This is a genomic window from Pseudoalteromonas sp. P1-13-1a (assembly GCF_001401875.1).
Taxonomy (GTDB): domain Bacteria; phylum Pseudomonadota; class Gammaproteobacteria; order Enterobacterales; family Alteromonadaceae; genus Pseudoalteromonas.
Map to the genome: position 1 here is coordinate 1 of NZ_LKDV01000028.1, position 52,148 is coordinate 52,148.

General features: G+C 40.1%; 47 protein-coding genes, 2 tRNA genes and 1 pseudogene. 39 read left to right on the top strand and 11 right to left on the bottom strand.

Features of this window, described 5'->3' with window-relative positions; translation table 11 throughout:
- Positions 1-601: 601 nt before the first annotated feature.
- The 5 genes from AN391_RS15420 (at position 602) to ihfA (ending at position 6,135) form a co-directional block, all read left to right on the top strand.
- Positions 602-1,657 carry a DUF2066 domain-containing protein gene (locus tag AN391_RS15420; protein ID WP_055016227.1) on the top strand — a complete coding sequence of 352 codons (1,056 nt, stop codon included), beginning with the start codon at positions 602-604 and terminating at the stop codon, positions 1,655-1,657.
- The gene (hda, locus tag AN391_RS15425; protein ID WP_171037686.1) at positions 1,657-2,367 is read left to right on the top strand and encodes a DnaA regulatory inactivator Hda; all 711 of its coding nucleotides are present in this window, start codon (positions 1,657-1,659) and stop codon (positions 2,365-2,367) included. Before AN391_RS15420 ends, hda begins: the two co-directional genes overlap by 1 nt.
- A gap of 82 nt (positions 2,368-2,449) precedes the next feature.
- Positions 2,450-3,430, top strand: coding sequence for a phenylalanine--tRNA ligase subunit alpha (gene pheS, locus AN391_RS15430; protein ID WP_055016228.1), 981 nt, complete (start codon positions 2,450-2,452; stop codon positions 3,428-3,430).
- A gap of 15 nt (positions 3,431-3,445) precedes the next feature.
- On the top strand, positions 3,446-5,833 hold the full coding sequence (pheT, locus tag AN391_RS15435) for a phenylalanine--tRNA ligase subunit beta (protein WP_055016229.1): 2,388 nt from the start codon (positions 3,446-3,448) through the stop codon (positions 5,831-5,833).
- A gap of 2 nt (positions 5,834-5,835) precedes the next feature.
- Positions 5,836-6,135, top strand: coding sequence for an integration host factor subunit alpha (ihfA, locus tag AN391_RS15440; RefSeq protein WP_002960690.1), 300 nt, complete (start codon positions 5,836-5,838; stop codon positions 6,133-6,135).
- Positions 6,136-6,221: 86 nt separating this feature from the next.
- Here ihfA and AN391_RS15445 read toward each other — a convergent pair whose 3' ends face one another.
- Positions 6,222-7,022 carry a DUF2989 domain-containing protein gene (locus AN391_RS15445; protein WP_055016230.1) on the bottom strand — a complete coding sequence of 267 codons (801 nt, stop codon included), beginning with the start codon at positions 7,020-7,022 and terminating at the stop codon, positions 6,222-6,224.
- 174 nt (positions 7,023-7,196) lie between these two features.
- Here AN391_RS15445 and AN391_RS15450 point away from each other — a divergent pair, with 174 nt between their 5' ends.
- From AN391_RS15450 to ccoG, 10 genes are all read left to right on the top strand, one after another.
- Positions 7,197-8,639, top strand: a complete 1,443-nt coding sequence (locus AN391_RS15450; RefSeq protein ID WP_055016231.1) for a glyceraldehyde-3-phosphate dehydrogenase — start codon at positions 7,197-7,199, stop codon at positions 8,637-8,639.
- Positions 8,640-8,839: 200 nt separating this feature from the next.
- Positions 8,840-9,967, top strand: a complete 1,128-nt coding sequence (locus tag AN391_RS15455) for a M14-type cytosolic carboxypeptidase (RefSeq protein ID WP_055016232.1) — start codon at positions 8,840-8,842, stop codon at positions 9,965-9,967.
- Positions 9,968-10,124: 157 nt separating this feature from the next.
- Complete coding sequence (locus tag AN391_RS15460; protein ID WP_055016233.1) at positions 10,125-11,792, top strand: sodium:alanine symporter family protein; 1,668 nt, start codon at positions 10,125-10,127, stop codon at positions 11,790-11,792.
- A 59-nt stretch (positions 11,793-11,851) separates the two neighbouring features.
- Positions 11,852-12,178: a hypothetical protein gene (locus AN391_RS15465; RefSeq protein ID WP_055016234.1), complete on the top strand. Its 327-nt coding sequence runs from the start codon at positions 11,852-11,854 to the stop codon at positions 12,176-12,178.
- Position 12,179: 1 nt separating this feature from the next.
- The gene (locus AN391_RS15470) at positions 12,180-12,461 is read left to right on the top strand and encodes a YeaC family protein (RefSeq protein ID WP_004587239.1); all 282 of its coding nucleotides are present in this window, start codon (positions 12,180-12,182) and stop codon (positions 12,459-12,461) included.
- Positions 12,451-15,132: a DUF349 domain-containing protein gene (locus AN391_RS15475; protein WP_055016235.1), complete on the top strand. Its 2,682-nt coding sequence runs from the start codon at positions 12,451-12,453 to the stop codon at positions 15,130-15,132. Before AN391_RS15470 ends, AN391_RS15475 begins: the two co-directional genes overlap by 11 nt.
- Before the next feature lie 92 nt (positions 15,133-15,224).
- Positions 15,225-15,782 (top strand): DUF1439 domain-containing protein, encoded by a 558-nt coding sequence (locus AN391_RS15480; RefSeq protein WP_055016236.1) that lies wholly within the window; start codon positions 15,225-15,227, stop codon positions 15,780-15,782.
- 113 nt (positions 15,783-15,895) lie between these two features.
- The gene (locus AN391_RS15485; protein ID WP_055016237.1) at positions 15,896-17,215 is read left to right on the top strand and encodes an AarF/ABC1/UbiB kinase family protein; all 1,320 of its coding nucleotides are present in this window, start codon (positions 15,896-15,898) and stop codon (positions 17,213-17,215) included.
- A 57-nt stretch (positions 17,216-17,272) separates the two neighbouring features.
- Entirely contained in the window at positions 17,273-18,691 is a 1,419-nt protein-coding gene (locus AN391_RS15490) for a sigma-54-dependent Fis family transcriptional regulator (protein WP_055016238.1), read from the top strand.
- 144 nt (positions 18,692-18,835) lie between these two features.
- A complete protein-coding gene (gene ccoG / locus AN391_RS15495) occupies positions 18,836-20,218 on the top strand; it encodes a cytochrome c oxidase accessory protein CcoG (RefSeq protein WP_055016239.1) in 1,383 nt (460 codons plus the stop codon).
- Positions 20,219-20,236: 18 nt separating this feature from the next.
- Here ccoG and AN391_RS15500 read toward each other — a convergent pair whose 3' ends face one another.
- From AN391_RS15500 to AN391_RS15510, 3 genes are all read right to left on the bottom strand, one after another.
- Positions 20,237-20,647: a hypothetical protein gene (locus AN391_RS15500; RefSeq protein ID WP_055016240.1), complete on the bottom strand. Its 411-nt coding sequence runs from the start codon at positions 20,645-20,647 to the stop codon at positions 20,237-20,239.
- Positions 20,648-20,677: 30 nt separating this feature from the next.
- A complete protein-coding gene (locus tag AN391_RS15505) occupies positions 20,678-21,592 on the bottom strand; it encodes a M14 family metallocarboxypeptidase (protein ID WP_055016241.1) in 915 nt (304 codons plus the stop codon).
- Positions 21,593-21,656: 64 nt separating this feature from the next.
- The gene (locus AN391_RS15510; protein WP_055016242.1) at positions 21,657-22,241 is read right to left on the bottom strand and encodes a hypothetical protein; all 585 of its coding nucleotides are present in this window, start codon (positions 22,239-22,241) and stop codon (positions 21,657-21,659) included.
- A 288-nt stretch (positions 22,242-22,529) separates the two neighbouring features.
- Between AN391_RS15510 and AN391_RS20780 the strand changes: the two genes are divergently transcribed.
- The 6 genes and pseudogenes from AN391_RS20780 (at position 22,530) to AN391_RS15530 (ending at position 29,498) form a co-directional block, all read left to right on the top strand.
- Positions 22,530-23,108, top strand: a complete 579-nt coding sequence (locus tag AN391_RS20780; RefSeq protein WP_235576492.1) for a hypothetical protein — start codon at positions 22,530-22,532, stop codon at positions 23,106-23,108.
- 15 nt (positions 23,109-23,123) lie between these two features.
- Positions 23,124-24,362: pseudogene (locus AN391_RS20925) on the top strand (UvrD-helicase domain-containing protein); the annotation flags it as partial.
- Between the two features lie 288 nt (positions 24,363-24,650).
- Positions 24,651-25,040, top strand: a complete 390-nt coding sequence (locus AN391_RS20930) for a 3'-5' exonuclease (RefSeq protein ID WP_327077830.1) — start codon at positions 24,651-24,653, stop codon at positions 25,038-25,040.
- A gap of 104 nt (positions 25,041-25,144) precedes the next feature.
- The gene (locus AN391_RS20435) at positions 25,145-27,400 is read left to right on the top strand and encodes a bifunctional diguanylate cyclase/phosphodiesterase (RefSeq protein ID WP_082429337.1); all 2,256 of its coding nucleotides are present in this window, start codon (positions 25,145-25,147) and stop codon (positions 27,398-27,400) included.
- Between the two features lie 177 nt (positions 27,401-27,577).
- Positions 27,578-29,101 carry a cyanophycinase gene (locus AN391_RS15525; RefSeq protein WP_235576494.1) on the top strand — a complete coding sequence of 508 codons (1,524 nt, stop codon included), beginning with the start codon at positions 27,578-27,580 and terminating at the stop codon, positions 29,099-29,101.
- Between the two features lie 148 nt (positions 29,102-29,249).
- On the top strand, positions 29,250-29,498 hold the full coding sequence (locus AN391_RS15530) for a hypothetical protein (RefSeq protein WP_055016244.1): 249 nt from the start codon (positions 29,250-29,252) through the stop codon (positions 29,496-29,498).
- 57 nt (positions 29,499-29,555) lie between these two features.
- Here AN391_RS15530 and AN391_RS15535 read toward each other — a convergent pair whose 3' ends face one another.
- Complete coding sequence (locus tag AN391_RS15535; RefSeq protein ID WP_055016245.1) at positions 29,556-29,879, bottom strand: DUF2845 domain-containing protein; 324 nt, start codon at positions 29,877-29,879, stop codon at positions 29,556-29,558.
- A 339-nt stretch (positions 29,880-30,218) separates the two neighbouring features.
- Here AN391_RS15535 and AN391_RS15540 point away from each other — a divergent pair, with 339 nt between their 5' ends.
- The 3 genes from AN391_RS15540 (at position 30,219) to AN391_RS15550 (ending at position 32,684) form a co-directional block, all read left to right on the top strand.
- Positions 30,219-31,484, top strand: a complete 1,266-nt coding sequence (locus AN391_RS15540) for a site-specific integrase (protein WP_055016246.1) — start codon at positions 30,219-30,221, stop codon at positions 31,482-31,484.
- Between the two features lie 58 nt (positions 31,485-31,542).
- A complete protein-coding gene (locus tag AN391_RS15545; RefSeq protein ID WP_055016247.1) occupies positions 31,543-31,743 on the top strand; it encodes a hypothetical protein in 201 nt (66 codons plus the stop codon).
- Positions 31,744-31,850: 107 nt separating this feature from the next.
- Positions 31,851-32,684 (top strand): hypothetical protein, encoded by an 834-nt coding sequence (locus AN391_RS15550; protein ID WP_152967907.1) that lies wholly within the window; start codon positions 31,851-31,853, stop codon positions 32,682-32,684.
- A gap of 42 nt (positions 32,685-32,726) precedes the next feature.
- Here AN391_RS15550 and AN391_RS15555 read toward each other — a convergent pair whose 3' ends face one another.
- Both AN391_RS15555 and AN391_RS15560 read right to left on the bottom strand, forming a co-directional pair.
- The gene (locus AN391_RS15555; protein WP_055016249.1) at positions 32,727-33,608 is read right to left on the bottom strand and encodes a site-specific integrase; all 882 of its coding nucleotides are present in this window, start codon (positions 33,606-33,608) and stop codon (positions 32,727-32,729) included.
- A complete protein-coding gene (locus AN391_RS15560; protein WP_055016250.1) occupies positions 33,601-33,822 on the bottom strand; it encodes a hypothetical protein in 222 nt (73 codons plus the stop codon). The genes AN391_RS15555 and AN391_RS15560 overlap by 8 nt, the downstream gene beginning before the upstream one ends.
- Before the next feature lie 627 nt (positions 33,823-34,449).
- Between AN391_RS15560 and AN391_RS15565 the strand changes: the two genes are divergently transcribed.
- From AN391_RS15565 to AN391_RS15570, 3 genes are all read left to right on the top strand, one after another.
- A complete protein-coding gene (locus AN391_RS15565; protein ID WP_055016251.1) occupies positions 34,450-34,674 on the top strand; it encodes a hypothetical protein in 225 nt (74 codons plus the stop codon).
- Between the two features lie 264 nt (positions 34,675-34,938).
- A complete protein-coding gene (locus AN391_RS20560; protein WP_152967908.1) occupies positions 34,939-35,097 on the top strand; it encodes an HTH domain-containing protein in 159 nt (52 codons plus the stop codon).
- 139 nt (positions 35,098-35,236) lie between these two features.
- Entirely contained in the window at positions 35,237-36,598 is a 1,362-nt protein-coding gene (locus AN391_RS15570; protein ID WP_055016252.1) for a hypothetical protein, read from the top strand.
- A 120-nt stretch (positions 36,599-36,718) separates the two neighbouring features.
- Here AN391_RS15570 and AN391_RS15575 read toward each other — a convergent pair whose 3' ends face one another.
- The 4 genes from AN391_RS15575 to AN391_RS15590 form a co-directional block, all read right to left on the bottom strand.
- Complete coding sequence (locus AN391_RS15575) at positions 36,719-38,098, bottom strand: AAA family ATPase (RefSeq protein WP_055016253.1); 1,380 nt, start codon at positions 38,096-38,098, stop codon at positions 36,719-36,721.
- Between the two features lies 1 nt (position 38,099).
- The gene (locus AN391_RS15580; RefSeq protein ID WP_055016254.1) at positions 38,100-39,101 is read right to left on the bottom strand and encodes a reverse transcriptase family protein; all 1,002 of its coding nucleotides are present in this window, start codon (positions 39,099-39,101) and stop codon (positions 38,100-38,102) included.
- 556 nt (positions 39,102-39,657) lie between these two features.
- A tRNA-Pro gene (locus tag AN391_RS15585) sits at positions 39,658-39,734 on the bottom strand.
- Positions 39,735-39,906: 172 nt separating this feature from the next.
- Positions 39,907-40,530 (bottom strand): arylesterase, encoded by a 624-nt coding sequence (locus AN391_RS15590; RefSeq protein ID WP_055016255.1) that lies wholly within the window; start codon positions 40,528-40,530, stop codon positions 39,907-39,909.
- On the opposite strand from AN391_RS15590, the gene AN391_RS15595 reads away from it, so the two are divergent.
- From AN391_RS15595 to AN391_RS15650, 12 genes are all read left to right on the top strand, one after another.
- The gene (locus AN391_RS15595) at positions 40,531-41,244 is read left to right on the top strand and encodes an ABC transporter ATP-binding protein (protein ID WP_055016256.1); all 714 of its coding nucleotides are present in this window, start codon (positions 40,531-40,533) and stop codon (positions 41,242-41,244) included.
- Entirely contained in the window at positions 41,234-43,735 is a 2,502-nt protein-coding gene (locus AN391_RS15600; protein ID WP_055016257.1) for an ABC transporter permease, read from the top strand. Before AN391_RS15595 ends, AN391_RS15600 begins: the two co-directional genes overlap by 11 nt.
- A gap of 129 nt (positions 43,736-43,864) precedes the next feature.
- Positions 43,865-44,389: a crossover junction endodeoxyribonuclease RuvC gene (gene ruvC, locus AN391_RS15605; protein WP_004587270.1), complete on the top strand. Its 525-nt coding sequence runs from the start codon at positions 43,865-43,867 to the stop codon at positions 44,387-44,389.
- A gap of 2 nt (positions 44,390-44,391) precedes the next feature.
- Positions 44,392-45,009, top strand: a complete 618-nt coding sequence (ruvA, locus tag AN391_RS15610; protein WP_055016258.1) for a Holliday junction branch migration protein RuvA — start codon at positions 44,392-44,394, stop codon at positions 45,007-45,009.
- A 7-nt stretch (positions 45,010-45,016) separates the two neighbouring features.
- Complete coding sequence (ruvB, locus tag AN391_RS15615) at positions 45,017-46,024, top strand: Holliday junction branch migration DNA helicase RuvB (RefSeq protein WP_055016259.1); 1,008 nt, start codon at positions 45,017-45,019, stop codon at positions 46,022-46,024.
- Between the two features lie 1,058 nt (positions 46,025-47,082).
- On the top strand, positions 47,083-47,787 hold the full coding sequence (gene tolQ / locus AN391_RS15620) for a protein TolQ (RefSeq protein ID WP_004587273.1): 705 nt from the start codon (positions 47,083-47,085) through the stop codon (positions 47,785-47,787).
- A complete protein-coding gene (gene tolR, locus AN391_RS15625; RefSeq protein WP_055016260.1) occupies positions 47,774-48,205 on the top strand; it encodes a protein TolR in 432 nt (143 codons plus the stop codon). The genes tolQ and tolR overlap by 14 nt, the downstream gene beginning before the upstream one ends.
- A 4-nt stretch (positions 48,206-48,209) precedes the next feature.
- The gene (gene tolA / locus AN391_RS15630) at positions 48,210-49,136 is read left to right on the top strand and encodes a cell envelope integrity protein TolA (protein ID WP_055016261.1); all 927 of its coding nucleotides are present in this window, start codon (positions 48,210-48,212) and stop codon (positions 49,134-49,136) included.
- A gap of 9 nt (positions 49,137-49,145) precedes the next feature.
- Positions 49,146-50,504: a Tol-Pal system beta propeller repeat protein TolB gene (gene tolB, locus AN391_RS15635; protein WP_055016262.1), complete on the top strand. Its 1,359-nt coding sequence runs from the start codon at positions 49,146-49,148 to the stop codon at positions 50,502-50,504.
- A 35-nt stretch (positions 50,505-50,539) separates the two neighbouring features.
- The gene (gene pal / locus AN391_RS15640) at positions 50,540-51,082 is read left to right on the top strand and encodes a peptidoglycan-associated lipoprotein Pal (protein WP_004587277.1); all 543 of its coding nucleotides are present in this window, start codon (positions 50,540-50,542) and stop codon (positions 51,080-51,082) included.
- A gap of 13 nt (positions 51,083-51,095) precedes the next feature.
- Positions 51,096-51,845 carry a tol-pal system protein YbgF gene (gene ybgF, locus AN391_RS15645; protein ID WP_055016263.1) on the top strand — a complete coding sequence of 250 codons (750 nt, stop codon included), beginning with the start codon at positions 51,096-51,098 and terminating at the stop codon, positions 51,843-51,845.
- 219 nt (positions 51,846-52,064) lie between these two features.
- Positions 52,065-52,140 (top strand) — tRNA-Lys (locus AN391_RS15650).
- The last annotated feature ends 8 nt before the right edge of the window (positions 52,141-52,148 follow it).

The window sequence follows — 52,148 nt, forward strand, 5'->3', positions numbered from 1 at the left end:
CTATCAGCCGTCAGTTATCAGCTGCACAGCGTCAACCTGTACTTTGTAGCGTGGGTTGAGTATCACGAAACCCACGGGTAAAAGAACGCGACGACCACCACAGTGCCCAGTGAATCCCATTAAAAAAACATTAAGAGTACTTTGCTATGTGACTCTCCACCGCTGTGGGTACTACGACATCGCCAGGCTCAAAGATAAGGAAGCCGACTAGTAATAGTCGGGCTTTTTACGTCTGAAGAAAAGTTATATCCAGCACTTTCTTCTCTAAAGCGTTGCGTCTCCTAAGCGCAGCGCTTCTTTGTGAACAGTGTTTTGACTATTAAAAGCATTTAACAATGATGACTTTCCATTCACTTTGGCTTTATACCGCTATAGGCACTACGACCTCGCCAAGCTCAAATACAAGAAAGCCCGACTAGTTCTTTATTCGCCTCACCAATAACTATCCATTTTACATATAGCTAAGTAGCAGTTTGTTTCTGTATTTAAGCTTTAAGATAAACAATATTTATTCAACATAGCTAGATTACAAATATAATTTTGCTTTGTTAGTGGCTTTGATTTAGGATCAAAATAGTTTAAAACCAAGAACTAATAGCCAGTGTATAGATTATTAATTAGTGCCATATCATTTATATTTTGTTTCTCTGTATCGGCAGTTGAAGTAACTGATCTGTATCAAGATATATTAAAAGTAGACGATAAAAGCCGAGACACGCGTTTGGCCGCTAGCCGTAAAGCATTACTTAATGTTTTAGTAAAGGTAAGCGGTGATGAGTCTGCTGATCAAAATAAGCTTGCTCAGCAGCGTACCAAAAATATTTCAAATTACATGCTTAAATTTGAATATGATGAAAAAGCAAATGGTCAACTTAATTTAGTCGTTAAATTTGAAGCGCGTAAAATTAATGAACTAATTAAAGAATTAAATTTACCTCTTTGGGGTGTTCAGCGACCACTGGTTGCCATTTGGTTAGGCATTGAAGACAATTGGCGTAGAGAGCTCGTAACGCAAGAAAGTTACCCTCAGTTAGAGCAACTTATATATGACAAAGCTGGACGGCGTGGTTTGCCCGTGGTAGTACCACTATTGGATCTACAAGACAGACGTTTAGTTGGGATCCCCGAGGTGTGGGGCAACTTTTCAGGGCCTGTTGAAGAGGCGTCTCGACGTTATAGTGCAGAGCGAAGTATCACGGCAAGAATGTATCAAGAGCCTGACAGTGAAACTTGGATTTTAGACTGGCGTTTCACTAATGATGACTTATTCGATTCAAACCGACTTGAGGGTGATAAACAACAAATTGTAGGCGAGATGATAGATAGTTTAGCATTGGGTTTAGCCAATGAATACGCTATTGACCCTAATGCATATTATGAACAAGCTGCGGCTACGCTCACCTTAAAAGGCACTCAGAGCTTTGTCGACATTGAACTTGCAAAACGCCGTTTACAAAATTTGAGCGTCGTAACGCAAGCAACGATTATGCGTAAAACCCCAGAGTTTGTTGAGTTTAAGCTTAACCATACTGGCAGTGTGGCAGATCTTAAAAAAGGCCTTGGGCTTGATAGTGCATTTAAAGACTATGTCGACCCACGTGCATTTTACCACGTTGTAGATAAAAATAGTCTTGAGTATCAATGGGTCGGTGAGTAATGCTAAGCGCTGAGCCAATGCAAATGGCGCTGCCGGTCACCCTGCCTGACGATGAAACATTTGCTTCTTACTTTGGTGGGGAAGACTCATTAGAGGTAAATCATCTCAAGGCGAGCTTTTCAAAGGTTGCCAATAAATTTCAATACACCTATTTGTGCGGGTTGGGTGACTCTGGTAAGTCTCACTTGTTGTACGCAACCTGCATTCAAGCCCAAGAGCGTGGTTGGTCGAACATGCTTTTATCTATGCGCGAAGTTATCGACTTTGGCCCTATGGTACTAGACGGTTTAGAAGCTCTGGACGTATTATGTATTGATGATGTGCACTTAGTTGCTGGTAATGATGCGTGGGAAAAAGCCCTTTTTAACTTTTTTAATCGCTTTAACGAGCCCGGTAAAATGTTGGTAGTAACGGCTGATTTACTACCCGATATGTTAAATATTAGCTTACCTGACTTAGAGTCTCGCTTAAAGTGGGGAACCACTTTTCAAATTCGTTCAATGAGCGACGATGATAAAGCACAAGCACTTGTTAAGCGTGCGCATATGCGTGGGCTTGAACTAAGCGATGAATGCGCGCGCTTTTTATTAACGCGCTTGAGCCGCGATATGCGTGCTTTATTAGACGTATTAGACAAATTAGATCACGCATCAATGGCCGCACAACGAAAATTAACAATTCCCTTCATAAAATCAACGTTAAAGCTGTAGTAGGTCTAGAATCTAGACCCTGCTTTCAGTTATCATTACTCAACAAAATTGTAATCACCTTCTTTGAAAGATCAGGTATCGAATGAACTTAGAAAATATTTTAGCGCAAGCACTTGAGGCTGTTGCCAGTGCCAGTGAAATCGCGCAACTAGAAGAGATCAGGGTTAATTACCTTGGTAAAAAAGGCGAAATCACAAGCTTACTTAAAACACTGGGTAAAATTGCGCCTGAAGAACGCAAAGAAGCAGGCCAAGTAATTAACCAAGCAAAGCAAGATGTACAACAAGCAATTAACGAAAAGCGTGAGCTTTTAGCAAGTAAAGCGCTTGAAGAAAAGCTAGCGGCTGAAACAATTGATGTAACTTTACCAGGGCGCGTAATGCCAACCGGTGGATTACACCCAGTAACGCGCACAATCGAGCGTATAGAAAGCTTTTTTGGTGAACTAGGTTTTGCTGTTAAATCAGGCCCAGAAGTAGAAGACGATTTTCATAACTTTGATGCGCTAAATATTCCTGAGCATCACCCCGCACGTGCTGATCACGATACCTTTTATTTCAACCCTAAATTAGTGCTGCGAACGCAGACAAGTGGTGTGCAAATCCGTACTATGGAAACAGAGCAGCCACCACTGCGAATTATCTCGCCTGGTCGAGTATATCGTAACGATTACGACCAAACGCATACCCCAATGTTTCATCAGGTAGAAGGTTTAATGGTTGATACCGACGTAAGCTTCACAGAGCTTAAAGGTATTTTACACGACTTTTTGCGTAACTTTTTTGAAGAAGACATGGAAATTCGTTTCCGTCCTTCATTCTTCCCATTTACAGAGCCTTCAGCTGAAGTAGATGTTATGGGTAAAGACGGTAAATGGCTTGAAGTATTAGGTTGTGGCATGGTTCACCCTAATGTACTTAAGTCAGTGGGTATTGACCCAGAAAAATACACCGGTTTTGCTTTTGGTATGGGCGTAGAGCGCTTGACCATGCTGCGCTATGGCGTAAATGACTTACGTGCATTTTTTGAAAATGACTTAAAATTCCTAAACCAGTTCCGTTAAGAGTGAAAATATAAAATGAAATTTAGTGAAAAGTGGTTAAGAGAGTGGGTAAACCCTGCTATTGATACGCAAGCTCTTTCGGAACAGCTTTCTATGGCTGGCCTTGAGGTTGACGCAGTTGAGAGCGCCGCAGCGGACTTTAACGGCGTAGTCGTTGGTGAAGTAGTAGAGTGTGCACAGCACCCAGATGCAGATAAACTTCGCGTTACTAAAATCAATGTAGGTGGCGATGAGCTACTTGATATTGTGTGTGGTGCGCCAAACTGTCGCCAAGGCATTAAAGTAGCAGTTGCAACAGTGGGCGCTGTTTTACCGGGCGACTTTAAAATTAAAAAAGCAAAATTACGCGGTCAGCCATCTCATGGCATGTTGTGTGCTTTTGTTGAGCTAGGTATTAGCGAAGAAGGCGATGGCATTATGGAATTGCCAAGCGATGCGCCAATTGGTACAGACTTGCGCGAATACTTAGGCCTAGATGACAACATAATTGATGTTGACTTAACGCCAAACCGTGGTGATTGCTTAGGTATAAAAGGTCTTGCACGCGAGGTCGGTGTATTAAACAGTGTTGATGTAAACGAGTTACAAATTCCAGCTGTTAGCGGCACTATTGACGATAAAGTATCTATTGAGCTTGTTAATGCTGATGCGTGTCCGCGTTACTTAGGGCGTGTAATTAAAGGCGTTAGCCTTGATGCAGAAACACCACTTTGGATGGTTGAAAAACTACGCCGTAGTGGTATTCGCTCAATCGACCCTGTTGTTGATGTTACTAACTATGTATTACTAGAACTTGGTCACCCAATGCATGCATTTGATTTAAATGCAATTGAAGGGGGTATTAAAGTACGTAATGCTCGTGCAGACGAGGAACTCGTATTACTTGATGGCAATACTGCAAAACTGAATGAATCAACACTTGTGATAGCTGATGATAATAAAGCGCTGGCGATTGCTGGTGTTTTTGGTGGTGAGCAATCAGGTGTAACAGAAAAAACCGCTGATATTTTATTAGAAAGCGCGTTTTTTAATCCGGTAGCAATTGCAGGCCAAGCCCGTAGTTATGGCTTACATACCGATGCATCACACCGCTATGAGCGTGGTGTTGATTTTACCCTTCAACATGATGCAATGGAGCGCGCAACCGCTTTATTACTTGATATTGTTGGCGGTGAAGCAGGACCGGTTGTAGAAGCTGTGGCTGCTGATAAACTACCAAAAGTGACTGAAGTACGTCTACGTCGTGCACGTTTAGACCGTGTAATTGGTCATCATATTGACGATGCAAAAGTGACTGATATTCTAACTCGTTTAGGATTAGACGTTAAGTTTGAAAACGATAGCTGGAGTGCTGATATACCAAGTTACCGTTTTGATATATCTATTGAAGAAGACTTAATTGAAGAAGTTGCGCGTGTTTATGGTTACAACAGTATTCCAAATGTTGCCCCAACTGCAAAGTTAAAAATGACTACTCATGATGAGTCAACCATTGCGCTAAGTAAGTTTCGTAATACGTTAGTGACACGTGGTTACCAAGAAGCAATCACGTACAGCTTTGTAGACCCTAAAGCACAAGCTATTATACACCCGCAAAGTGCACCGCTTATATTGCCGCACCCAATTTCAATTGAAATGTCGGCTATGCGTGTAAGCTTAATGCCAGGCCTTTTAGCATCGGTTGCGTATAATCAAAACCGTCAACAACCACGTATTCGTTTATTTGAGCATGGCCTTAAATTTATTAGCGACGACAGTGCAGAAAATGGCCTACAGCAAATACCTGTAATTGGCGGTGTGATAACAGGCCTTGCTCATGGTGAGCATTGGGTTGAGCAAAAACGCAACGTTGATTTTTACGATTTAAAAGGTGATGTTGAAGCCTTATTAGCAATCACCAACGATACAAGCCGTTTTGAAATTAAAGCTGAGCAGTCAGACGGTTTACACCCAGGCCAATCAGCGGTTATATATGTTGAAGGTAAAAAGGTAGGATTTTTTGGTGCTCTTCACCCTCAGGTGCAAAAATCGTTAGATATCAATAACGCAACTTTTGTATTTGAAATAGAAATGTCTGCAATAGAAAAAAGAAATTTACCGCAAGCTGTAGGGGTTTCAAAATTCCCTTCAAATCGCCGCGACATCGCGATTTTAGTGGCTGACAGCGTTAATTCAGGTGATATTTTAAGCACAATAGAAAAAGTTGGCGGAAATCAATTGGTTGACCTAAACTTATTCGATGTGTATAAGGGCAAAGGTATTGAGCCAAATTATAAGAGTTTGGCGATTGCTCTAACACTGCAGGCGGTTGATAGAACACTCGAAGAGAAAGATATCAATCTGGTAGTTGATAACGTGGTGGCCACATTGGCCGAAAAGTTTAATGCATCGTTGAGGGACTAGATATGGCGCTTACTAAAGCCGACATAGCTGAACACCTATTTGAAAAGCTCGGGATCAATAAAAAAGATGCCAAAGATTTAGTTGAAGCGTTTTTTGAAGAAATCCGCTCAGCGCTTGAAAAAGGCGAGCAGGTTAAGCTCTCTGGATTTGGTAACTTTGATCTTCGTGATAAAAAAGAAAGACCAGGCCGAAACCCGAAAACAGGAGAAGACATCCCTATTTCGGCGCGCCGCGTGGTGACCTTTAGACCAGGTCAAAAGCTTAAAACCCGTGTAGAAGTGGGTACAAGCAAAGCAAAATAAAAAAGGGCAGCGAAAGCTGCCTTTTTTATTTAAAACCTTAGGGTTTCATGTTTTTAAAACATGGTTAATGCCAGGGTTTTGCTTACCTAAAATTCTCGAGGCGATACAAACTCACCGTTTTGTATTTGCTCATACGTTTGTTGGGCAAGTGTATCGAGTGCATCTAAATTTTTACCATCACTCATTAGTTGGTGCTCTATTGGTAATAAATCTATATTTTCTATACCCGCGCTTTGCGCCACTTTCGAAAAAATGTAAGCGTGTTTATATTTATCATGCTTATAAAACAAGCTAATTAACGAGGTATACACTTCAGGGTTAGGTTGTTGACCTTGTTTATTTAGCTCAAGCGTTTTGTAGAGCAGATCAATCGTTTTTTCATCATCAAATTTAATGTAATAAGAGGCAAGATAAAACTGCATCTCTGCGCTATTGGTGACGCTTTCGTCATTTTCCATTGCAAGCAAACGTGTTAGTGCATTTTGCTCATTGTTACGCGACCAATGATAGTAAAGCAAACCAGGGTGGTTTGTGTTTTTTGTGTCTTGATAAAGGCGGGTCATTTCTTTAATGCTAGTAAGTTGGCCTTCTATGCGCGACGTCGTTTTAGACTTTAGTTTAATATGCTCAATTTTTGCGGCTAAAGTAATACATTGATTATACGATTCAAACCCTTTTAGTAATTGGTATTTGTTTTCATCTGTGGGTTTTTTATATTCAATATAGCGTTTTAAAATAACCTCAGAACGCTCATTTTTACAATGGCTATCTTTATTTAAATCACTACAAAAGCCAGGTGTTTCCTTACATACCTGAGCGAGAGTCAGTGGTTCTTCGCATCCTGTTAACGCGAGCAATGTGAGTATTGCGCCTGCTCTTAAAACCATTCCTTAACCTCAAATGAATATATACATTACCATTCTAGCGCAATCATTTGTGCGCTAACAGTAGAGAATAACTTTAGATTACCTTAGAATAGCCCTGCCTGAAGTGCATTACTCTCAAAATCGAATGCATTTTTATAGGCTATCCGTTCAAAATGATTAAATTAGGTAAATAAAATGACCTCATCTCACGAATTAGAATACACAAATAGTTGGCAAGAACGTCAAGATTACGCTGAAAGCATGCAACCTATTATTGGTAAGCTTTATCGTAACCGTGGCATAGAAATCGCTGTATATGGCCGTCCTCTCGTTAATGCCAGTACTATCGATATTATCAAATCACATAAAACTGTAGCTCAATTTGAAGGCACTAAATTACGTTTACGCGAAAGCTTTCCGTTTTTAGAAGCGATTAGCAAAATGGAGTTAAATTCAGCACGTATTGATATTGGTAAACTGGCTTATAGCTATTTGTACAGTGATGCTGCTAATGGCCGCACAGTTGATGAGTTTGTAAAAGACGAATTAGCTGAGATAGCCGACTCACCAGCCAAAGAGCCGCGTGATGTAGTGCTTTACGGTTTTGGTCGTATTGGGCGTCTACTAGCGCGCTTATTAATTGAAAAATCAGGCCCTTATGCCGACTTACGTTTACGTGCAATTGTAGTGCGCGGTGGTAAAGAAGGTGACCTTGAAAAACGTGCAAGCTTATTACGTCGCGATTCAATTCATGGCCCATTTAATGGCTCAATTACCATTGATAAAGAGCGTAATGCAATTAAAGCCAATGGTAGCTACATCCAAGTGATTTATGCTAACTCGCCAAGCGAAGTTGATTACACTGCTTACGGTATCGAAAATGCACTTGTTGTAGATAATACTGGTATTTGGAAAGACGAAGCGGGCCTTGGTCAGCATTTAGAGTCTAAAGGCGCTGCAAAAGTATTATTAACAGCACCGGCTAAAGGCAACATTAAAAATATTGTTTACGGTGTAAATAACCAAGACATTAAGCCTGAAGATAAAATTGTATGTGCAGCAAGCTGTACCACCAACGCGATTACGCCAACCCTAAAAGCATTGAACGATAAGTTTGGTATTAATAACGGCCACGTAGAAACCGTGCACTCTTACACAAACGATCAAAACCTTATTGATAACTACCACAAAGCAGAGCGCCGTGGACGTGCCGCAGCGCTTAATATGGTAATTACCGAAACAGGTGCAGCTAAAGCAGTATCTAAAGCCTTACCAGAATTGGAAGGTAAACTAACAGGTAATGCGATTCGTGTGCCTACTCCTAATGTATCGCTAGCTATATTAAACTTGAACCTTGATAGCAGCACAACGACAGAAGAGCTAAATGCGTTTTTACGTGAAACAGCATTGCACTCAGAATTGCGTGACCAAATCGACTACACCGCATCAACTGAAATTGTATCGACCGATTTAGTGGGTAGCCGCTATGCGGGTGTGGTTGATTCGCAAGCTACCATTGTTGAAGGTAACCGCGTTGTTTTATACGTATGGTACGACAATGAATTTGGTTACAGCTGCCAAGTAGTACGCTGTATGCGTGATATGGCAGAAGTGGCTTTCCCAAGCTTACCTCGCTAATATAAACGCAATTATACTAAGCCAGCTTTTTTGCTGGCTTTTTTAGTCGCGTAATATTTTTAAAGTGTACCCTGTGTGGTAGGCTTTAATTATTGAGATGTGTACTGCGGTTATCCCGTAATTATGCATTTTACTATTTATAAAATAGTGTCAGTTCTGCAAGTGAAGCAGATAAACTTATTCTACCTTAAGGTTTTTTCATGAAAATCAGCAGCAATTTTGATAGTGGTAACATAAAGGTTATCGAAGCCACCGAACCGCTAAATATTCAATTAGAAATTAACAATGATCACCAGTCTGAATTTTATCAATGGTTTCACTTTCGCCTAGAAACAACACCTTATCAATTGCATAAGTTAAACATTAATAATTTAGATAAATCAGCCTACCCCGATGGCTGGGAAGGTTACCAAGCGGTTGCCTCGTACGACCGTCAAACCTGGTTCCGTGTGCCTTCAAATTACGAAAATGGCACACTTACGTTTGAGCTAGAGCCTGAGTGCGGCAGTGTTTACTTTGCTTACTTTGCGCCTTACAGCTACGAGCGTCATTTAGATTTATTAGCGTGGGCACAAAGCGAAGAGCTTTGCCAACTACAAACATTAGGCCAAACACTTGATGGCCGTGATATGAGCGTGCTTAAAATTGGTCAGCCTAGCGAAGATAAAAAAACAATCTGGATCACAGCACGCCAACACCCTGGCGAAACAATGGCAGAGTGGTTTGTAGAAGGGTTATTACACAAATTGCTAGATGACGAAGACCCGCATGCCGCAGCACTATTATCAAAGGCTGTGTTTTATGTAGTACCAAACATGAACCCAGATGGCAGCGTACGTGGTCACCTTCGTACTAACGCAAAAGGCGTTAACTTAAACCGTGAATGGCAAACGCCTAGCATGGAAAATAGCCCAGAAGTGTATTTAGTGCTTAATAAAATGCGCGAAACTGGCCTAGACATGCATTTAGATATTCACGGCGACGAAGCAATCCCTTATAACTTTGTGGCAGGCAGTGAAGGTATTCCAAGCTACGATGACCGCTTAAAAGACCTAGAAGATAGTTTTAAAGCAGCATTGCTTACTATAACGCCAGAGTTTCAAGATGAGCACGGTTACGATAAAGACGAGCCGGGCAAAGCTAATTTAACAGTTGGCTCATCTGCAACAGCAGAAGAGTTTAAAGCACTTACTTACACAATTGAAATGCCGTTTAAAGATAATAACGACTTACCAGACCCTGATTACGGCTGGTCAGACCGCCGCTCGTATCAATTTGGTCAAGATACTTTAGCGGCTATCGTAAATGTCGTTGATAAATTAAGATAAATTAGTATAAGGTAGGGGCAACATTAAATGTTGCCCTTTTTTATTACAAAATTAACAAATAATAAAAGTGTGCAATAGCTTAGTTATCGTATTACGTAACTCTCAATAAGTAATAAACAATCAACAGTCTCAAATAAAATAATAAGAGGTATTTAGCGTGGATGCATTCGGACAACTTTTAGATAGCCTAGATGGCATGTTAGGGGGCGCAGTGTGGTTCCCCTACGTGCTTTTAGGTGTTGGTCTATTTTTTACTATTTATTTAAAGTTCCCACAAATTCGTTATTTCAAACATGCGTGTAAAGTGGTTACTGGTAAGTTTGATAAAAAAGGCACCGAGGGTGATACAACCCATTTTCAAGCACTTGCTACTGCGCTCTCTGGTACCGTAGGTACAGGTAACATTGGTGGGGTGGCATTGGCTATTTCTATTGGTGGCCCTGCAGCATTATTTTGGATGTGGATGACAGCTTTTTTTGGTATGACCACCAAATTTGTAGAAGTTACGCTTTCACATAAATACCGCGAAAAAACACAAGACGGCACCATGGCGGGCGGTCCCATGTATTACATGGATAAACGCCTAAACATGAAGTGGCTAGCTATTTTATTTGCTGTTGCTACTGTAATTAGTTCATTTGGTACAGGCAGCTTGCCACAAATTAATAATATTGCGCAGGGTATGGAAGCCACATTTGGTTTTGCCCCTATGGCAACCGGTGCTGTGTTATCTATTTTACTGGCGTTGGTTATTTTAGGCGGTATTAAACGTATTGCTGCAATTACATCACGTGTAGTGCCCATTATGGCTGTTATTTACATTGTGGGTGCGTTAGGGGTTATTTTTTACAATGTAGAAAACATTGGACCTTCGTTTGCCTCAATATTTGTTGATGCATTTACAGGCTCTGCTGCAGCGGGTGGCTTTTTAGGCGCATCTTTTGCGTATGCATTTAACAGAGGTGTTAACCGTGGTTTGTTCTCGAATGAGGCGGGTCAAGGCTCAGCACCCATTGCTCACGCATCGGCAAAGGCAGATGAGCCAGTGTCTGAAGGTATGGTGTCAATTTTAGAGCCGTTTATCGATACAATCATTATTTGTACATTAACAGGCTTAGTTATTTTATCGTCTGGCGTATGGAACGAAAAATTCGAAACGCATTTTGAACGATCATCAATGAGCATCATTAAAGGTGACTACTCAGAAACTAACGAAGCGCAGCGCCAAGAGCTATACAATTACCTAAATGGTAACGAGAGCAAGGTAGAGCTATTTAACGGCAATATTAATGTGGTTAATGGCGAGCCAACAAGCAATGGTTTTACCGTATTACATTCTCGCTCAATTGGTGAAGACATCCGTTTTGGCCTTACCGAAAAACATAAGTACACAGGTATTGTTGAGGTTAAAAACGGTATGCCAACGGATGACAGCATAAGTTTAATTGGTAAATCGTTAGTGCATTCAGCAGAGCTGACTACTAAAGCGTTTACACGTGGCTTCTTTGGCGATAGTGGCCAATACATAGTATCGATAGGCTTATTGCTATTTGCGTTTTCTACAGCTATTGCATGGTCGTACTACGGTGACCGTGCCATGATTTATTTACTCGGTAATCGCTCTGTTATGCCGTATCGCGTATTTTACGTTGCGGCGTTCTTTTGGGCGTCGTTTGCCGATACTACTTTAGTGTGGAAATTAGCTGCCGTTGCAATTGTCGTTATGACCTTGCCCAACTTATTTGGCATTATGTTATTGCGTAAAGAAATGAAACAATCCGTAGATGACTACTGGGTTAAATTCAAAAAAGACAACGAGCAATAAAACAAGTACAATAAAAGGCGCCGCAAGGCGCTTTTTTTATGCGTAGTATGGAGAGTAGTATGGCGATTATTCATTGCCCCAAATGTGCAAAATCAATTTCAGATAAACATCAGCAATGTCCACATTGCAATAGTAACATTGGCGCACTTAACTCTGAGCAGGTACAACAGCTTCAGCGCGAACAGCGAATTAAAAAACAGCAAATGTTTATGAACCATTCTTTCTTGGCACTCATACTATTTTTAGGTGGCTTTTTTTGCTTGTACTTTTTACAACCCGCAAAAGAAACCCTTGAGTGGTACGCTTATACAGTTGCAATTGGTATTGGCTGTATTTGGTATTTAGTAAACCGCGTTATTTTAGTGACTCTAAAAAAGAAAAGATGACATGAATATTGACAACCTTGTACAAAATATCACCCCCGAATTATTTGAGCGTTTACAGTATGGTGCTTCAACGGGTAAATGGCCCGATGGTACGCCGCTTTCTGATGAGCAAAAGCAACAAACGGTGCAACTTGTTATGCTTTACCAAGCTAAAATAGCGCAATCGAACGAGCAATTTACTATTGGCGCTAATGGCGAAATGATCCAAAAGACAAAAGCACAATTACAAAAAGAATTTAAATCTGAAAACGAAATAGCTAGGTTTAGTGAACATGATCTTTAAACACCTTTTTACACCTAAGTGGAAACACCCAAAGCAACAGGTTCGTCTAGACGCTATTGAAAAACTTGATGTAGAGCGCGACGCATCAATTTTAAGTTCATTAGCACTGGAAGATAATTCAGCCGAAATACGCCGTAAAGCACTGCAAAAAGTAAATAACTTAGCACTGTGGTGGAAAGCTTATAAACAAGATCAGGTGCTAAAAGATGTAGCTGAAATTCAAATTTCAAATGCTGTGTTAAATAACGAAAGCGCACTGAGCACACAAATAAAAAGTGAGTATATAGACCGTTTTGCGCCAGTTAAAACGCTTGAAAAACTTGCCTTTGCTGAGAAAGAGCTGCAAGTACGCGTTAAACTTTTAAAGCGTTTAGCAAATCCTAAATTAATTGAAAAAGCATTCAAAGAAGGTAGCGAAGAGCTTCAAAGTCAACTTGTAGAGCTAGTTATAACGCATCAACTTGTTAAGTCATTAGTAAAACATGCTAAGGGTGATGCAAAGCAGCAGCTAGAGCAACATAGTGAAAACGAGCGTTTAGCGATTGAAATGCCTGCTCAGGTAGAAAGCGCAACGCGCGTTATTTTAGCAAAGCTAAACGCCCTGCGAGATAAAAACGATTACGCCATAGTAAACCCACAAGCCGGTGAATTAATGGCGCAGTGGCAAGCGCTTGAGCTTAAATGGTTAAGCGAAGATCACGTTAAAGAGTTAGATAAAAAATACATCAGCATTACTGATAAACTCGATGCACATATTGCAACATTAAAAGCACAGCACGAACAACAGCAGCAGCGTTTAGCAGAGCAACAGCGCCAACTGCTTGCACTGGCAACGTTAGAGGCGCTAAGTGAAGAAATTGAAAATGCATTACAGTTAGGTTTAGAAACCCCTGAGCAAATTCAGCAAGATTGGCTAGAGGCAAAAGTAGCACAGGCTAAGCAGACGTTAACCGATGCGCAGCACGGCGATAATCCCCAAACTAAGCAGGTTATTATTAAGCTTGAAAAACTATTCAACCAAGTAGCTAAATTACCCGAGCTTAGTAGCTCAATTGCGCAATTTAAAATTGCGTTTGATGAGCTAAAAGGCATAGAGACTGCGCAGCAGCTAGCCGATTACGACGATGTTTTAACTCGTTTTAATAACGCATTTAAAGAAACTCGTAGCCACCTAAATGTGCTAGATGGGGCATTGCAGCAAAACTTTAAATCGCAATTAAATGCGCACAAAAAGCAGTTTTTAGCGCAAATGAGTGAGCTGACAAAACCGCTTGAAAAAAATCAAAGCACCGCCAAACGAAAAGCCCGCGATGTAAAGCGCCTTATTGAACAAGGTCGCTTTAATGTTGCATTTGGTGTATTTAAAGGCTTTGAAGAGTTGTTTGATAAATTAACACCGCAATTTCAGCAGCCACTTGTAAACTTAAAAGCCGATTTAGAAGCGCAACTTGCAGAAGCAAAAGATTGGCAAAAATACGCGGCAGCACCAAAACGTGAAGCCTTACTTGAAGAAGTGGCAGCGTTAGTCGACCAACCGTGTGACGACCCACAGCAGCGTGCTGAGCAAGTTAAAGCGTTTCGTAAGCGTTGGAACGAGCTTGGCCGTTTAGATACAGAGCAAGAAAAGCAACAAGGTGAGCAGTTTGATAGCAACATAGAGCTGTTATTTGCACCGTGTCGTAGTTACTTTGCCGAGCAAGAAGTGGCGCGTGAAGCGGCAAAAGCTCAGCGTCAAGCCCTGATAAACAACATGCAAACACTAAGCGAGCAAGACACCACTGTCGAAAGCTTTGACTGGAAGCAATTTGAAAGCCAATACAACCGTTTAAATAAAGCGTGGCGCAGCGTAGGTAAAGTTGACCCTAAAACATACCGCGTATTAAATGAAAGCTTTAAAGCACAGCAACAAACTGTATTTGCTATATTAAATGCGTATCATAAAGATAACGCTACACAAAAAAGTGCCTTAGTGGAGCGTGCCTCAGTGCTTTCGCAAAGTGAAAATTTAGCAGCTGCATGCCAAGAGCTAAAGCAATTACAACAGCAGTGGCAAAGTATAGGTTTTGCAGGTTTAAAAGCTGAAAATGCGCTATGGCAAAAGTTTCGTCAATATAACGATGAAACTTTTAGCAAACGTAGCAGTGAGTTTGAGCAGCAAAAGCTGGCTCAAAACGAAACAGATAAACAAGCAGCAATAGAACTGGCCGAGCTAGAAAATGCCCTTGAGCAAGTAAATCAAAAAGCCCAATTGCATGACCTTGAAACCAAAGTAAAAGGCTACGCACAATATAAATCGCTGGTGCCAAAAGTTGCAGCATTATTAAGTGCGATTGAAGAAAAGCTCGCTTTACTTACAAGCCAAGCACAACGCGCTAATTTTGAAGCACTTATTGATGCACTTGAAAATAACGATGTATTACCAAGTCAGTTTCAAGCGCCACTTGCAACGTCGCTAAGTAGTGAGCAACTTATTACAAGAATGGAAATTCTTGCTAATGTAAGCTCGCAAAATGCAGCGCTTAGAATGGCAGAGCAAGTCGCCATGCTTGATGACAAACACCGTGGTGAGCATGCTGATTTAAACTATTATTTAAAGCAGTTATTAGCGCTCAGTAAGGGTTCAGTTGAGCCTGACACACTTGCTAAAATTAAAACGATTTTCGCAGCATAATATGTAATTTGCCTGTATTAAATACGGGGATTGCATGATAAAAGCCGCTGTTAAAGCGGCTTTTTTATAATTAAACGAGGATATAGGTGAGCATGAGAATTTTATTACTGTTTTTAACCACATTACTTTTAAGTGCGTGTAATTCTACACAAGGCGTGTCTGTTTATTCATTTACCAGCTCAGAGGTAGAAAGTGTACTAGGTAATCAGCTGCCTAAGTTAAGCGAAAAGGTGAGCTTAATGGGCTTGCCCGTGCAGTTTGATGTAAACGATTTAAGTGTAGATATAGGCCCTGATAACCGTGATGTTGTGGTGCTAGGCGCTGATTCAAGTGCTGAGGTAAATGCTTTTGCCCTAAAATACCCAGTACGCTTAAAGCTGCAAATAGAAGGAAGCCCGTTTTACGACAGTGAAAAAAAAGCCGTGTTTTTACGCAATATTAAACTACTAGATTCAAGCGTGGATGCAGGGGGTTTTAAAGGTAATTTAGCGGCACTTGATAATGAGGCCATGGACGTTATGAACGCCTTTTTAGCGGTTAACCCTGTTTATACATTAAATATGGATGACCCTAAAATGATGTTATTAAGTAAATTGCCCCTAGATATGAAAGTAGTAAAAGGGGCCATTAAATTAGTTCCGCGTCTTTAATGAACAGCACACCGATTACGGTAGCTTTACCCCTAAACGGTGCTTAATTAGATCGAGCACAGTAAAACGTACGTACTAATTAGCCTGTTACCCAGGCTAATTAGGTTTTTATAATGGCAGCTTCTCGCAGCATACCCACCTCAAGACTCTCTCGATTTGCAAAGCTTGGCTCTTTAGCCGGTGGTGTAGCAACCAACATGCTTATAGATGGCACCAAAAGTGCGCTCTCTGGTAATGGTTGGGATAATAAATCTTTACTATTACAACCTAAAAACATAGCAAAGCTAGCTGAACAGCTTTCACACCTGCGTGGTGCGGCCATGAAGCTAGGACAATTACTATCTATGGATGCGGGCGAGCTATTAAGCCCAGAGCTCGCCCAACTACTCGCATTGCTTCGTGCTGATGCAAACCCAATGCCGCATAAGCAGTTAATTAAGGTACTTAAAAATGAATGGGGTGATGATTGGCTTGGACGTTATTCACATATTGAACTTAGCCCCTTTGCAGCGGCTTCTATTGGTCAAGTGCACTTAGCTTATCAAGAAAATGGCGAAAAGCTGGCGGTAAAAATTCAATACCCTTGTATAGCGCAAAGTGTGCACAGCGATGTAGATAATGTTATTGCACTTTTAAACATTACTCGTTTAATCCCTAAAGAGCTTGATATACAGCCACTAATAAATGAGGCTAAAGCGCAGCTACTTGCCGAGGCTGATTATGAACGCGAAGCACATTACCTTAAAAAAGTGGGCAAATTGCTAAGCCAGCATGTTGAGTTTAAAGTGCCTAAGGTATATGCCGCTCATAACACTAAACGCATTTTGGCAATGGAGTATGTACAAGCCACGCCTATAGAAGCGCTTAGCAATTTACCCCAAGATGAGCAAAATAACATTGCAGCGAACCTCATAGATTTATTTTTTAAAGAAATGTTTGAGTTTAAGCTAATTCAAACGGATCCTAACTTTGCTAATTTTCATTATCAGACTCAGAGTAAGCAAATTGTGTTATTTGATTTTGGGGCAACCCGAGAGATTTCGAGTGAGTTGAGCAAGGCTTACCTGTCACTATTTATTGCAGGCACCGAAAACAATAGGGCGGGCGTGTTAGCCGCCGCAACTCAGATAGGTTACTTTAAAGATGATATTGTAGATAGTTATAAAAATCATGTTATTGACTTATTTTTAATGGCGTGTGAGCCGCTAAGAACCACTGGCGAGTTTGATTTTAAAAACAGCCCTTTAGCAACGAATATTAAAAATGCGGGGCTTGAGTTGAGTGCACAGTCGCAGCAATGGCATACACCGCCGGTTGATGCGTTGTTTATTCACCGTAAGTTAGCTGGGCTTTATTTAATTGCGGCAAAGTTAAACGCAAAAATAGATATTAATACTTTATTTAAGCCTTATATTACAGGCCGCTTTATTTAACTGTTTAGCGCGTCACTTTGTGGCATAATAATCGTGATATTTCGCGAGGATGATGCAATGATAAAACAGTTTTTAAATGACCCCAAACTTTTACTTAATGCGGTAGGAGAGGGTATTTACGGCTTTGATTTATCGGGCAATGCGGTGTTTGTAAACCCAGCAGCTGAACGCATGACCGGCTGGAAAGCCGATGAGTTATTAGGTAAAAAAATACATCAATATCACCATCACAGTCACGCCGATGGCTCTCCTTATCCAGCCGATGAATGCCAAATATATTGCACCATGTTTGATGGCAAACGCCGCGAGGTTAAAAACGAAGTATTTTGGCGAAAAGACGGCACCTCGTTTGCAGTAGAATACACATCTACCCCAGTTTACAGGCAGGGTGAGTTAATAGGTGCGGTCGCGGTATTTCGCGATATATCAGCGCAGAAAAAAACACAAAATGATCTAAAGCAAGCACTTGAGCAAGTTAAGCACTTAAGTGAGCAGCTACAAGATGAAAACAACTACTTAATTGAAGAGCTTAACCAAGACTGGCAAGGCTCAGGTTTAGTGGGCCAAAGCCATGTTTTTCAAGCTATGCTGGCGCAGATCAAACTTGTTAGTGAAACCGACAGCACCGTACTTATACTCGGTGAAAACGGCACGGGAAAAGAGCTGGTGGCGCGTAACTTACACCGGTTAAGTAAGCGCAGTAATCAAACATTTATAAAAGTGAACTGCGCAGCGTTTACTCCCAGTTTGTTAGAGTCTGAATTATTTGGCCACGAGCGCGGTGCGTTTACCGGTGCAAACGAGCGACGTAAAGGCCGCTTTGAACTGGCCGACAAGGGCACGTTGTTTTTAGATGAAGTGGCTGAGTTGCCATTAGAGGCGCAAAGTAAATTGCTACGCGTATTACAAGAACAAGAGTTTGAGCGCGTAGGCGGTAGCACTACATTAAGGGTAAATATTAGAGTATTGGCAGCAACAAATCGTGACTTGTGGCAAATGGTGCAAAAAGGCAGTTTTAGAATTGATTTATATTATCGGCTTAATGTGTTTCCTATTAAAGTACCGGCACTAAGAGAGCGCAAAGAAGATATTCCTTATTTGTGTACTAATTTAATTACTCAGCTTAATAAGCGTTTAGGTAAGCAGTTAAAAGGTCTCAGTAAAAAAGCGATTAGCCAATTGCAATCCTATGACTGGCCAGGAAATATTCGTGAGCTCCAAAACGTACTCGAACGCGAAGCTATTTTATCAAAGCACGACATACTTAAGCTAAGCCAGCCCTTACAAGCGGGTACAAGCAATGTGGTTAATGCCTCTTTAACACTTGCTGAAGCACAAAAGCAGCATATTATTGCCGTGCTTGAACTATCTAATTGGCAAATATCCGGTGATAAAGGCGCAGCAAGTAAGTTAGGGCTACCAGAGAGCACGCTTCGTTCTAAAATGCGTAAACTAGGTATTGCTAAAAATTCGTGATATTTAACGAGTTTCGTTAAATATCACGAATATAATTTATAAGTACAAAAAAATATTCTTTTATATCAAGTGTTTACATTAAGTTTTAGCTTGGTCTGAAAGTTGCAAAAGTATACTTAATACCGTCACTATTAAGTAAGTACTATGAAGTTTGATATTAAAGAAGAAGACATGCTCATTAAGCCCTACAAAACAGAGGGCCCGATTTACATTCGCGAACAAAAAGGCTTTTTTCAGCGCATAAGGCGTAACTTAGGTTGGCTACTTATGCTCACATTTATAGCCATACCTTGGATACAATATAAAGGAGAGCAAGCGGTGCTATTAGATGTAGCAACGCAAAAATTTACAATTTTTAGCTTAACCTTACTGCCACAAGACTTTATGATTTTAGCGCTGCTATTTATGGTAGGCGCCTTTGCATTGTTTTTTGTCACGAATTGGCTTGGCCGCGTGTGGTGTGGATATACCTGCCCCCAAACAATCTGGATGTTAATGTTTAGTTGGGTAGAGCAACGTATAGAAGGTACGCGTAATCAGCGTATAAAGTTAGATAAATCGCCATGGAGTGCTTTAAAGTGGCGTAAAAAAATAACAAAACATGCTGCGTGGCTTGTTATATCACTGCTTACGGCCACCTCGTTTATGGCGTACTTTATTCCCGCTAAAAGCTTATACCTTGAAATGTTTACCTTGCAGTGGTCGGGTATAACGAGCTTTTGGGTGTTTTTATTTGCATTTTGTACTTATGGAAATGCTGGCTTTTTACGCGAAAAAATGTGTAACGTGGCATGCCCGTATTCTCGCTTTCAATCGGTGATGTTTGATAAAGATACATTGGTAGTAAGCTACGATGCAAAGCGCGGCGAAAACCGCGGCCCCCGTAAACGTAAAGCAGACCCTAAAGCACTTGATTTAGGCGACTGTGTAGACTGTAATTTATGTGTAGAGGTATGTCCTGCGGGCATAGATATTCGTAACGGCTTGCAGTATGAGTGTATAAATTGTGGGTTATGTATTGATGCCTGTGATGACACTATGGATAAATTTGGTTATCAAAAAGGGTTAATTAAATACGCCAGCGAAAAACAGCTCGAAGGTAAAAAAACCAATCCATTTAGGCTTAAATTAGTGGGGTATGGCGTATTAACAGGGGTGTTAATTATTTCTATGGTTGCATGGGGGTTGCAACGTACGCCAATAGAGGCATCGGTACTGCGCGACAGAAACGCCTTGTACCGTGTAAATTATGAAGGTTTAGTAGAAAACCCATATACACTCACTATTATCAATAAAACTCAGCAGCCAATGCATTACGCCATAGCCATAGAAGGGTTACCAAAGGCTATGCTTAGTGCGCCAAGCTCTATTTTGGTATTACCAGGACTCATGAAGAAAATCCCGGTTACAGTCACCGCCGATGGTTACGACATTGAAAAAAAAGTAACGCCAGTGAGCTTTATTATTTCAGCTAATGAAAATCCAGACATAGCCATTACTAAAACAAGTCAGTTTTATAAAAACTAGCAATGGCTTGGGCTAAAGTTAGCTCACGCCATTACTTAATTGCGATGAAATAAAACGTTTTGCAGCATCTAGGTTATCAAATAAACATTGGTTAAAATCTACATCGCGTTTAGCGTTTTGCATTATTCGCTGCAATTGGCTTATAGCAATAGGGGAGGTGAGAACAAATGCACTTATTAAGCAGTTAGTCTGTTGCATATGTGTACTTATGGCAACCATTTCTTCCTCTGCATCGGGTGTAGCCGCAAGCACACACGATGAGTCGCTTATGTAACCCCATTGTTTACCTTCAAATTCAGCGACTGTTTCAAAAAGAGCGGCTTTAAAGCTAGCTAACACCTCAAGGTCTAAATTTCCGCTAAACTGGGCAATCACGATATTGCCCTCAACGGATAGAGTAACCTCTGCATGTTTATTTTTGTATTTCATGGCAGGCTCCTAATTTAAATTAGTGCAAAATTAAAGTGACTTTAAATAATCTAACGCACCGGTAATAACAGCTACTTGCGCTTGAGTACACTGCTCATCTGAGGCGCTTGGGCTATCAGGGTATACTTCGGTTGTTGTTACATACGGGGCGTCAGTAAAGCCCATGCATAAGCCCAATTCGCGAGCTGCGTAGTTTATAACGCCAAATTGTTCCTGCGGTACACCAATTAATTGATTATTTTCGTCGCTAGGGGCGATGTGGGTTACCTTCTCAACACTATTTAAAATGGCCTTTTGAAACTCGGGGGCTGGTTTTTTGCTATCTGCCACTAAATAAAAGCCATCTGGTATGTTCCAGTTAGTGTTAAGTTTACCATCGCGGGCAGCTAAGGCCGGCCTAAACTCACTGTTGTCTGTGTCTGTGGTTTCGTGTAAGTCAATGTGCGCAACTAACTCAGTGTTAAGCGAGGTTACATATTTCATAATAGCAGCTGATTCTTGGGCTGGGCTGTTATCGTAAAAAGAGCGGTTAGGGTCAATGGCCTCAGGGTTCCAACGGTTTATGGTTTCAAAGCCCCAGGGGCTAATACACGGCGCAATAACAAAGTTAAAATTATTTATATATTTTTGAACGTCAGTATGAGCAAATGCCAGCGCCCCCATAACGCCACTTGTTTCGTAGCCGTGCACCCCGCCAGTAATTAAGATGGTTGGGCGATCACTTTGCCAATTTTTACTTTTATATGCATAAAGAGGAAACTTAAGTGGTGAATAGTCTAACTCGCCGTACTGCTCAACATGTAAAAACGCGTTAGGTTGCTTGATTTTACTCACAACGAGCTGGTTGTAATCACGCTTTTTTTGTTGAAGTTGTAACCATGCTGCTTTATCACTGCTATTCCAAGGTGTATTGGGGGTACCGATTGGGTATAAAGAGTCGCTCATTGTGTGCCTTTAATTTATCGCTTTACAAAGGCATTAGCTTATCGTTGCTAGAAAAAGCCTGCAACTAGAAATGCTCGGTTACGTCAGACGTATTTTCATATAAGGTGGCGTTTTCGCGTTTATGTTTTTCGAATAAATACTCACGCAGTGCTTCTTTACCACTTTTAATACTGACAATTTTAGCGGCATAGCCTAAGTTAGTTTTACGGACTAAATCTACAAGTAGAGTGACTTTTTTCTTATTGGGTAGTTTAAATGTAATATGTTGCGCGTGGGTAAGGCTGTAGCGATGGTCGCGGGGTTTTAGTAGCACGCCACTACTAGAGAGCGAAAGTACATAAAAGCGCTCACTTTGTAGGTTAAGATCAGAATAACGCCAGCTTCTATCTACACCTTCGGTATCAATAACCTCTGGCGCACTTAGTACGGGGTTTAAGTAACCATCATCGTTGAGCTTAAACTCAAGCGGAAACCACAATTGATAATGCCCAACTTCAGCTAACATAGTTAATTTAGCATGAGACAACAAACCTTTTAGTGTATCGGGTAAGGTGGTTCTTAAGCTAAGCTGTGAGTTATCGTTTGTATTGTCCTTGTTACTGCCTACAACAGACGAAATAAAACTTAACTCTTCCTTAGTTAAATCCATATTATTTCTCGTTTAATAAAAACTTCACATTAAACCAATAGTGCACTTTCTTCAATATTCAAACGTGAAATTTAAGCAAATTTAAACACCTGCTTAGGAGTAAATAAGGTGTGTTTATTTTTTAGGGGTTATTTACCATCGTATAAACATTAAATGTTCGCAGCATACAGGCACTTTATAATAAACGTTTATACTTGCTTGGCTAACCCCTCACTTTTAAAGCGCAACGCGCTTTGGTATTTAAACTATGGTAAAATTTATTTTTAATTTCAGTCTATTCAAGGTTTTATGGCGCAGTTTATTGCCACCCCAAGCGGGCTAGGGCGTTTTTTTACACGTATTAGCACCGTTACTATTAAGCAAAATTCACTCGTTATACATTTTAAAAATAATACTTCACGCGCGTATTTAATAAGCGACTTTACTAATTTTACCCACTTTAAAAAAGGCCTCTTCAGCGGGGAAATAACCCTCAACCATGGTACAAAAACGGTAATTAGCTTTTTAAATAAACAGCAGGCTCAAACACTTAGTGAGCAGTTAAACAGCGTGTTTTCCAATTACTTAGAAGAAAAAGTGAATACAGCAAAAACGCTTGTAAAACGCTATGCAACAAACGAGTACCTGCGCGACTCAAATGTGCCTGTACTAAAATCGGCGGTGTTTTCACTGGTACAGCAGTATGGGGCTTCACCTTCACTCTGGCAGCAGTATTTATCGATCACTGATATTAAGTTTTTAACTATTTTAAGTAGCTCACCAACAGCAGCGCATGCCACAGAGCAACTGCGCAAAACCTATGAGCAAAAAACACTAGCGGCAAGAGCCGATTTTTATAATGTGATTGAATCTAACCCACTTACCTAGGAGCAGCGCCTTGGCGTTATACGCAATAACGATAAAAATTTAGTGCTAGCGGCTGCAGGGACTGGCAAAACATCGGTAATAGTTGCAAAGGCTCTGGATTTAATAGTCCAAGAGGGTGTAAAGCCCGAGCACATATTAATACTTGCTTATAATAAAAATGCGGCAAACGAGTTAACTGAGCGCTTTAATTTAAGGGTGCAGCAAGCAAACTTAAATGTTACGCCGCCTACTATTTTAACGTTTCATGCGCTGGGGCTGAAGTTACTTAAAAGCGATAATAAAACGCTTAACTTATCGCCTTTTGCAAAGGATGCGTTGGCGCTTAATAAATGGTTTACCCAGTGGCTTAGCAACACCCTAAAAACAGACTCACGTTTTTGTAAAACCTTTGTTGAGACCCTGTACGAACCTAATGATAGCCTCAATACCGCAACTAAAACCGCTATAAAAGCACAAATCTATCACACACTATCGGGGTTAAAGGTAAGCAGTTATCAGCACTTATTAATTGCCAATTGGCTTTATATGTATGGAATTGAACACACTTACCAAAATGATGACACCGCCGATTTTTACTTGCCACAGCACAACATTTATTTGGTACATTTTGCGATAGATAGACAAGGTAATTCAGCTCAGAACATTACTAAATCGCACAATAGTGGGCATGTTAAATCAGTACGGGCGCACCATAAAAAACACGGCCAAATGTTGGTGCAAACATTTCACTATAACTGGCAAGAAAGCCAGCTTGAGCAGCGTTTAAAAACGCAACTACAAAAACATAACGTGAACATTAAACCCTTAGATAACCATGCAGTGTACGAGCGGTTATCTGCAACCGAGCTGTTAAAGCAAAATATAAATAAATACTTAAACTGCCTAAGCGCAATACGGGGAGAGCATTTATCCAGCTCGCAAATAGCAGTGCGAATTGCTAAAAGTGGCATTATAAATCATAAGCGTTATACAACATTGTTAGTGGCTATGCAGCGTGCATATGCTGAAAAACTAAAAGAGCAAGGCGCTATAGACTTTGACGACATGATTACAAGCGCAGAATTGGCGGTTAAATCGGGTAAGGTAAGTGTACCTTGGCGTCATATTTTAGTGGATGAATTTCAAGATATTTCATGCGCACGTATGGCGCTTTTAAATACGCTAATAAAAAGTGGTCCACAACCTTGCCTTACTGCGGTGGGGGATGATTGGCAGGCCATCTATCGATTTTCAGGTGGTAATTTGGCACTGACCACACGGTTTAATGATTTAATAGGCAGTCATTCACTCACGTTATTGCAAAAAACGTTTAGATATAACAACAGTATTAGTGAAGTGGCAGGGCGCTTTGTAATGCAAAACCCTGAACAATATAAAAAGCACATCACTACACATACGCAAGTAAGCACCCCTCAAGTTGTGTTACTTGACGATTTACACCAAGGTAAAAAGTCAGTAGCGCTAAAAGTGCAGCAAATCATAGCCACAATTAATAAAAATAATAGTACGGCCAGTATTGCCGTATTGAGCCGATATCGATTTATGCTTAATGAGGTAGAGCAACATTTAGTAGGTAACAATTTTGCTAATCCACTGCATTTTTGGACACTGCACGGCGCAAAAGGACTTGAGGCTGATTACTGTATTATTATAGGTTTCGAGCAGGGTAAGTTAGGCTTTCCTAGCAATAACCCTGGCAATTTACTCGTTGAGGCATTATTACCCACGCAAGATACTTTTAAGCATTCTGAGGAGCGACGTTTATTGTACGTAGGGATCACACGTGCTAAGCATAAAAGCTATTTAATTGCGCCGCCATCTGGGTATTCTGAATTTATTAGTGAGCTAATAAACGATAATTACCCAATTGATATAGCCTCTAACTTGTTTGCAAAACAGACTAACAGCAGAATAAGTAAGGATAATGGTTAAATGTAAGGGGATTAGTCGCGTAAAGCATATTTTATAACGCAATTGTTTGATATTAAATTTTTTTAAATGTTTAATAAATTATCGTGATTCTACCTTTATGAACTATGCGCTTTTTTAATTCGTACTTTTTGCTTTCAGATCAACATACTCATGACAACGAAGTGGCACATTGGCGAATTAGTGCTCTGCGCATTATTTCAAGCCTCGTATTACTGTTGTGCTTTTTTGTCGCTTGTCATACGTTTAGCTCCGCATTAGCACTTAACCTTAGCTATATACTTGTACTTACCTTTGGCTTTTTAACGATTGCTGGTGGCTTACTTTTAGCAAGTAAGCGGTTTTATAAACAAAGTGCACACGCTTTATTGATTGCTATTGTTATAGCAAGCCTGTGTATGAACCTGTTTCTAACAGATTTAGAGTTAGCTAAAGTCGGCTCTATGTATATGTATTCTTGCCCAATTATTGCGCTTATGCTGCTTGGCTACAGAACAGCAATAGCCTATTCAATACTAAACATTGTGCCGTTTTATATGATTGTGAATAACGTTGATTTATCAAATGTCACAGGTATAGCCCAACAATTACCCAGCGCAGACTTATACATAACGGGATTAATTTTTTTATTTTTTAATATTTGCATCCCTTTAGCAGTAGCGCGCACCATAGTTGCTGCAAAGCGCTTAAATAAATCGATGAACGTAGCGAATACATTACTAAGAGATAAAAACGAGTTATATAAAACTTTTTTTACCGAGTCAGATAAAGCCAAAGTCATTGTAGATGAGCAGTTTAATATTACCGATACCAATAAATGTGCCGACGCCTTATTTGGCTTAAGCACAATGGCACGTAAAAAGGACATAAAAATAACTGCTTTATTGCCCTCATTGGCACTTTATTTAAATGATATAAGCCAAGTTGTTGAATTTAAAGAGCGCTTTTTAAGGGCTAGTTACTCTGTGGCAATCAATAAAAACTATCGCATATATGAATTTTACGATTGCACTGAAGAGCATGTGATAAAGCAAAATTTACTCACGGCTGAGCAAGAAAACAAACGTTTAAAGTACTCAAACCCCCATACCAAGTTACCTAACGAGCACTGGTTTGAGTTGCAATGCGAGCGACTAATTAGCAAGTACAGCCACGGTTTTTATATTGTGGTGACCCAAACCGCAAACAGTGAATACTTAAAATTAAAACTTTCTCAGCAAAGTGCTCAAGCGCTATTAATTAGTGCATACAAGCGCCTAAAAGCCATACCTGAGGGGCCATTTTTATGTGCTCATGTGGCTACTGGTAAACTCGCTTTTATAATAGGCGTGCAAGGCGAAGGTGAGGTTAAAAATAAGGTGCTACCAGCCATAAAGTACACCTTGGACAAAACATATGCATTGCAAAGTGGGCGAAGCCAGCAAGACTTTTTGTTTGGTTATGCGCGCTACCCAGATCAAGACCATTCAAGTGCCGAGGTACTAGCAAATGCAGAAAGTGCCCTTAAACACGCAAATAAGTGCGAACCGATAAGTGGTTACGACGAAAAACGCTCGCAGGCCTTTTTAGAAAAACACGAAATTTCTATGCTATTAGATGAAGCGCTAACGCAAAACGATTTGAGTGTACATTACCAGCCCAAAGTGACTGCCAGTGGTAAATGCATAGGTCTAGAGGCGCTTGCCCGTTGGGATAGCAAAATTCTTGGTACTGTATCGCCAGGAGTATTTATCCCCATTGCTGAAGAGCACAGAATGGTTAGCCGCCTAACAGATTTAGTTATTCAAAAAGTATGCTCGCAACTTGCTGATTGGAGTCTGCAAGGCTTACCGACTGTGCCAGTATCTATTAATATTTCGTTGCTCGACTTTAGCCAAACTGATTTTATAGCCAAGCTCGTAAAGTACTTAGCTGACTTTAATGTAAAGCCACACCAAATAGAATTAGAGCTGACCGAAACCTCTTTAGAGGCAAATCATGCGCACTCGCTAACGCTAATTAAAACATTGCAGTCGTGGGGCTTTACTGTATCGGTCGATGATTTTGGTGTTGGGTACTCTAACATTGCACGTCTTGCCGATTACCCTATCAATAAATTGAAACTCGACCGCTCTTTAATTAGCCAAGTTACCAGCTCTACTAGACAAAAAAGTTTAGTAAAAGCGGTGCATGTTATGTGTAAAGAGCTTGATATTGCGTGTGTGGCCGAAGGCGTAGAAACACAAAAACAGGTTGATGTAATGGCGCACATGGGTTGCACAGAGTTTCAGGGCTTTTATTTTGCAAAGCCAATGCCTGCAAAAGAGTTTGTAGCTCACGTTACTAAACATGGTTTAGTGTTTGCGCGCAAGGCCATACTTTAATTACCTAAATTGACTTCGTGATTAACAGTCAGTGTGTATGCAACATCACTTTAAAGTGTAACAATCACAGAGCACTCATATTTACTATTTAGCCTGCTATTACATGCTGTTAAACTTAACGCCTATTTAGGTTTCTTTGAGAGCGTTATGCGTACCTGTGCTTTTTTAATTAAGCGAATGAGCTTTATATTCATTTTTTTTACTTTATTTTCATTCAAAGGGGCTGCCCAGCAGCAAGATCAAACCCTAATTTTGGCCGGTAGCGCAGTTAATAGTTGCAGTGAAAAAACGGCGCTCGCTTGCAACGCGCAAAATAAAGCTGTGTTTCGGGTATCGAAGGCAAACATTAAACAAATAAGGCTAAATTGGCCTTCGAGTCATACCACTAAAAAAGCAGACGTATTAACGACCTTAGACGCCCTTATAAGCAAAGATGAAAAGTTACTCTCTAAAAGTGAGCTGCTTTGGCAATGGCGAGATATCAATAACGAGCAACTCAATAGCCTAACAAAGCAAGAGTTTAATTTTGTGTTTGATATGCTCGAACAACCCCATTCAAACTCTCGGCCTAAAGCTGAACCACAAAGCAACAGTATATTGCAATTTATAGCGGGTAGCTTAAAAGTGGCAAACCCAACACCCACCTTATTAATTATTAGTGCAGCACAGCGAGACCCATACGCACAAATAGAGGCGCTTAAAACGCTTTTACCAAAAGGTGTAACCAGCCAATGGTTGCCGCTTACACCTGCACTTGCTAAAGCAATTACTAACAATACCTGTAGTGATTTACCGGCGCTGCGTCATTCACAAATGAACCTGTATAATCGCAGCAATGTTTATCCTGAGCTTACAAAGGCTGAGTATACACTGTGTAATAATGGGGTTGAGGCGTTAGTTAATTTAATAAATACCAGCACCGGTGTTTTATTTAGCGACGGCACGGCTAAAAATGCTTTAAAAGCACTGTATGATGAAAATAATACTGCCTACCCTTGGACGAACGCGCTTAAAACTCGCCCTGTTATTGTAGGGCTAGGTGCAGGAAGCAAAATACAAAGTGAAAAAGTCTATCTTTCGCAGCATCAAAGCGAAACGGTATTAAAAGCAAAAAGTGCCCCGCAGCCTACTGTAATTAAGGGGTTAAACACGTTTACCTATGGGCCACTGAGCACTCGCTTTAGTGAGCAAAACCAAACGCTAAACCTAGTCAATACATTAAATAACGTTAAGCAAAACGCTGTTATTAAGCATGGTTTTGGCATTGATGAAAATACAGCCTTAGTCGTTATAAAATCCCAAAAAGGAGATTTAATGACGGTAATAGGGCAAAGTGGCGTGGCGCATTTAAGTACGCAGCAAAAAGTAAACAACTATAACTACTCGTACTGGCCTGCTCGCAGTGTAATAGATATTACTAATGCGGGGTTTAAGCTTAGCGAGCGCACCATTAGCCAAGCATTAGCACCTGTTAAAATACCGCCTTTACCGGTGCAGCGTTTTGCCAATATTTTAACCGATTCAAAACTACGCTCGCTCACACAAGCCATGTGCTTAAGTCAAGAGCAAAGTGCGGTAGGGCAACAAGATGACCTTTTAATAAATTTAACGGCCACAAAAAACACCCACTATTACCGCGTTAATACCCAGCCGTATGGCTGCGCGCTAAGTAATTTATTATTAAATGTAGAGCGCTTTTAACCATAAGCGCTACACACATAAGCTTTATATAAAGGTTTAAGTTTAATGTAATGAGCTTTAAAATAGCGCCCACGTAATTTATTACCTATTCGCTTAGTTATATTCTACGAATAGGTATTAACCAAGCAGATTTTATAAAGAGCAATTTATGAATAACGAGCACGACATAATCGACAACCTAGCAGAACTAGAGAACTTTTTAGTTATGGTAGAAAACGGCGGCTTAGGTTTAAAAGGGGTGGCTGGTGTAGGTATGGCCACAAGTAACAAAGACGGCAGCCATTTTGTTGCGGTATTTGACGATAAGCAACAGTTATTACTGGCGCGAGGCGTTACAGCTGAAGTGTTCGAAAACGGCAAAGACATGGTGCGTAACGGCGTAGGGCGTACACACTAAAAAAAGTTAAAAGCGCCGTATGGCGCTTTTAACTGTTTATAACGAACTCTAAAATATTTAAAGCCTGCCAACTTGTTTTGAGCTAATACTGGTCACAATATTATTTTCAAATCGGATCAATACTATGTACATCACTCCAATCGAGCCTTTTAGCTTATAAGTAAACTCTTCTGTTTTAACTAAATTGTCACCTTTGCCAATATCAACAGCTTCATTAAGCACATCTTTATAAAGTGGTGCACCCACCAGAGCTACAATGTCGGATTTAGTTTTACCCACACTTAATAGATTTCCGTTTTTTAGTCGAAAACTAGCCTGGGCAAACGCAAAGCTTGAAATAAAAAGAGATAAAAGCAGAGCTAACATATTATGCTTTTTCATAAGTCATCCTTAAACACACAGTATTTAATGCGAGGTATAAAAGGTAATACAGAAAAATGACAGTGAAAAAGAGAAAAGAGGGGATTAAATGGTCGGTATGGCAGGATTTGAACCTGCGACCCCTGACACCCCATAAAAATTAACTGTGTTTATACGTGTACAATCATGACCAAATGTGACCTATCGTGAAGTATCCAAATAAAACCTAAGTTATTGCTGTTGCTAATAATTGAGCTGTAAATTATACATAGTGAAGTAACGTGATAAATCGTGAGTTAGAACTAGTTGGTGCGATAACTGTGCGATAAATTTTTTAACTATGTGTTGGATGTGCGAAAAATGGCCTCAATCAGAGTAAAATTAACGGAGTCAGTACTTAATAATATTCCTTTAGAAATTACTAAAATAAACGACACTGAAATCTCAGGTTTCTATCTAAATGTTGGTAAGCCGAATAAAGATGGCGAGCGTTCCCAAGTATTCTATCTGTACTATCGTTTAGGTGGCCGAGGTTCCAAAGAAAGAAGATTAGTCTTGGGTAAATCTTCTGTTTTAACAGTGAGTGAAGCAAGAAAGCTTGCTAAGCAATACATTGGCGATGTTTCGCGTGGAATAGATGTATTCCTTGAACAAAAGGAAAGAACCAAAGCGCAAAAACAAGAAGCCGAAGCGCCAACGGTACAAGAATTGGCCACAGAGTTCCTAGAACGCTATATCAAGGTTAATCGCAAAGACCCCCTAGAAGTTGAGCGTATGTTAAAAAAAGACGTGCTAAAAGCGATAGGGGGCGTTAAATTAAAAGACATTACCCGCCGAGACATTTTAAGCAAAGTATTAGACCCAATCACTGACCGGGGAGCTGGTACTCAAGCCAACAAAACCCTTTCAATTCTCAAACAGATGTTCGACTTCGCTGTAGAGCGTGACCTAATGCAGGGCAATCCGATAAGCACCGCAAAGAAAAAGAACGTTGGCGGTATTGAAAAGCCGCGGACACGCGCTCTTGAGTTTGAAGAATTGATACAGGTATTTGAGCGCTTGCCTAAGCTCGGTGTAAGTACTCAAGTAATTTATGCTCTTAAATTCATAGCACTTACTGGTTGTAGGCCGATAGAAGTGACTGGAGCGCAGTGGAATGAATTCGACTTTGAAAAAATGATTTGGACCATTCCTGATGAGAGAGTAAAACAAAACAAAGGCGGGGATCGAATCCACAAAGTGCCAATTACTCAAAATATGATCATTATGCTCGATGAACTAAGAGCTTCATTCAGTTATTTAGGCTCAAAGTATGTTTTCCCAAGTACCACTTGCATCAATAGTTCACCAGGCGAACAACCCATTGATAGGCATTCACTTTCAAGAGCAGTAAATCGGAAACAAAAAGAGTTGGGTGTTCCAAAGTTTGTACCACATGACTTACGGAGAACTATGGCTACACGCTTAGGTGACGATGATATCGGCGCTGATCCTATTGTGGTTGAGAAGATACTCAACCACCAATTACAAGGAATGCAAAAGGTTTATAATTTGCAGGAGTATATGGAAAAAAGAGTGCAAGCTTTATGTGCCTGGTCGGATAAGCTTGTTTTATGTAGGTTATAATATTTTAGTTCAAATTTGCTAATTATGTGGTACATTTAATTGTTGTGAGGAGAGACACATGCTTGAAGCTTTAATATATAAATTTTTGCGTCTTAGGCGCACAAACGCACCTGTGAGAAGAAATGCCTCTGTAGGTTCGTATAACAGTATCAAAGTCGAAGGGCGAGGTACTATTTATGCTGATGCTGGGGAAGTTAGTACAGATATGAAACGTCAGAACCTGTTTGAAAGAGCAGAGAGGATCGTGAACTCTAATTAATGTTTTTGCTGCTAATCCTACCAATACTTGTAAGTGGGTTCATTTACATTCACAGTGACATAGAAAGTTATTACAAACTTCATCGTCAGGAAGGTCAGTATCTTTACTTGAATACTATAAAAGCAGGCTTATTCCTAACGCTTAGCTCTTTTTTTCTATGCATAGCACTTAACTTATTACCTCCACTTAAGCTTAATGGTTACAGTTTTGATGTTATCAAGTTTCTAGCAAACGAATTTAGTATTTTCATCGATAAAAAGCTTGTAGCTATTCAATTTAGTTGGATTCTATCTGTGTCGATTACTTCAATAATTACAGCCTATGTTTACCCCATTGTTAAGTTTAAAATTAAGGTATCCAAGATATATATAGAATTACTCAAAGATGATATGGGTTCTATTCTCACTAAACAGTCTAGGTTTAAAAATAAGTTTCAGAGTAGAATAAACCATCAGGGTTTATTTTTTGTACTAAAAAATTATTATCTTTATAGAGCAACTGACAAGTATCTTAAACGTCTTGTACAGAGGTTGTATGTAAAAGCTAGAGTACGCTACCAGACTAAAATTCTTGGAAAAATTTTAAAAGATAGCCCACTTGATAGGCTTTTGTTTGATGCATTTAATGAAAAAAAATTGTTAATGTTCACTTTGAAAAATAGGCAAGTGTATATTGGAAGAGTAAGTTCAACAGGAGAGCCAACTGAGAATAAAGGTGTGGACCAAGAGGTATGCCTTATACCTATCATGAGTGGTTATCGTGATGATAAAAGTTTATCTGTAGATTTGATAACTCACTACAATAAAATAGAAAAAAATATTTATCTTACTTTGAGGCAAGAAGAAATAATTTCAGCTACTGAATTTGACTTGGATGCCTATGAAAACTTTAAACATCATAAAAGCAAGAAAAAGGGACTTTCATTTAACTTAGAATGGTAGAACTCTTATACAAAGATAAACGCAAATTTCTACTAAGTTGCATTACCTCAGATATACTTCAGTTATCTCAGCTCTAAAATGTCCCATTTCCTGTGAAACGGTCTCCAAGGCCGTTTCGTACTTAAACCCTAAACACTTCAGTTCAACCATTCTTTCCTGCGCATAGCTATGCCTTAGGCCATGTGCACCAGTAGAAAAAAGTAATGCGCGGTTAGATGCTTTTGAAAAAGAGTCAGACCATTTTTTTCCGCCAGCAATATTATAACGCTGAGAATAGTTAATTTCCCTGTCTACAACTGTGATTGGTTTAGCTAAACGTTGTTGTTCGAGCTGAGAGGCAAGGGGATTGGGAATAAGCACATGACGAATCAATCCACCTTTGCCAACTACTGTGTAAAGTTCGCCATTTCTGCCTTGCCATTTTGAGTCTAGGGCAGGGCGTTTATCTGGAGCTCGTTCATTAGCTTTGGCAAGTGTTAGCAGCTCATGAGCTCGAAGGCCGGCCGCATAAGCGATTTGTGTTGCGAGTTGATTCCTTTCTGTTTGCCTATGTGAAATAGCTATAGCTTGTTCAGTAGTGTAAGCACGAGAGCGTTTTATCTCGTTTAAACATGACTTTACTCGGTAGAGTGTTTCTTTCAGTTGTAATTTACCGTTTAATTGCATCATAGCTTGTATCGCTTGGCGTTCCATATCCAGGGCTTTTTGGCCAACGAGCTCAGCTCTGTAATCAAGGTACATACGTGCCTGCTGAACAGTCATAGCCTGAATGCCATTAATGCCGATATCTTTAGACCAGTTGGCAACCGTTTTTAGCGACTGCAGATAGTTTCTGGCAGTACCTAAAGACTTTATGCGTTGCGCTTTAGTTAGTCCTTTAATGACATTTTTTGCTTGAGTTTCAGCTTTCGCAAATTTAGGCATTTTTATCGACCCACCTTTTAACAGTCGTCCATTCTACATTGACACCTCTCATCGCAAGCCAGCGTTGCAGTTCAGCTTTGCTTGCACCCGCTTCATAGAGTTTGCAAAGGTGAGTGCGGTATTTATCAAGTTTGGATGATTTACGTCGTTTACGGGTTCGTAGTTTTGTTTGTGCTTTTAATAAAGCGACTTCAGTATTTGCATTAAAAGTCATGATGTTCTCCTAGGTTGTAAGATTAACTGGCAACTAGGTTACTCAGCGACACTAAAGCCTATTCGCCCCTGTTTTTCGCGCATGCGAAAGGCTCGGACCGATCTCGCCTTAATTTATTTCCTCTTTACGTGAAAACGGCAGCAGAGAGCGCCGGTATAACGCCTTAAATGTGGCGTGAGACATGACTATTAAATTGAAAAGAGTGAGGGACCTCACTACGTGTTGTCGGCAGCTGAACAGCGCCGTTTTTTGTATGCCCATTGGGCTATTTCACTATTAGGTTAGCGTTAAAATTGTCTATGTGCAATCTGCAAATAAAAATCTGCGTGTAAGCTACGAAAAACCAAGCCCCCCGCTATGAAGCGAGCGATTTATCGCTTCGACATAGCGGGGGGCGTAGCCCCTTTTAAAAGAGGAGGATATTGCTCATGATGCCTCAATAAAAAGGGGTTGGTTTTATGAATATAGGCTTATGGCATATACTCTGTGCGGCTAATTTTGAAAGCTTTGGAGGTTAATATGGGCGCATTGATCGCTAGTAATATAATGATCATAAGCTTGGTTATATTTTTCGCAGTCTTATTTTATAAAAACAGACAAGTCTTAGTTAAAGGGAAGAGGAAATAAATGAATCATCATAGCTCTATGCGTAGTGAACCAGAAACGGTTGCTAGCAAAATTAGGCATATTTCAAATAGCAGACTAAGAAAGCTTGCAAGAGAGTTAACAGAATCTCCTGTAGAGAAATACATTGCATTGGCGTTCTTAGAAAAATTGATATGGGAGCATAAAGATAAAAATATTAAGTTAGCTGCATTAGAGCATTGGGTTAAATTGATTGGAGAGAAATAGTAAGTCAATGCTTAAGTATGGGAATTCTATGAGGTAAAGCAACTCTTTAAATACAGCTCTTGATAGTTCACGTTTCATCACTTATATTCATACATGCGCACATTTGCTGCGTTCCTGCGAAGGGAGTCACTTCGGTGACTGAAAACAGGCGCCTTTATGGCTGCCTTCAATACGTAAAGAGGAAAGACATGGCTGCATATGCAGCGTCGTGCATACGTGCATGAACAATGCCCTTCGCTCCATTAAACGTATTGGAGGACTGTCATGTCATCATCTCAAACTATCTCAGTTAAAGACTTAGCTGAGCTACTACAATTATCACCTCGCACAATCCACAACCGAATTAGTGCTCAATTTAAAGCAATAGAAGCTGGCGAAAATCCAGAAAGCTATCAAATACAGCGTTTAGCGCACCTTCAATAAAGTTAGGCAAATCTCGTTTGTTCATTCGGGAAACGGTTGAGCAATGGCTAGCTCGTTTTGAAGGGGTGAAGATGTAAGGAAGGCGAAAGGGGCAGCTTGACCGGCGATACCCCAACCGCACTTTGCATCTTCAAATTATATGCTTGCCTTAAAAGAAAGGCCACCTTTGTCGTGGCCAGAGTACGCTATTGCCTCGCCAAAGGACTTTTACGATTTAATAGACTTTCATTCACCAAAATATGTAAGAGCACTTTTCAGTAAAAACCACGAATCAGGCTACAGGACTTTTTTACTGGGAAATCGTAGATCGAAAAGCGTCACAGATTTAAAAACATTCAAGCGAAAAACAAGTCGGTATGTTCAAGGTGTATTGAATTGTAAAAGTGAAGCAGTAAATATTTACTTTAGTCCAAATGAGTTTTATGAATGGCCTAGAGTATCAAATTTAGCCCTTTTAAGAGCTAATTGGATAGACATAGATATCAAAAAGGTTATCTATGGAAAAAAAGTCAGAGAGGTTGAGAAAGTCTTAATTGGTGAGGTCATGCAAATTTTCAAAAGAGAGAAAATACCGCCATTTACAGGTTACGTTTTCTCTGGTTCTGGAGGGTTACATTTATACTGGGTATACGAGCCAGTAGATGCTTCACTAACGAATAAGGAGCTGTGGAAGAGCATAGCCCAAATTTATATTGATAGTTTAAATGGTATAAGTTCCCAATGGGAAGTTGATTCTACAGCATCAAAAAGACTTAATGGAAACCTACGAATACCAGGCTCTGTGCATGGAACGACAGGTTTGCAAGCAAGGTTTTTAGCTGGTGGCCCTAAATACGAATTCGAAGAGTTAATAAATTATCTAAACTTGGGGTCATTAAGAGATAAATTAAAAATAAAAGAAGAATCGACAGTAGTTAGGTTGCCATCTAAACCTAAAAGTAATGAAGCCAAACGACAAATTCAGAGGCGTTACGGGCACAACATCAAGGATTGGTGGCTAAAGTGTATAAACACCATCCAAATTCATTTTCGAAAGTTACGTAAGGTGCCTAAAGGCAAACGTGACAAAACCGCTTTCATCCTATTTGTTGCCTTTCAGCATTTAAATAAAGAGACTGCATTTGAAAAGCTAATAAAATTAAATGATGAACTTATTGGCTTCTCACTCGAAGAGTTAGAAGGTTTGACAAAAACCGCCAAAATAACGACTTATAACTACAGAAAAGAAACTTTAGCTGAGTACTTAGAAGAGTTGCTTGGTTACTGTCCAGAGTATTTAAGTACCAAGCCAAAAGTTAAGCTATCAAGTGATGAAATAAGGCAAAGGCAGAGTAAAGCTGCTAAATGTACGGCTGCTAAAAAGCGAAATAACTCTCAGGAAGTTGTGGCGAAAGCTATTAAAGAGCTAATAATAGAAACAGACAAAAAGCCTACTCAGAAGCAAGTTGCGGAAAGGGCAGGGTTAGGGTTACGAACTGTAAAGAGGTACTGGTGTATATAGAGCTTGTAAGTGAAAAAAATAAGTTTATATAAAAGCATTGCAAACAATGCATTATAAAAATTGTCTAAGTCTGAGCTAGAACACTCAATATATAGGCTTCCCAGAATGTATGTTTGTATTTTAAGTTGGATTAACAAAATCAATTAGATATTGTTTAAACTCATTTACGCCTTCTGGGTTTAGTTCTTGGAGTAGTGCATAGATTGCTTTTTTTGACATTAACTGCTCTCCAGCATGTATTTTAGTAAGCTTCCAAAAGAGATTTTTAGCTCGTTTTGTGGGAGTGCCTCCTTCGATAGAGCTTACTCTTGGTATCCTTTCATCATTGCTTTCGTATAGCTCATAAATAACTTTCTCAATATTAGAAAAAGGCAAAAACATTATATTGCTCTTATTTTTAATATAACGTTGGTCTTTTTGATCTCCATCTAGAACTGAAATCACATTCTCAGGTTCAGAAAGGAATTTATCGGCTACATTTCTTCCCATAAGGTCAACTACTTGGCTACCGCCTGCAACATAGACAATTTGGAGCTTATAAAATATATGCTGAGCATCACTTGATATTAAAAACTTCATATAGTCTTCTAAGCACTCATCCTCAGTAAGTATATATCTGTCAAACCCAATAAATCCGTACATTATAGTTTTTACGAAGTTGTAGGAACGTGGGGTTAGAGATACTAAATTATTACTTTTATAGGAAGTCTTCTCCATGTAGTAAAGCTCACCTTTTTCAAGGGTTTTCATTAACGCAAGAGAATGAGTCGTAAAAACAATATTAATCTTATATTGTTTACAGTAGTTGCGGAGAAGGCTAACGAGATTAACTTGAGCACTTGCATCTAGGGATATATCAATCTCATCAATGACAATAAGCTTTGTTCTTTGCTGCATTTGTTTATATAAGTTTATTACGAAGTACTCACCTGAACTAAAATAGTCTTCGCGGATGTAAAACCGTTCTTTTTCATCCTTAAGGATAAAGTAGTAAGTATTTTTTTTTATTATTGCTTGTTTAAGATTCTCGAACCGTTCGTCGCAATAAACTTTTGTTAAAAAATCAATTAGTTCATTAGGTCTAGTATAAGTACCTAATGAAATGCTTGCTCTTAATTCTTCGTCAATATCTGCCAAACGGCTAAAGTGGTTGAACCTTTCACCATGAGGTATAGGAAGTTCGACACTTATCATTGAGCGAATTTCATCAGGAATATGTTGGTTGCTATCTATTATTTTCAAAAATCGGTTATATATAAAGTCTATCTGGTCAAACCCTTCGATCTGATAACTTATTGAACTTTCAGTATTAAAAATATATGGAGCAGCTGTTTCTTGAAAAGTATTGTTTATTGCTAAATTTTTTATTGCTCGAATAAGGGTGGTCTTTCCTGTACCATTCTTACCAGTAATACAAGATAATTTATTTTCAGACAGGTCAAAATTGGCTTGCAGCTTAGCTAGATGCTGAACATTGTTGATAGTTATTTTTAATTTCAAGCTAGGTCACCGACTTTCTAATAAACATTTCAATTACGGTATTCCCATATTTCCTTCGAAGTTTTGCTATATATTTTTTATCCATAGCATTGAAGGCAATCAGCTTACCAGACAACATACTTATTGCTTTTTCCCTAACTGTTTTATCATCTGAGCCTTGCTTTATTTTATTAGTGAAGCCTAGAAAAAAATCTTCAAATTTCTTCTCGTCCGTTAAAAAGAAGTAAAGTAATGATTCAACTTGCTTTTTATCCGCACTTGGAATAGTTACGATTCCATTAGGTAAGATGTTGAAGCCTAATATTTTGAAATTATGACCAATTTTATGAATTTTGGTTTTCGCTTCGTTAATACTGAGGGCATTGTTCACGTTCTTTTTGAGAAACGTTTCGATTATTGCTTCTATCGTTGTTGTAAAGTCGATTGAGCTTCCTGAGATTATTAAATCATCAGAATATCTAGTGTATTTTAGATTATTTGACAGGCAATATTTTTCTAACTCGTTATCAAAATCGAATAAGCAAATATTGCTCAATAACGGTGATGTTGAAAAGCCAGCTGGGATATGATCATCAATAACTACTAAATCAGCAATAACGTCAATAAATGTATTAATGTCTTTGATTGGTACTGAGGACAATTGCTTTTTTAAAGAGTTGACTACATTAGATTTGCGTATGTTATTGAAAAAATCAGTTAAATCGGTTTGGAAAATATAAGTATGGCCTGAATGTTTTTCTACAGCATCCCGTGTACTAACCCCTTTTCTGTACGAATAAACAACATTTTTATTACAGTCAGCAAACTCTAGGATTGTCTTATTTATAAAACGGTGAACCAGCCTTAACTTCGGTGAAGGGACATATACTAACCGTTTTTTGAGAGCTATGGTTCCATATTCAGACTGCACATCCAAACTTAAAAAGTCTTCAAATGACATTTTCCCGTGGAATGTCGAATTAAATATATCTTTTAAGTTACGGTTAATATTATTTTCGTTCAACGAATCATGTCCTCTTTTTCTTGGCTCTTACTACTAACCTAAACTATTAATCTTAAGTGGTTGCCAGATAGCAATAATATAGGGAATTGTATGAAAACTAAACCTTTAAACTTAAAGATAATTCTTAGGAAAGTTTGTTATAGGACTAAAATGGAAAAGGGAAGTTTGTGATGTGTTATGTTCAAAAAACTTAGCTGTTACTATTCCGTGTGGACTGAAATATCAGTACCAACACGGATGTAACATGACTCATAGCCTGTAGTGACCTTGCATAATGACTGGAGATACTCCTAGTCGCATGGTATGAACTAATGATATGTTGCTTTGGGGGATATTGCAAGTGGGTTGAAGTACTTCAGTAGTGGAAGATAAGGTGCCATTAGCTGTCTTCCTATATATCCCCCCCAATCAACACCTAGTCTAACTTAAAAATGAGAAAATAAATTCAGTTAAGTATGGTGCGATAAATGTGCGATATAAATAAAAGAATGTAGAGTTAAGGTGCGATAAAGTAAATAGGAAAGTTAAGTAACTTATTGAATAGAGTGTAGAAAAATGGTCGGTATGGCAGGATTTGAACCTGCGACCCCTGACACCCCATGACAGTGCGCTACCAAGCTGCGCTACATACCGACGTTGTTTGCAATAGTACGTATATTTTCTTAAAAATCAATAAGTGATTGTTTGTTTGCGCGTTTATTGCGCAAATAAGCTAAAAAACTATATTTAAAAGCGCAACTTCATAGGCTTTGTCTTGGCAAAACAGCAAGCTGCCGCAAATCCAACCAGCAAAGAACAATATGTCCTAATCTTTATTTAGCCATTGATTGATCGAGTCGTACATTTCATCACGTATCAGCGGTTGAGCTTCTTTATTTGGATGTAATTGATCTCTTTGCATTAAGTTTGGCTTATCTGCCACATTAAGCATAAAAAAGTTAAGTAAATGAGCATTTGTTTTTTCACTTACTTGTGTAAAACTGTCTGTGAACATTTTACTGTAACGCGGCCCGTAATTAGGGGGAATGTAAATTTCCATTAGCGCGACCATGGCATTTTCAGCTTGGCTTTTTTCGATCAAATCCGTTAAGTTGGCCTGCATTTTTGTTACCGGAAAACCACGCAAACCATCATTAGCACCTAGCTCAATAAGCACATGGCTTGGTTGGTATTTCGCGAGTAAGGCATCTAGCCTGCGTAAAGCGCCGCCGGTTGTTTCGCCACTAATACTGGCATTAATTAGCTCTATATTACGCTGCTCTGCATCGTATTTATCTTGTAACAATTTAACCCAGCCTTGCTCTTGTTTAAGTCCATAGGCTGCACTTAAACTGTCTCCAAGTATTAAAATCGTGTTGTCGGCCGCCGCACTAAGTGGTTTGATAACTAAAAATAAAACGAATACAAAACGTAGGATTGAATGAGTCATATGTCAGCGCTTTCTCAATTAAATATTATTCAAGTAAATGGTTTGTCTAAAGTAGTTTCTACCTTCGAAGGTGAGTTGCCCATCCTCAGCGACATCAGCTTTAATGTCAAGCATGGTGAGTCAGTTGCTATTGTGGGCACATCGGGCTCAGGAAAATCCACGTTATTAAGTTTATTAGCGGGCCTAGATACAGCCAGCAGTGGTGAAATCATCCTTGATGGCGAGCCACTTCATACATTAGATGAAGAGCAACGCGCGGCATTGCGAGCTGAAAAAGTCGGCTTTGTATTTCAATCTTTTATGTTGGTACAAAGCTTAACGGCCCTTGAAAACGTCATGCTGCCAGCAGAGCTTGCTGGCGAAAGTGATGCGAAAGAGCAAGCCCTTGCTTTGTTAGAAAAAGTAGGGCTAAGCCACCGTATTGACCATTACCCATCGCAACTCTCGGGTGGTGAGCAACAACGTGTGGCTATTGCCCGGGCTTTTATTGGCACACCTAAAATTTTATTTGCCGACGAGCCTTCTGCAAATTTAGACAGTAAAAACGGCAAAATGGTGGAGTCGTTATTGTTTGATTTAAACCAGCAGCACGGCACAACGTTAATTTTAGTAACTCACGATGAAGCACTCGCGCAAAAGTGCCAGCATATTGTGCAAATTGAAGCGGGGCAGTTAGTTAAAAACTCAAAAGAGGACGTAGCGAATGTGGGCTAAGTTAGCACTTAAATTATTTGCCCGTGAATTTCGCCGGGGCGAGCTCACGGTTATTAGTGCCGCGATTGCGCTTGCAGTACTAACAGTGTTCACGCTGTCTATGGTGACAGAGCGAATAGCACAAAGCATAGCACAAAAAAGTAGTGCGTTTATTGCGGCTGATAGAGTGCTGGCCAGTGCTCACAAATTAGATACGGCGTTTATTAATAAAGCCAAACAAGAAAACTTACAAACTGCGCAAATGGTCTACTTTGATACCATGTTATTTGCCAACGACGAGATGCAGTTTACCTCGGTAAAAGCGGCATCAAACGAATACCCGTTAAAAGGCGAATTAAAAGTTAAATCATCGTTGCTTGGCGAAACGCAAGTAGCCCAGGGCGGACCAAAGCCTGGTAATGTGTGGCTAAGTGAATCGGTTTTTTACAGCTTAAATATTGATATTGGTAGCCAAGTAGAGCTAGGTGCTGCCGTATTCAATGTAGAAAAAGTGGTAGTTGAAGAGCCTGATGCCCCGTTTAATGTATTTTCGAGTAGTCGCAGAGTACTCATAAATATTGCTGATGTTGCAAAAACAGAAGTGATACAACCTGGCAGCCGAGTGAACTACCGCCAATTGTATGCAGGCGATGAGTCAGACATAACGCGGTTTTATGAATGGTTAAAGCCGCAAATGGCTGAAAATCAACGCTGGTACGGCGTAAAAGATAGGCAATCGCCTATATCAAATAGCTTAAACCGAGCAGAAAGTTTTTTATTACTAGCTGGCTTACTGGGCATTATTTTAGCCACAGTTGCCATTGCTGTGTCGGCAAAGCGTTATTGTGAGCGCCAATACGACCCCGTAGCTATGATGAAAACCCTTGGCGGAAGCCGCGCATTAATTCGTAAAATTTACTTTATGCATTTACTCATGGTTTGCACTATGGCGGTTATTATTGGCTTAGCCATAGGTTACGGTTTACAAGAAATTGCCACCGGGTATTTAGCAAAAAGCATGGATATGAGTTTACCTGCAGCGGGTTTTAAACCTTGGCTGGTGGCTATTAGCACAGGTGTTATATGTGCAGTTATGTTTTCTATTAAGCCACTGCTTGATTTATTTGATATTCCACCGCTTAGAGTATTGCGCCGTAATTTAGGCGACAGACTAGCCGTAAGCCGTGTGCACTTAGGTTTAAGTGCCCTTACGGTGTTTTTATTAATGTGGTTATTTAGTAACAACATTAAAATAACGCTTATTTTGTTTGTTTCTACACTGGCTTTGATTGCGGTGTTGTTTGTTATTTCAAAATTAATTTTTGGTGGTGGCCGTAAATTAGGCTTAAAACCAGGTAATAGCTGGTCGTTAGCTATTGCCTCTATTCAAAAGCGTGCCAACGTAAATGCAGTCCAGCTTATTAGCTTTTCGTTGGCGATAAAATTGCTGTTGTTTTTGATTGTACTTAAAAATGACATGATCTCAGATTGGCAATCACAACTGCCAGCCGATGCTCCTAATGCATTTTTAGTAAATATTACGCAAAACGAACTTGAGCCTGTAAACAATTACCTAGCAGAAAACGATATTTTAGTATCTGATTTTTACCCAACCATTCGTGGGCGCGTAAATGCGGTAAATGGCGAGCTTGTTGCGCGTAAAGTGTCGTTGCAAGATAACGAGAAAAAAGATGAAGAAGCGCGTTCAGGCATCGGTCGTGAGCTTAACTTAACGTGGCTTGAAAACGTGCCAGCCCAAAACGAAATTGTGCAAGGACAGTGGTTTGGCGAAGGCGCGGTGGGTGAAGCATCGGTTGAGGAATCAATGCTGGAGCGTTTAGATGTAGAAATAGGCGACACGTTAACATTTCTAATTGGTGCGCAATCATTTGACGCTAAAATAACTAGCGTACGTAAAGTAAACTGGGCTACGCTAAAACCTAACTTTTTTATTATTTTAAGCCCCGACGTGCTAAAAGATTTTCCGGCAACGTATATATCATCCGTGCGTATAGAGCCTGAGCAAAAGAAAGCGTTTAGCCAGTTACTACGCACGTATCCAACCATTACCGCTATTGATGTAGATAACTTTGTAAAGCAAATTCAATCAACCATTGAGCAGGTGTCGTTAGCGATTGGCTTTGTGCTTGCTATTGTGGTGTTGTGTGGTGCATTAGTGCTTATATCGCAGGTGCAAGCGAGCCTAGGTGAGCGAATGCAAGAAATAGTAATACTGCGAACTTTAGGCGCCAAAGGGCGATTAATAAAAAATGCGACCCTTTATGAGTTTTTGCTATTAGGTGGTTTAGCTGGGTTTGTAGCCGCATTATTTAGTGATGTAGCTTTGCTAATTGTTCAGCAGCAAATGTTTGACTTAGCTGGTAAGCTGCACCCGGCAATTTGGCTAATAGGGCCGGTATCGGGCGGGGTGTTTGTGGCGGCGCTTGGCTACTTAATGATTGCCCATAAGCTTAAACAAAATACCCAAGGCTTAGTACGTGCTTTAGCCTAAGCTATACTTTTTAATGCTAAACGCCCGCACTAAGTTGCGGGCGTTTTTGTTTTTACTCGCCACTGGTAATTTATACAGTGCTCTGGCATTATTACCGTTATTGAAAAATAACAATAATGAGTGTGCTGTTTGGCCATTATTTTAGGGATAGACCCAGGTTCACGTTTAACGGGTTATGGTGTAGTTGCTCACCAAGGTGCTAAATTTACCTATTTAGGCAGTGGGTGTATAAAATTAGCTGAGCACGAGTTTCCCATACGATTAAAAATGATCTACCAAGGGATCACACAAATAATAGAGCAGTTCTCGCCCGAAACCTTTGCCATAGAAAAAGTATTTATGGCGCACAACCCGGATGCCGCGCTAAAGCTAGGCCAAGCCCGAGGAGCCGCTATCGTGGGCGCCTCTATGGCCGACTTACCCGTATTTGAATACTCAGCACGGCAAATTAAACAAGCCGTGGTAGGAAATGGCGGCGCCGATAAGTCGCAAGTACAACACATGGTAAAAAATATTTTAAAATTACCTGGTACACCGCAAGCCGATGCGGCCGATGCGCTTGCCATTGCAATTTGCCATGCTCACTCAGAACAAAATTTAATTAAACTAGCGGGTAGTGCAAGTAAAACCGTTAGAGGACGTTTAAGGAAATAAATATGATTGGCCGTTTAAATGGCATTTTAGTTGAAAAGCAGCCGCCCGAAATTTTATTAGAAGTAAGCGGCGTAGGCTACGAAGTACAAATGCCCATGACCTGTTTTTACGACTTACCCAATGTTGGCGAAAACGCCATCGTGTACACGCATTTTGTAGTACGCGAAGACGCACAACTATTATTTGGCTTTAATAATAAAACCGAGCGCGCGCTGTTTAGAGAATTACTAAAGGCAAATGGCGTGGGGCCTAAACTAGGCTTAGCGATTTTGTCGGGCATGTCGGCGCAACAGTTTGTAAGTTGCGTAAACAACGAAGACGCCACAACCTTGGTTAAATTACCGGGTGTGGGTAAAAAAACCGCTGAGCGTTTAGTGCTTGAAATGAAAGACCGCTTAAAAGATTGGGGTAATGATTTATTTACGCCATTTAGCGATAATGCCGTAATAGAGCCCGCTTGCGATGCAACTATTGCCAATAATGCCGCAGACGATGCCGTATCGGCACTTGTTGCGTTAGGTTATAAATTGCCACAGGCGCAAAAAGCAGTAAAATCGGTAAGCAAACCCGATATGTCTACTGAGGTTCTTATTAAAGAATCTTTAAAATCAATGTTGTGAGTAACCCATGATTGAAGCTGATCGTTTAATTGACGCGAGCGAAAAAACCAACGAAGACACCATAGACCGCGCAATAAGGCCCAAGCTTTTAGCCGACTACAAAGGTCAGCCGCATGTTAAGCAGCAAATGGAAATATTTATAGAGGCTGCCCGTAGCCGTGGTGAAGCCCTTGATCATCTATTAATATTTGGCCCGCCAGGCTTAGGTAAAACCACGCTTGCTAATATTGTCGCCAACGAGCTTAATGTAAGTATTAAAACCACCTCAGGGCCAGTGCTCGAAAAAGCCGGCGACCTTGCTGCACTGCTTACCAACCTTGAAGAGGGCGATGTACTGTTTATTGATGAAATACACAGACTCAGCCCGCAAGTTGAAGAAATCCTTTACCCGGCGATGGAAGATTATCAACTCGACATTATGATTGGTGAAGGCCCAGCAGCACGCTCTATTAAATTAGACTTACCGCCGTTTACGCTTATTGGCGCAACCACACGTGCAGGTTCTCTTACCTCACCACTAAGAGACCGTTTTGGCATAGTGCAGCGCTTAGAGTTTTATTCTATTGCTGATTTATCATATATAGTGGGGCGCTCAGCGCATTATCTAGATTTACAAATGTGCGATGATGGAGCCACCGAAATTGCAAAGCGTTCGCGAGGCACACCGCGCATAGCTAACCGCCTATTACGCCGTGTACGCGATTACACGCAAGTAAAATCTGATGGCACTGTGAATGCCTCGGTTGCCGAGCAGGCATTAGATATGATTGACGTAGATAAAAGCGGGTTTGATTACATGGACCGTAAATACTTACTTGCCATTATCGAAAAATTTATGGGCGGACCTGTAGGGCTAGATAATTTAGCCGCCGCCATCGGCGAAGAAAAAGAAACCATTGAAGATGTAATTGAGCCGTTTTTAATTCAACAAGGCTTTATACAGCGCACACCGCGCGGGCGAATTGTGTCAGACAATGCGTACCATCACTTTGGTTTACTTCCTAAACAAGATTAACCTCATTTAGCCCGTTACAATCAATGTAGCGGGTTGCACCTACCCTTAATTGTAAAATTTTTTTAATAGTTAATCAGCTTTCATCCACTTTGTTGCAAATGTAACCAATAAATTAAATTCATTTTGTAATTCACTTAACGTTAAGACTGGCGTGGCTATGCTGCGTACCATTGAATTTATCACTGCACTTATTTGCTACTTTTTGAGAGCTTAAAAGTGTGGTTATTTAAATTAAGTACATTGTATTTTTATAAAGAGACTTACTGACATCTTAAAATAGGCTGATATAAGTTTTTTAGCGAAAACACGGCTTTTAGAAATGTGCTTTTATTGAGTATTCAGGTTAAGTAAGAAGCGCGAAAGTTTAGGCAAAAAAAAGCCCGCATATAATGCGGGCAAACAACAAGTTGAAGGAAGTAATCCAGGGAACTACGTTTTACTTAATTAGGTTTTATCCAAAAAGAGTAAAACAATGTAATACGATTAAAAATCCTATTACTAAGAACTTGGCTTAATGAAAAATCTTTCATTCAGTGCGTAAGCTCGGTATGGGAGAATAATACGGAATATGTGCTTTTTGTTCAAACTAGAAAATTTAAAACTTCAGATAAAAAAAACTAATCTGATGAATTTTTTAGTTGTTCGAAACTTGTGCGTTAATTATTCGTTAACTTTATAAGTTGCTGAAAATTAATAAATAACTGGTGTGAGTTGTATTGTTACACTATTAGTTAAATTAGTACATGCACAATGACATGAATAGCTTTTGCGTGCTTATGCACTTTTTATGAATAAACGCAGCATTTTATCAAGTTTTCTGCGTATATTTACGCACTTTTATTGTATTTAGTTGTACTTTACTTAGCGTGGCAGTCGCGTTTTAGAAACAAACAAGTGATTAACCGTATGTTTAACGTTTTTTGTTGCCAATTCATAGCAATACCGTTGTCAGTAAACTCTTGACTCGATACACTAGATGCAACTTATGGCCGTTACAATGGTCTTATTTACATAAAATAACCAAATTGACGTTTTTTGAAATTATTTAGGAGTTTAACGTGGGATCAGGGCTTAACTTTTTAGATCTAATTCTAGAAGCCAGTTTGCTTGTGCAGTTAGTTATGCTAGCGCTTGTAGCAATGTCTGTAATGTCATGGGCAATTATTTTTCAGCGCAAAAAAGCAATTAGCGATGCCTTGTCTGATGCAAAAAAATTCGAACAAAAATTTTGGTCAGGTATCGACTTAAGCAAATTATACAACGAAATTTCATCACGCAGTGGCCAATCTCATGGTATTGAAGCGTTATTTACATCAGGCTTTAAAGAATTTGCACGCCATAAAAAGAACACATTTCAAAGCGCAGGTATTGTTATGGAAGGTACGCACCGTTCAATGCGTGTGGCTCTGTCACGTGAAATTGAAAAACTAGAATCGAGCTTATCGTTTTTAGCGACAGTAGGTTCAATTAGCCCATATATCGGCTTATTCGGTACGGTGTGGGGTATTATGAATGCCTTTATTGCACTAGGTGAAGTTAAACAAGCAACTTTACAAATGGTAGCGCCAGGTATTGCTGAGGCACTTATTGCAACAGCAATGGGTTTATTTGCGGCTATTCCGGCTGTTATTGCGTATAACCGCTTTGCTAATAAAGTTGAAAAACTAGAATCACATTACATCAACTTTATGGAAGAATTTGCCAATATTTTACACCGTCAAGCAGCTACCCAAATAGAGGCTAAAGCGAATGTATCAGCGTAAGAAGCGCCGTCCGGTCGCAGAAATTAATGTAGTACCTTACATTGATGTAATGTTGGTATTACTAATTATATTTATGGCAACAGCACCGCTTATTACTCACGGTGTAAAAGTTGATTTACCAAAAATGGAAGAGTCGGATTTAGTTGACACTAAAGACACGCCACCCATTATTGCCTCAATTGACTCTGCAGGTAAGTACTATGTAAGCATAGGAACTGATCCAGAGGAGCCAATGGAAGCACTTGATGTGGCAGCGGTTATTAAGCTTCAGTTAATGAAAAACCCTGATGTACCAGTAATGATTAAAGGCTCTGGTAAGGTTTCGTACCAAGAAGTATTGTTATTAATGGACTTTTTAAAGAATGCTGGCGTACCATCTGTGGGTTTAATGACAGAATCCTTTGAGGGGAAACAGTAGTAACATGAATAGTTCTATAATCAAGTCAGTGCTTTTACATTTAGGTTTGGGGGGCTTTTTGTGGGCGACTGCGAATATACACCCTCCAGCACCTAAAGTAATGGAAGTGACGCTTAATTCGGCTATTCCTGAGCCTGATAATGCAGTGTCTGCGGTCACTGTAGATCAAAAGCAAGTTGAGCAAAAAATTGCCGAGTTGCAAAAAAAAGAAGACGCTAAAAAACGTGCTGAAGATAAGCGCATTCGCGACTTAGAGCGCAGAGCCGCCAATGCACGTAAACAACGTGAAGCCGAAGCCCGTAATATTAAAAAGCTAGAGCAACAGCGTAAAGCAAAAGAGAAAGAAAAAGCACAAGCTGAGGCGGAAGCTAAAAAAGCGCGTGAAATTGAACAAAAAGAACGTGCTAAGGCAAAACAAGCCGAAAAGCAAAAGCAAGAGGCTGAAAATGCAGCCAAAGCGGCTGCAGATAAACGTAAAGCAGAAGAAGAGGCACTGAAAAAAGCCGAAGCAGAGCGTAAAAAACGTGAAGCAGAAGCCAAAGCGCGTGCCAAAGAAGCCGAACGCAAACGTCAGCAAGCGCTGCAAGAGCAAATGTTACAAGAACAACTTGCTAAAGAGCAGGCTGCACGTAGTAAAATACGCCAACAGCAAGTAGTAAGCGAAGTTGATAAGTATAGAGCCTTAATTATGGCGCGTATTCAGCAAAACTTACTGATTGATGAAAAAATGAAAAACCAACAGTGCCGAGTAAATATTCGTCTTGGGTTTAATGGTTTAGTCACGCAGGTTAAATCGTTAGGGGGTGATAAGTTAGTGTGTGAAGCAGCACTTAGAGCTGTGCGCATGGCCGACACATTACCTGTATCTAAAGACAAAGACGTGTTCGAGCAACTTAAGAATATTAATTTAACAATCAAGCCAGAATTTTAAAGGAATGATATGTTCAGCAAAATTAAAATAGCCTTTGTAGTTATATTATTAGGGTTTCAGGGTGTGGCAAATGCGGCACTTGAAATTGTAATAACTGAAGGTGTAGACGGTGCACGTCCTATTGCCATAGTGCCTTTTAAATACAATGGTGTTGGCCCAATTCCGCAAAAATTGAGCGATGTTATTGCTGCCGATTTAATGCGCAGTGGTAAGTTTAAACCGGTAGATGTAGCACAAATGCCGCAACTTCCTAATAAAGATGGCGATATAGACTACGCAGCTTGGGTAAACCAAGGTGTAGAAGCGGTTGTCGTTGGCGAAGTTGATCAGCAAACTGATGGGCGTTACCTAGTACGCTACGAATTGGTAGATGTGATACGTGGGCAAATTACCGGCGGCCAAACGCAAATGATGAGCAACGGTAAACTTGTAAAAAGCCAAGACCACATTTTAGAAGCACGTGAAAGCGTAATTGGTGAAAGTGGCTTTCGCCGTTATTCACACCGCATAAGCGATGTAGTCTACGAAAAGCTAACCGGTGAAAAAGGCGCGTTTTTAACTAAAATTGCGTATGTAATTGTACGCGAAGATCAACCAAAACCTTACCAGTTAGTGGTTGCCGACTATGATGGCTTTAACGAGCAGGTGTTATTGCGCTCAAAAGAGCCGTTGATGTCGCCAGCATGGTCGCCTGATGGCACTAAGCTTGCGTATGTAACATTTGAAAACCGCCAAAGCCAAATTTATATTCAAGATCTCTACTCAGGTAAGCGTGAACTGATTACAAGCTACCGTGGTATTAACGGTGCACCGCAGTTTTCACCAGATGGCAAAAAAATGTTATTGGTGCTTTCTAAAGACAAAACAGGTGCAACCGAAGTGTATGTTTTAGATTTAGCAACCCGTAAAGAAACACGCCTTACACGCCACCGTAGTATAGATACTGAACCATCTTGGTACCCAAATGGCCAGGATATTGTGTTTACATCTGAAAGGGGTGGTAATGCCCAGATTTATAAGTTAAATTTAAGAACTGGTAGGTCACAACGATTGACCTTCGACGGCGATATGAACCTAGCGGGTTCTATAACGCCAGACAGTAAAGAATTAGTGATGGTTAACCGTACCAACGGGCAGTACCATCTTGCTAAGAAAGAGCTGGCTACAGGTGCGTTTCAAGTATTAACACGAACTCGCCTTGATGAATCTCCGAGCATAGCGCCAAACGGTTCGATGATCATTTATAGCACGCTTCATAATAATAAACAGGTACTCGCGCTGGTATCGATGGACGGTCGCTTTAAAGCACGTTTACCCGTGCTAGACGGACAAGTAAAGGCACCAGCTTGGTCGCCATATTTACAGTAATATTTGCTGGTTTACTCAAAATAGGAATCTACTCAATGCAACTTAACAAAGTACTTAAAGGCCTGCTAATCGCTGTGCCAGTAATGACATTAGCCGCTTGTAGCTCATCTTCAGATATTGATGAAGGCGCAGCTAACCAATCAAATCAAAGTGCAGTTGAGCAATCAACAAACACGGATACAGTTGAAGTAGCAACAATTTCACCTGAACAACAAGCAGAAGAGCAACTTCGTCAAAAATATGAAGCGCTTCGTCAAGAGCAAATCATTTACTTTGACTTCGACAAAGCAACTGTTGAGAACAAGTACGCAGAATTACTTCGCGCACATGCTGAGTTTTTAGTTCAAAACCCTTCAGTAAAAGTATTAATTGAAGGTCACGCTGATGAGCGCGGTACGCCTGAGTACAACATTGCACTAGGTGAGCATCGTGGCCAAGCTGTAGAAAAATACCTACAAAGCTTAGGTGTTTCTGCTAGCCAAATGTCAGTAGTTAGCTACGGTGAAGAGAAACCAATGGTTAAATCTCGCACTGAGTCAGCTTTCGCTAAAAACCGCCGTGCGGTACTAGTTTACTAAGATAAGAGATATTATGAAGCCGAAAATTATTTTGGCAGCCATGATATTGAGCGGGAGCACCCAAGTTTTGGCTGCTCCCGCTCCTGTTTCAGAAGCTGCAAGTTCACAGTCGAGCATAGAGAAGCGTTTAGCATCACTAGAAAACATGATGCAGTCGCGAAACTTATTACAAGTTGAATTACAGCAACAACTTAACCTGCTTCAAGATGAAGTAAGCCAAATTCGCGGTGTTACTGAAGAGCAAAGCTATAAGCTTGAAAAGGTACTTCAGCGCCAGCGAGAGCTTTATCAAGAAATAGAAAACCGCGTAAGCCAAGCGTATACACAACCTGCTGCTACGCCTGCAACCGATTACACGCAATCGAGCGGTGCACAAACCTATAGCAGTGACTTATCTGAAAACGAGGCGTATGAGCGTGCAGTAGCGCTAATAATGAAAGATAAACGCTACGACCAAGCTATTCCTGAGTTTCAAACATTTTTAACAACCTATCCTAATTCTGTGTATGCCTCTAATGCACATTATTGGCTTGGGCAGTTGCTAACCATTAAAGATGATGGTGTAAAAGCAAGTGAGCATTTTAAAGTGGTGGTAAATGAGTTTCCTAACTCAAACAAACGACCAGATGCCATGTTAAAATTAGGCACGCTTTTACAAGAGCAAGGCCTAAATCAAGAGGCACAAAAAATATTGGGTGATCTAATTAACCAATATCCGAGTACAACTGCTGCAAAACTTGCAACCGAGCGTTTAGCTAATTAGGGCGCATTTAAGCGGTGTATTTAAAGCTCAAACTACATAGAAATACTCGGCGAATCTTGTATTTGCATGTAGTTTGAGCACAAACGCTTTAATTTTGCTCACCTAGGCATAAAAACTGAAAAAAAGAGACATTTTCGGTTGCACTCATTTTATAAATAAGTATTATAAGCGCCCGCAGCAAACGAATGGTTACCCCACTCAAAATGCGGCAAAAAGAGCGGGTCATTAGCTCAGTTGGTAGAGCAGTGGACTTTTAATCCATTGGTCGATGGTTCAAGTCCATCATGACCCACCATTCTTTAT

What these genes read in the sequence shown, in the direction of transcription:
- hda (WP_171037686.1), top strand. Translation starts at nt 1,657, where the DNA reads ATGCTAAGCGCTGAGCCAATGCAAATGGCGCTGCCGGTCACCCTGCCT.
- pheS (WP_055016228.1), top strand. Translation starts at nt 2,450, where the DNA reads ATGAACTTAGAAAATATTTTAGCGCAAGCACTTGAGGCTGTTGCCAGT.
- pheT (WP_055016229.1), top strand. Translation starts at nt 3,446, where the DNA reads ATGAAATTTAGTGAAAAGTGGTTAAGAGAGTGGGTAAACCCTGCTATT.
- ihfA (WP_002960690.1), top strand. Translation starts at nt 5,836, where the DNA reads ATGGCGCTTACTAAAGCCGACATAGCTGAACACCTATTTGAAAAGCTC.
- AN391_RS15445 (WP_055016230.1), bottom strand. Translation starts at nt 7,022, where the DNA reads ATGGTTTTAAGAGCAGGCGCAATACTCACATTGCTCGCGTTAACAGGA.
- AN391_RS15450 (WP_055016231.1), top strand. Translation starts at nt 7,197, where the DNA reads ATGACCTCATCTCACGAATTAGAATACACAAATAGTTGGCAAGAACGT.
- AN391_RS15455 (WP_055016232.1), top strand. Translation starts at nt 8,840, where the DNA reads ATGAAAATCAGCAGCAATTTTGATAGTGGTAACATAAAGGTTATCGAA.
- AN391_RS15465 (WP_055016234.1), top strand. Translation starts at nt 11,852, where the DNA reads ATGGCGATTATTCATTGCCCCAAATGTGCAAAATCAATTTCAGATAAA.
- AN391_RS15470 (WP_004587239.1), top strand. Translation starts at nt 12,180, where the DNA reads ATGAATATTGACAACCTTGTACAAAATATCACCCCCGAATTATTTGAG.
- AN391_RS15475 (WP_055016235.1), top strand. Translation starts at nt 12,451, where the DNA reads ATGATCTTTAAACACCTTTTTACACCTAAGTGGAAACACCCAAAGCAA.
- AN391_RS15480 (WP_055016236.1), top strand. Translation starts at nt 15,225, where the DNA reads ATGAGAATTTTATTACTGTTTTTAACCACATTACTTTTAAGTGCGTGT.
- AN391_RS15485 (WP_055016237.1), top strand. Translation starts at nt 15,896, where the DNA reads ATGGCAGCTTCTCGCAGCATACCCACCTCAAGACTCTCTCGATTTGCA.
- AN391_RS15490 (WP_055016238.1), top strand. Translation starts at nt 17,273, where the DNA reads ATGATAAAACAGTTTTTAAATGACCCCAAACTTTTACTTAATGCGGTA.
- ccoG (WP_055016239.1), top strand. Translation starts at nt 18,836, where the DNA reads ATGAAGTTTGATATTAAAGAAGAAGACATGCTCATTAAGCCCTACAAA.
- AN391_RS15500 (WP_055016240.1), bottom strand. Translation starts at nt 20,647, where the DNA reads ATGAAATACAAAAATAAACATGCAGAGGTTACTCTATCCGTTGAGGGC.
- AN391_RS15505 (WP_055016241.1), bottom strand. Translation starts at nt 21,592, where the DNA reads ATGAGCGACTCTTTATACCCAATCGGTACCCCCAATACACCTTGGAAT.
- AN391_RS15510 (WP_055016242.1), bottom strand. Translation starts at nt 22,241, where the DNA reads ATGGATTTAACTAAGGAAGAGTTAAGTTTTATTTCGTCTGTTGTAGGC.
- AN391_RS20780 (WP_235576492.1), top strand. Translation starts at nt 22,530, where the DNA reads ATGGCGCAGTTTATTGCCACCCCAAGCGGGCTAGGGCGTTTTTTTACA.
- AN391_RS20930 (WP_327077830.1), top strand. Translation starts at nt 24,651, where the DNA reads ATGCTTAATGAGGTAGAGCAACATTTAGTAGGTAACAATTTTGCTAAT.
- AN391_RS20435 (WP_082429337.1), top strand. Translation starts at nt 25,145, where the DNA reads ATGCGCTTTTTTAATTCGTACTTTTTGCTTTCAGATCAACATACTCAT.
- AN391_RS15525 (WP_235576494.1), top strand. Translation starts at nt 27,578, where the DNA reads ATGAGCTTTATATTCATTTTTTTTACTTTATTTTCATTCAAAGGGGCT.
- AN391_RS15530 (WP_055016244.1), top strand. Translation starts at nt 29,250, where the DNA reads ATGAATAACGAGCACGACATAATCGACAACCTAGCAGAACTAGAGAAC.
- AN391_RS15535 (WP_055016245.1), bottom strand. Translation starts at nt 29,879, where the DNA reads ATGAAAAAGCATAATATGTTAGCTCTGCTTTTATCTCTTTTTATTTCA.
- AN391_RS15540 (WP_055016246.1), top strand. Translation starts at nt 30,219, where the DNA reads ATGGCCTCAATCAGAGTAAAATTAACGGAGTCAGTACTTAATAATATT.
- AN391_RS15545 (WP_055016247.1), top strand. Translation starts at nt 31,543, where the DNA reads ATGCTTGAAGCTTTAATATATAAATTTTTGCGTCTTAGGCGCACAAAC.
- AN391_RS15555 (WP_055016249.1), bottom strand. Translation starts at nt 33,608, where the DNA reads ATGCCTAAATTTGCGAAAGCTGAAACTCAAGCAAAAAATGTCATTAAA.
- AN391_RS15560 (WP_055016250.1), bottom strand. Translation starts at nt 33,822, where the DNA reads ATGACTTTTAATGCAAATACTGAAGTCGCTTTATTAAAAGCACAAACA.
- AN391_RS15565 (WP_055016251.1), top strand. Translation starts at nt 34,450, where the DNA reads ATGAATCATCATAGCTCTATGCGTAGTGAACCAGAAACGGTTGCTAGC.
- AN391_RS20560 (WP_152967908.1), top strand. Translation starts at nt 34,939, where the DNA reads ATGTCATCATCTCAAACTATCTCAGTTAAAGACTTAGCTGAGCTACTA.
- AN391_RS15570 (WP_055016252.1), top strand. Translation starts at nt 35,237, where the DNA reads ATGCTTGCCTTAAAAGAAAGGCCACCTTTGTCGTGGCCAGAGTACGCT.
- AN391_RS15590 (WP_055016255.1), bottom strand. Translation starts at nt 40,530, where the DNA reads ATGACTCATTCAATCCTACGTTTTGTATTCGTTTTATTTTTAGTTATC.
- AN391_RS15595 (WP_055016256.1), top strand. Translation starts at nt 40,531, where the DNA reads ATGTCAGCGCTTTCTCAATTAAATATTATTCAAGTAAATGGTTTGTCT.
- AN391_RS15600 (WP_055016257.1), top strand. Translation starts at nt 41,234, where the DNA reads ATGTGGGCTAAGTTAGCACTTAAATTATTTGCCCGTGAATTTCGCCGG.
- ruvA (WP_055016258.1), top strand. Translation starts at nt 44,392, where the DNA reads ATGATTGGCCGTTTAAATGGCATTTTAGTTGAAAAGCAGCCGCCCGAA.
- ruvB (WP_055016259.1), top strand. Translation starts at nt 45,017, where the DNA reads ATGATTGAAGCTGATCGTTTAATTGACGCGAGCGAAAAAACCAACGAA.
- tolR (WP_055016260.1), top strand. Translation starts at nt 47,774, where the DNA reads ATGTATCAGCGTAAGAAGCGCCGTCCGGTCGCAGAAATTAATGTAGTA.
- tolA (WP_055016261.1), top strand. Translation starts at nt 48,210, where the DNA reads ATGAATAGTTCTATAATCAAGTCAGTGCTTTTACATTTAGGTTTGGGG.
- tolB (WP_055016262.1), top strand. Translation starts at nt 49,146, where the DNA reads ATGTTCAGCAAAATTAAAATAGCCTTTGTAGTTATATTATTAGGGTTT.
- pal (WP_004587277.1), top strand. Translation starts at nt 50,540, where the DNA reads ATGCAACTTAACAAAGTACTTAAAGGCCTGCTAATCGCTGTGCCAGTA.
- ybgF (WP_055016263.1), top strand. Translation starts at nt 51,096, where the DNA reads ATGAAGCCGAAAATTATTTTGGCAGCCATGATATTGAGCGGGAGCACC.